This window comes from Anaerovibrio lipolyticus LB2005 (assembly GCF_000621545.1).
In the GTDB taxonomy this organism is placed as follows: Bacteria; Bacillota; Negativicutes; order Selenomonadales; family Selenomonadaceae; genus Anaerovibrio; species Anaerovibrio lipolyticus_A.
Map to the genome: position 1 here is coordinate 115343 of NZ_JHYA01000005.1, position 57671 is coordinate 173013.

The following is a 57671-nucleotide window of genomic DNA, read 5'->3' on the forward strand; positions in this document are numbered from 1 at the left end:
CATGCCTCTTTCCGTGGAGGAAATGGACGAAATATATGATTTGCCCTATGAGCGCAGATGGCACCCTATTTACGACAAGGACGGGGGGGTACCAGCCTATGCAGAGGTTAAATTCAGCATTACGGCCCATAGGGGATGCTTTGGTGGCTGCAATTTCTGTGCTATTATTTCCCATCAGGGCAGAATTATCCAGCGTCGCAGTGATGAATCCATTATTCGCGAGGCTAAAATACTTACAAAATTGCCGGATTTCAAGGGATATATCCACGATTTAGGTGGTCCTACCGCCAATTTTCATCGCACCTCCTGTGATATGCAGCTGGAGCGGGGAACCTGTCATGGAAAGCAGTGTCTGTCCCCTGATGTGTGCCATAACCTTATTGTGGATCACAGTGGATATATGGAGCTGCTTCGTAAAGTCAGGGCAATTCCGGGTATCAAGAAGGTCTTTATCCGCTCTGGGATACGCTTTGACTATTTGATGTTGGCCAAGGATGATTTTTTACAGGAGCTCTGCGAAAATCATATCAGTGGTCAGCTTAAGATTGCCCCTGAGCATATATCTGACAGGGTTACCCGTATTATGGGGAAATCCTCCCGCAATGTCTATGTGCGGTTTGTGGAGCGTTTCAATCGCATGAACAAAAAACTGGGTAAAAAACAGTTTTTGGTTCCCTATTTCATGTCCAGTCACCCTGGCTGTACACTGGAGGATGCCATTGAGCTGGCGGTGTTTATCAAGGAAATGGGATATCATCCGGAGCAGGTTCAGGACTTTATTCCAACTCCTGGCACCCTTTCCACCTGTATGTGGTACAGCGGCATAAATCCTATGACCGGAGAAAGGGTGTATAGTGCCAAAAAGCCTGAGGACAAGGCTATGCAGCGGGCATTGATGCAATACTGGCTTCCAAGAAATTATGACCTTGTCAAGAAGGCCTTGGAAAAGGCAAAGCGGTTTGACCTCATTGGCTATGGCCCGAATTGTCTTATTCGTCCTGAAAAGGGCGGTAAAGCTGTATCTCATAAGGATACAATCCATAAAGGCACATTTCATAAAGAGAACAGAAATAAGAACAGCAAAAAAGCAAGCAATAAAAATGGTAACACGCGTAAGGTTAGAAGGAAGGTGCAGTAATGCTTTGCCCATTTTGTAATAAAGAGGATAGCAGGGTGATAGATTCCAGAGCAGTGGATGATGGTCGTGCTATCAGAAGGCGCCGTGGCTGCCCTCATTGTGGCAAAAGATTTACTACCTTCGAGACAGTGGAGCAGCTGCCCCTGATGGTTGTAAAGCACGATGGCAGTCGTCAGGTCTTTGACCGCAACAAGCTGTTGAACGGTCTTATCCGTTCCTGTGATAAGCGGGATAAATCACTGGAAAGTGTGATGATTCTTGCTCATGATATTGAGCAGGACATACATCGGGAATTTGAGCAGGAGGTTCCATCCAAGGCTATTGGCGAAATGACGTTGAGGCATCTGAAAAATTTTGACCAGGTAGCATATATCAGATTCGCCTCCGTATATAGGAAATTCTCTGATATAAATAGCTTCCGCCATGAGTTGGATGTGCTTTTGGCAGACGATGATAAAAATGATTAAATGATTAAAATGGAGGAAAATACTTGTCCTGGAAATTGAAGGAACAGCTCAAAAATATGCTGGCAGAAGAATCTGGATACTACATTTATCACGCTGGTGGCAGAACCAGGGTGGCTTTGTTGTATCCAAATTCCTATTTTGTGGGTATGTCCAATCTGGGCCTTCATATCGTATACAGATTACTAAATCAGCGTGACGATACCGCCTGTGAGCGGGGGTTCCTGCCGGAAAAACGTCAGCAGGATGAGTATATAAAGCATAGGGTCCAGCTTATGACCATGGAAACCCAAAGTGCGATTTCCACCTTTGATATTGTGGCCTTTGTTATGTCCTTTGAAATGGATTATTTCAACATTTTAAGGATGCTGGAGCTGGGGAAGATAAAGCTGTTGGCCACAGAGCGTGGGGAAATGGATCCCTTGGTAATTGCTGGTGGTCCTTGTGCCACCTTTAATCCCGAGCCTATGAGTCCCTTTGTGGATGCCTTTATTATCGGTGAAGGAGAGGCTGTTATGCCCACCTTTATGGATACATATAACAGGGCAAGGGGTGAGGGGCGTTCCAAGGAAGAAATCCTTTCTATTTTGGCAAAAATACCAGGAGTGTATGTACCTTCACGCTATGAAGTCAGTTATGGACTGGATGGTTATGATACTCAGATAAAACCAGTAGGTGATGCCCCGGAGAGGATATGCCGTCAGTGGCAGGAAAATCTCGATGAATATCCCGGTGAGACGGCAATTTACACAGAAAATACGGAATTTAACCTTCATTTGGTGGAAATCGCCAGAGGCTGCGGCCGCCATTGCAGATTCTGTATGGCTGGCTATTGCTTTAGAAGACCCCGCAATCGCTCTTTGGAGGCCATTGAGAAAATGCTGGTGGCAGCCAAGGAAAAGGGGCGCCGTGTGGGGCTGATGGGAGCGGCAATTTCTGATTATCCAGAAATAGATCAGCTTTGTAGGGAAATCCTTGGGGATGGACTTAGCATGTCGGTGGCTTCATTTAGGGCAGATTCCGTTACCCAGGAGCTGGTGGACTCACTTGCCGCCAGTGGCTTGAAGACCTTGACTATGGCCCCGGAGGCCGGCAGTACCCGCATGAGGGCTGTTATAAATAAGGGCATTGAGGAGGAGCATCTCTTGAATGCCATGAGCATGGGAATCAAGGCTGGCATACGAAATTTTAGACTGTACATTATGATTGGCCTTCCAGGCGAAGAACCATCGGACATTCAGGGCATCATTGATATGGCCTTAAAGCTGAAGGATTTTATGGAAGAAAAGGGAGCCACAGGCCGTCTTACCCTAAGTATAAATCCATTTATTCCTAAGCCCTTTACTCCCTTTCAATGGTCTCCTATGGCACCAATAAAATATATTCAGGGTGCTCTAAAGGAAATCACTAATGCTTTGAGGAAGCGTCATAATATTGAGGTCATTGCTGAGTCCCCTCGGGATGCTTATGTTCAGGCCGTTTTGGCCAGGGGAAACAGAAAAACAGGCCAATATCTTTTGGAGGCCTACGAAAATGGTGGCAGCAAGGCCATGAAATCCGTACTGAAAAGCCACAAACTGTCTATGGAGGATTTGGTAAGTCATCCCGTGTCCTTTGACAATATCCTTCCATGGGATATACTTGATATGGGCTTTACCAAGGATTATCTTAAAAAAGAATTAATAGAGTCGCAGCAGGAAAAGCCAAAGCACACAATTCAGTGCTTTGATGGTTGTAAACGCTGTGGCGTCTGCAAATAGATTTACGGAAAAGCGGTGTGATATTATATGAGTTTTTCCCTTGTATCAGGCAAATTGAAGAATCTGTGGATAGGAAAGTTCTCCATTTTTCCGGAGGAGTTGTTTGTTCATGGTATTTCCACAAGACATGGAGGCGTCAGCAAAGGTGCCTTTGACAGCCTTAATCTCGGCCTTCATGTGGAGGATGAGCTTAACGATGTAAGACGAAATCGTGATATATTCTTTGAAGGACTGGAGCTTCCAAAGGGACAGGGTACCACCTGTCAGCAGGTTCATGGAAGTAAGGTGGTTAAAATTACCAAAGCCCAGGCGGGTAGCGGAATGTATAATTTTGAGGAATCCATAAAGGATGCGGATGGCCTAATTACTAATGAGCCGCGTATACCATTGATGCTTTTCTTCGCTGACTGTACACCTATTCTTATAGCAGATCCTGTTCAAAAGGCTATTGGCGTGGCTCATGGGGGCTGGCGAGGCACAGTGGCTTCCATAGCTGCCAGGACCGTAGAGCTGATGGTAAAGGAGTATGGTTCAAAGCCGGAGAATCTTCTGGCGGGTATTGGACCAGCCATCGGTCCTTGCTGTTATGAAGTGGGAGCGGAAGTTATAAAGCAATTTAGGGATGCTTTTCCTGATTTTTATGATAAAATAATCATTGATGAAAATGGTGGGCAGCATCTTAATTTATGGAAGGCCAACCAGCTTCAGCTAATAAAGGCTGGAATTAAGCCGGAAAATATTGATGTAGCCGGCGTGTGCACCGCCTGCAATCATCGTCAGTTTTTCTCCTATCGTGCTGACAATGGTAAAACGGGGAGAATAGCTGCTGTATTATCAATAAAGTAAGTTTTATTCCCAAAGGGGGATTTTTAGATGATACCGGAGAAGTTGAGAGAGGTTAAGGAGAATATTGAGGCAGCCAAGGCTAAGAGAAGCTTTGATAAGGATCAGGAGGTCCTTCTGATTGCCGTTACCAAAAATCATGATATTTATGCTATGCGTGAAGCCATAGATGCGGGGGTTACTGATATTGGAGAAAACCGTATCCAGGAGGCCAAGGAAAAGTTTGAAACTCTGGACAGAGACGTGACCTGGCATCTTATAGGTCATCTCCAGACTAACAAGGCCAAGCAGGCAGTTAAAATTTTTGATATAATTCATTCTGTAGACTCGTTGCATTTGGCAGAAGCCGTAAATAATGCTGCAGCCAATATTGGCAAAATTCAAAAGGTTTTGGTCCAGGTGAATCTTGCCAAGGAGGATTCCAAGTCGGGAATATATGCCGAGGATATGGAGGAGCTGCTTTACAAAGTGGATGAAATGCCGAACCTTCAGCTCATGGGACTGATGTGTATTGCTCCTAACTATGAGGATGTGGAGGATTGTCGTCCTTTATTTGCAAAAATGCACGAAATTTATAATCGCGTGAAGGAAATGGACTTCCAGACAGCGAATATAATATATTTGTCAATGGGTATGACTCATGATTATCAGATTGCCATTGAGGAGGGCTCAAATATGGTTCGGGTTGGAACCGGAATTTTTGGGCCAAGACAATACTGATGTGTAGCTTGACATTTAATTGAGGAGGAACATCCTGTGGGGAAGATAGATTCTTTTTTGGAAAAGATTGGCATTAAGGACACAGATGTGGACGAAGTGCTTTTGGATACTGTTGAGGAGGAAGAAGTGGACAGACCGGTGCCTCCAAGAGCCAAGCCTGCTGAACCTGTCAGCTTTGGTTCCCGCCGTAGTATGCATGATAGAAAGGTGATAAATATGGGGTCTGATTCTATATCCATCCGTGAAGGTGGTGCAGCTGCTTCCATGGCCAATGCCATGATGAAGGTAGTTGTTATTAATCCAAAGAATATTGATGATTGTCAGCAGATTGCCAACTGCCTCAAGGAAAAGCGGCCTGTTGTAATCAATTTGGAAAATGTTGAGGAGCCTACAGCTGTCCGCATTATTGACTTTATCAGCGGGACAATCTATGCCATTGATGGTGCTGTGAATAAAATCAGCCGTAATGTATGGCTCTTTGCGCCAAAGAATGTAAATATTGCTGTAAGTCAGCAGAATCATGGCCTGAATAATATGCCATGGGAACCAAATAACAATAATAAATGATGAACATTTAAATAAATTTCAATTAAGAAGGGCTGGTGTCTGACATGAAAATTGGATTTATTGGTGGTGGAGCAATGGGAGAGGCTCTCCTGTCCGGAGTATTGTCTAATGGTTCGGTGGCTCCAAAGGATGTATTTGTCTCAGAAATCAGGGAAGACAGATGTCAGGAGCTTAAGGATAAACATGGCGTCAATGCTGTCACTGACAACGATTTTGTCAAAACTGCAGGTCTTGACATATTGATTTTGGCAGTTAAGCCACAGGTGGCTGCTGATGTTATGTCATCTTTAAAGGGCAAGGTGCCAGATGATATTTTGGTGGGCTCTATTATAGCAGGTCTTCCTATTAAGACCCTGGAGAAGTATTTCCCATCTAATCCTATTGTCCGTATTATGCCTAATACACCATTGGCAGTAGGCGAAGGCATGTCAGCTTATGCCAGAAATGAGCATGCTCACGGCAAGGCAACAGTTAAGGCACTCAGAGATATTCTCTATGCATGTGGCCAGGCTGTTGAGGTTAAGGAAAGCATGATGGATGCGGTTACTGGCCTTTCCGGCAGTGGTCCTGCTTATGGCTTTCTTATGATCGATGCTTTGGCAGATGGTGGCGTGGCAGCAGGTCTTCCGCGTCAGACAGCTATTTTGTTGGCTGCTCAGACACTATTGGGTGCTGCAAAGATGGTGGTGGAAACCGGCAAGCATCCTGATGTGCTGCGTGACCAGGTTACCAGTCCGGCTGGTACTACTATTGCGGGCGTTCGAGTAATGGAACAGCAGGGGGTACGTGGTGCCCTTATTGATGCAGTGCTTGCTGCTACTGAGCGCTCAAAGGAATTGGGGAAATAATTTAAGGTATGGCAGGTTCTGAACAAAAAGAAAAGATTATTAGATATTATAAGGGAACTGAAGGTGCTGATACTGCTATCAAGCTGGTGGATATGGCCGAGCAGGTTATGCGTAGCCAGAAGTTCCGCATCAGTGGCTTTTTGGACCTTTATGGACAGGAGATCGCTGAGACTGTTGTGGCCAATTATCCTGGTATCAGACTGGAATTCAATGGCGGATATCAGGGAGCTGAGCGCCAGCGGGCCATGTTTATTGATGAAACCTTCGGTGGGAGTCCCGGATTTGATATTGTAGTTATTAAGGCCACCTGGAATGGTGAATATGAGCATATTGGCCACCGTGATGTTTTGGGCTCCATTATGGGGCAGGGTATTGAACGGGACCGTATTGGAGATATTCTCATGGGTGGTGCCACAGCCCGTATTTTGGCAGATAAAACCATGGGGGCTTATCTCATAGATAACCTCACTCAGATTGGTCGCACCGGAGTATCCTGTGTTGAAGATGATCTGGCCAATATTACACCAAAGGAAGAAAGCTGTAAGGAAATTCGTGCCACAGTTGCCTCCCTTAGAGTGGATTCCATTGCTGCCGCAGGCTATGGCTCATCCCGTAGTCGTGCCGCTTCTGATATTGCGGCAGATAAGCTGAAGCTTAATTGGCAACAGGTAAAGAATGCTTCCCAGTCTGTTAAGGAGGGAGATGTTCTCTCCATGCGTGGCCGTGGTCGCCTTGAGGTGGTTGAGGTTCGTGGAACCACTAAAAAAGGACGTATTGGCGTACTATTAAAACGATATATTTAATAATTTTTTAGCCACCTTAGGGTGGCTTTTACTTTATTTGGCAGGAATTTTGATTTTAAAGGGCGAATTTAATAACGGATATAAAGGTGATTTGCTATTGTTTTTAATATATGACTGGGGGTATATATGGAAAAACACTTTTCTATTCCTATTTCTAGGCGTAATTTTATGAAATTGGCCGGTGTGGCCATGGCTGGGGTTATGGTAGGGGGAGTCGATACACCAAAAGCCCAGGCGTTTAGTGGAAAGACAGCTATAGCAAATTTCAATGGTGCTGATTTACCAGTTCTTTACGATGTGGATGCTTGTGTCGTTGGTGGTGGTGCTGCCGGTACAGCTGCGGCTATCAATGCCGGGAAAAATGGGGCAAGCACCGTTCTGGTAGAGCAGGGAATTTCCTTAGGGGGCCTGGCTACCCAAGGCTTGGTTTATCCGTGTATGCGGACATTTGCTTATGATAGCGACACCCCATATATATTGGAGCTTAACAGGCGCATTGAGGAAAAACAGGGCGTTGAGCCATTGCGTGGTATGGAAGACGAGACAAGCTACGGTGGTGGACAGGGATTTTATGTGCCGGAATGTCTGACCTGGCTTTATGATGAGTGGTGCGAGGAAGCTGGGGTAGCAGTTCTTTATGGTACTACACTGGTGGGGGCAGTAGTAGAGAATGGAGCTATCACCGACTGTGTGGTACAGACAGTAGATGGCTTGGCTAAAATTCGGGCCAAGACCTTTATAGATGCTACGGGAGATGCCTTGTTGTCCCGTTTTGCAGGTGTTCCAACGGAAAAAGGGTCAGAAAGAACAGGACGTAATCAGCCTATGACCCTGCGATTTGAAATGAGCGGGATTGATGTGCCAAAGGTCTATCATTTTTTCCATGATAAGCTGAAGGATACCTGGATGGGAGAAAAAAGTGATCGAAGATTTGAAGAAGATGTAAAAAAAGGGCTTGTTCCGTTCATGGAATTTGCAAAATGGAAAAAGACGGAGAACTTCTTTAAAGAGGGCGTTCGCAGGGGTGAGGTTACTGAGGATGATATCCTGTATATCCAGGCCTTTGCCATCATTGGAAAGCCACATACCATGTCCATGAATTGTCCTGAAATTCCACCATTAGGCTTCTCATCTACTGATGCTATTTCCCGTAGTCAGGCAGTGACTTTTGGGCGTAAAATGACCCGTCGTCTGTCGGCTTTCTTCAAGAAGAATATTCCTGGCTTTGAAAATGCTTTTATCAGCAAGGAAGCCAGTATGGTAGGTGTTCGCGAGTCCTGGCGTATTCGGGGGAAATACTATCTTACAGAGGAAACGTATATGAAGCGGGAAAAATTTGTGGATGCTATATGTCGTACCGCTTATCCTATTGACATTCACGATGTGAAGCTGGATGTATTCGAAAAGCTAAAAAAAGGCGAGTATTACGAGATTCCGTTCAGGACATTGATTGCTGATAAGGTGAATAATTTGCTGACAGTTGGCCGCTGTGCCAGTGGCAGCTTCGTTGCCCAGGCCTCCTTCAGAATCCAGCCCACCTGCATGAGTATGGGAGAGGCAGCGGGGATTGCCACTGCATGGGCAGTAAAGCACAGTATGCCGGTGTCTGAGGTTAAATGGGAGGAAATTCCAGAAACTCAGCGAAGCTATATTAGTAAGGGATAATATAGGGGGATAGATTATGTTGGTAACCAAAGAAATTAAAGACCGCATTGCGTATATTACAATGAACAATGGGAAGCACTATAATTGCCTCAGTGAAGAAATGTGCATGGAATTAATTGAGGCCGTAAAAAATAGCTATGCCATGGAATGTGTTGGTATTGTCATTAAAGCAGAAGTGAATCGTAACGTGTGGAGTGCAGGCCATGATATTAAGGAGCTGCCTGTGGATGGCAGTGATCCCCTGGCTTTTAATGTGCCTATGGAGGAGCTTTTGAGAGTAGTGCAGGATGTGCCAATCCCTGTTATTGCCTGCGTAGATGGTACGGTGTGGGGAGGAGCCTGTGATTTGTGCCTTTCCTGCGATATGATTGTCAGCTCCAAGACTTCCACCTTTGCCATTACCCCGGCCAAGATTGGTATTCCATATAACGCCTCCGGCCTGATTCACTTTATTAATCAGCTGGGAATCAATAAGGCCCGTGAAATGTTCTTTCTGGGAACTCCAATAGAGGCAGAGGATGCCCTTAACGTAGGTCTTATAAATCATGTGGCAGAGGATAGCGAAGCTCTGGAAAAACTGTTGGAGGAGCATTTTTTGGCACCACTGAGACGCAACAGTATCCTTTCCGTCAGTGCCATTAAGCGTCAGTTCCGTATTTTATCCAGAGCTGCAACGGTAATTAGTGCAGAAAACTTTGAACGCATTAACTATTATCGTCAGAAGGTATATAGCGGTGATGACTACAAGGAGGGTATTAACTCCTTCCTGGAGAAACGGCCTCCGCATTATAAGGGAAAGGCTTCAGATTTGGATTGAGTAGTAAAAGTTAAATGTACGGGAGGATGCTAATATGCAAAAATTCTTCAAACTAACGAGTATGACCGTGATTGTGTTGGCAATGCTGCTACTGTCTGCTGGCTGTCTGGCTGAAAATGCCACATCTTCAAATCAGGGAGCTACCAAGCTGAATAAGTTTCCTGAATTTAAAACGGTTGATTTGGCAGGAAATGTTGTTACCCAGAACATCTTTAAGTCAAAAAAAGTAACTGTAGTCAATATTTGGGGAACCTTCTGTCCACCATGCATTGGCGAAATGCCGGAGCTGGGTAAGTGGGCTGGACAAATGCCGGCAGATGCTCAAATTATCGGTATTGTCTGCGATGCTAGAGACAAAAATGATAAAGAAACTATCGATGAGGCCAAAAAAATTACTGCCAATGCTAATGCCAAATTTGTGAATATTGTACCTGATGAGGGCATCATGAGTTATCTGGATGGTGTTGATGCGGTACCAACAACTATTTTTGTGGATTCTGATGGTAATATCATTGGCGAGACTGTGGTAGGGGCAGACGTGGCCAAATATAAGGAGCTTTTGAAGAGGTATCTGAAGTGATAACGGTGGGAAAAAAACGGCTGCTTCTTTTACTGGTAGCCGTTACCAGCATATTTTTCGGTGTGTGGCGAGGCGAAGTGTCCTTGATTTTTCAAAAGGCCATTCGCGTCTGCATGGAATGTATAGGATTGGGGTGAGGGTATGGACTTCACCTTTGGCTTGCGCCGCAGATTCGTGCAGATAATGACGACATGTCTTACCAACTGGGAGTTTACCAATCTTATTTCCGGAAAAATCTACAAGGGGCCTGGGAAAAATCTGTGTGCTCCTGGGTTGAATTGTTACTCATGTCCATCGGCAACACTTTCTTGTCCCATTGGTGCCTTGCAGACTGTGGGAGGAACCTCAGGCTTTGGCTTAAGCCTTTATGTCAGCGGTTTCCTTTTGTTGCTGGGAGTGGTGATGGGACGGTTGGTATGCGGTTTCCTTTGCCCATTTGGTTTTTTCCAGGAATTGCTGCACAAGCTTCCCGTGCCTAAAAAGAAATTATTTCCGCCACTGCGATATGTAAAGTATATTGTGTTGGTGATTTTTGTTTTACTGGTTCCCTTATGGGGCAGTATTTATGAAGACAAAGGGATACCAGCCTTTTGTCAATACATTTGCCCAGCGGGGACACTGGAAGGTGCTGTTCCGCTTTTGCTGACCCATCCGGAATTTCGTCAGGCAGCCGGAATGCTGTTTGCTTGGAAATTTCTGCTTTTAATTGGTGTGGCAATCGGCTGTATGATGATGTACCGCTTTTTTTGCAAGGTCCTTTGCCCATTGGGAGCTATTTATGGTTTATTGAATCCCATTAGCCTTTATCGGCTTCGTTTGGCAGAGCAACGTTGTACAGCATGTGGTATATGTAGTGGGAACTGTCCTATGGATATTAATCCCGCTCGCCAAACTTCTTCTGCTGAATGTATCATGTGCGGCAAATGTATAGAGGCCTGCCCTAATCATGCTTTGTATTTGGGCAGGGAAAACAAGGAGGGATGTTGTTGATGTTAAAGAAAATTTTATTGCTGTTGACAACCAGCTTGTTGCTGTTGACGATGCCAGTATTGGCAGCAGATGATGACCAATCAGGAAATGACAATTCCAATGCTGGGTATAGTCAAAGCGATGAATGTCAGGGCGGTGTTTGCACCTGGAAAAGATAATTTAGTAATGATGACTCAACCTGCAACTGAATAGCCTTATATCATGTCTATTTAACCGCCTACGGGCGGTTTTTTATTATGCCCAAAATATGTAAAAAAATTTTATTTTAGCAGGAAGTTTCCCCCCATCGTGGAAGCATATCCACACAAATAAAAGTTAGAATTGTTTTTAATTTTTGTAAGCAATATATCGTATAAACGTATATATAGTATAAGCATATAAAGTGTACCGTGTAAGCTGGGTCCTTTTCAATAACAGATTGTCAAGGAGGGATTATCATGTCGCAGACAGGGAGGTTTCGTAAAAAATTTAAAAGAAACGCTTTTGAACATGATTTAAAGCGGGAAAGATATGTATATAGGGTGTTGGCTGGTAAGGTGTTACTTGGCCTCACTTTGGGGTGCCTTGCTGTCTTGCCATCTGGTGTAGCCTATGCTGACGATCCAACAACCAATATAACTGTCAAAGGGGAAAGTGCGCCTGTTGCGACCAATAATAACGGTATATATGAGGTTTATGCCCAGTATGTTAGTGGAGACTTGGGGGTAAATCGTTTTGATAAATTTGTTCTCGCTAATGGTGATCGGGCAGATATGTTTTTTAACCAGCAGGGGCAGAACAACTATGCCAATACTCTGGTAAATATGGTTAATAGCCAGGTTAATATCAACGGTGTACTTAATGCAGTGCAAAATGGCCAAATTGGCGGTAATCTGTATTTTCTTAGCCCAGATGGCATAGTAGTGGGCTCCCAAGGTGTTATTAATGCTGGCAGCTTTACTGGTATGGTGGTGCAAAAGGATGCCTTTGCTGAATTCTTTGAGGGTGAGGAAAACAAGAAAAGAGGCAGTGGTGGCCAGTTTACTATAGACGATATTACAAAACTTCCTACCAGCGGTACCATCAATGTTTCTGGCCATATTAACACTCATAGTGGTATTGTACTGGGGGCTGGGGTAATCAATATTAAGGACGGGGCTCAGCTTTCCAGTGTAAGCAATATTCAGTTTGAGGACGTAGTTAATCATGCCCATGTTCCTAGTGGATTGTCTGCATCTACTGGCTCGGGTGGTGATATTGTATTAAATGCTGTCAGTGCCATTAGAGTGGATGATAGTACCCTACCGGAATTAAAGGCCAAAAAGAAAACTAATGAGCAGGGCCAGGAAACCAACGAATATGAACTGGAAAACTGGGATAAATGGGAAAAGGGCTGGCTAAATGAAATTTTTGCTGCCACCAACAAGGCACGCGTTGATAATAAGGGCAAGCTGGTGGCTGATGGTGCGGTAAAGGTTACTGCCAATGCAGATACCACCTACAAAGAGAGGGCCATCTTTAAATATCTTCAGGACCAACAGGTTAAGGATTTGGTACAGACGGAAATTCGCAAGTCAATTGCCAAGGATGCAGCCCTGCAAAACGGTTTGTATCTGTACTTAAAGGCCACTACTGGTGATGACGCGGCTGATTTGCTGAAACCAGACCAGTCCAAATGGACAAATTGGATTGACAAGTTCCTGTTGGGCATTATGGAAGGTACTGGTAATCGAACCAATATCGCCAGCATTTCTCTTGGTGGAACTATTGATGCCAATTCTTTGGCGGCCACCGCCACCGCCAATTTGACTATGGATGTGGATGCCAGCGTAATGGCTCGGGCTTATACCAATGTTACGGGAAAGAATACTTCTGACATTACCGTAAATGAGGGCCTGACTTTGCAGCATGGCAATAGCTCTATTGGGTCAGTTACTTTGGCGGCTGATGCCAATACGGATATTTCAGCGGCAGCCCGTGGGCTGAATGTTAAACGGGCTAATGGGGATACCACCACCCAGCTGCCGTCGGTTTATGGTGCTGTAACCATCGTTAATTCTGAAAGTGGTGCCAATGTCAAGGTAGACGAGGCTATTACTACCACTGGAGCCTTTAAGGCCACAGCCACAATGAATAACAGTATGGATGTAACGGCCACCTCTGCCATGAATGAGGAAACTGGCGTTGTGTCCTCTGGAGTAGCCTATGTAGATGATAAGACAAATGCCAATGTTACCCTTAATAAGGATGTAACGGCCAAGTCTATTGAGGCCAGTGCAGATAATCTTATAAAAAAGGATGTGCTGACAGTCAATAACACCTTGGGGGTAATGTCTGGCCAGATATTCAAGAATGATACCAAGCCAGTGGAATTGAAGTCTTTGAATGCCAACCAGAAGAACACTATTAACAAGTATTTGGACAAGCTGGTGGACTATGGTGACGGCCTGGTGGGCAAGCTGAAAAAATTCGGTGATGTCGGGGCCACAGTGGGCGTTTTCAATCAGGAAAACAAAAGCAATGTAGTGGTAAATTCTGCTCTGAGGGCCACTGGCGGTGATATTAAGCTGAATGCTGAAACCTCCATTGGAGATAAGGATAACAGCGGTAATCCAATCGGTGGCTTCCACATGAATGTGGTCAGCTCCATGACAAATGCAAAGAGCAGTAATGGCAGTGCGGCTACCAATGGTGGCTTGGTAAATGCTGCCCTATTGGTGGACAGCGTAAATAACAATGCCAATGTTAAGGTATCAGCTCCTAATAAGTCTCTGTCGGCCACTGGGGCTGTAAATATTAATGCCAAGGCCCACATGGATTATGCACCTGATGCCGAGGGCAAATATAATGTGAAGACAGCCTGGAACGAGGTCAAGGAATCCTTTGAGGCCATAAAGGACCTATGCTCCGAAGATATAAAAAATGCTTTTAATTCAGCATTTGAGAATTTGGATGATAATATTCAGGCAGTAGATTGGAGCAAGCCTACTGAAATTCCTTCAACCTTTGCTAATTGGGAAAATCTGCAAACAGCCATACAGAAAATAAAGGAGGATGGCCAGGTGGCGGCCAAGGTCAAGGAGCGCGTAGTAACCTTAGGGGAAAATGCCATTAACATGACCCATCCGTCCGCTTATACCCATTATCATGTACGTACTGAGTCCAAAAACCAGTCCACAGAGGGTTCAGGCAAATTCAGTGCCACAGGGTCTGTACAGGTTGATGAATTAAAGAATAATGCCACTGTATTAATTGGTGAAGGCACAACCATCCATGCAGATGGTGATACCAGCATCAAGGCCGACTCTGGCACTTATACTGTGTCCCTTACCGGCAAGGGGGGCGAATATGCTACCTTGGACCAGAATGGCAAGGTGGGTATTGGAGCCAGCGTGGCCTATCAGGATATAGGCGGCACCGGCTTAGTTATGGTGGGTAAAAATACCACTATTGAAGGCAATAAGGTGGATATAGCTGCTGACCAGACCATGAAGCAGGTGGATATTGTTTATTCCTCCGGCAAGGCAGATACCCTTAATATTGGCGGTATGGTAAATATCGTCGAGGGCACCGGCAACAGCATTGTTTCCATAGATGATGAGGCCACCATCAAGGCCACAGCGGCGGATGGTGCTATTGGTGTGCACGCGAATAATGATACCAATATAAACGCTATTACTGGCGGGTTAACCCTGGGTGGCAAGAGTGCAAATGGGGCAGTTGGCATTGGCGTAAATTTGGTAGATTACAATACCAACAATATTGTGCAGGTGGCAGATAATGGCGAGGGAGTTACCAAGGTCACGGATAAGGAAAAAGACAGTGATGAACAGAAGGCCGCTAACCACACCCAAAATCGCAGTGTATTGGCCAGGGATCTGGCCAAGGAAATAGGCTCCGTTAATGATGATTTCTTTGGTGCAGCTACTGCTGATAGGGTTGATATTAAGAAATGGCAGGCAAACAGCTTTGAGGCTGTTGCCACCACTAAGGGCACTATTAACAGTATTGGGGCGGAAATTGCCGGGACAACCAGCTCTGACAAGTCCCTCTTTGATAAGGGCAGTAATCTTATTCAGAATATCAGCAACAAGCGGGATAAATTTAATAACTGGCTTTCGGGCAATAAGCTTACTAATACAATTAAGGGCTCCAATGCCAGCAATACAGCCAGTGCCAATGTGGGTGGCACTGGTGGCTTTAAGCTGTCTGCGGCTGGAAGTGCCGCTATAAATAAGGGCACCAGCGATACCGCTGCCACAGTGGATGGTATTCAGTTGCAGAAAAATGATAACGCTGCTTTGAATAGTGTTAAGGTTCAGGCAAGTGACAGTACCTTCCTGGGTTCCTTTGCCGGAGGGGCAGCCTTTAATGCCATGAAACAGAATAACAGTCCGTCTGTTGCTGTTGGCGGTGCAGTGGCGGATACAGATGTCAGCCGTACTGTGGATTCCCTTATTATGAACAGCCAGCTGGAGGGTGCGGGCTCCATTACCAATTTGGCAGAAAAGAAAGGTACGGAAATCGCCTCCGGCCTGTCCTTGGCAGTAAATACCAGCGGTGGCACCAATCTTACTGCCAGCGGCTCCGTATCCTATAATAATGTACATAATGATGTACGTGCCATGATGATTGGTAACGGCGTGAACCAGGGCTATACTGGTGACAATAAAACTGATATTACCAATAAGACTATGGCCAGCGACTGGCAGATTTCTGGTGGTCTGGCGGCTAATTGGACGGGAAGTGATGGTACATCAGCCAACTTGGGCGGTTCTGTATCCATCAGTGATTTGTCCAATAATGTAATCAGCCTCATTAGCGGTGGCGGAAATCTGGAATATAAGAATATAAATAACCTTACCATGGAGGCTGCCAAGTCAATTAACCAGATCAATGTGGCAGTGGCTGGCAGTAAAAGTGGTGGCAAGAGTGCCATTGGTCTGGATGGGGCCGTGGCCTTCAATGATGTGAACAATAATGTTCAAACTACTATCCGCAACAGTGCCAATATTGATGCCAGCGGTGCAGTGACCTTGGCAGCCCATGATGTGGAGGGGGGCCAGTCCGTTACCAAGGAGGATTTGAAGGACAAGGGCATTGATGTTGACTATGTAACTGATAACTACATTTCTCAGGATGCCAGGAAGACTCTCAATAACCAAGATGTGGTTGATTATTCTAATGACAAGGAGATTAAGAATACTGCCAACAATAATATTTCCGTTCCAGGCAACAATCTGACCGTGAATGTGGCAGCCGGAATTAATATCAGTGGCAATGGGGCTGGTGTAGGTGTTGGGGTTGACGATATAAAGAACAATCTCTCGGTAGATGTTGTAGGTTCAACCTTAAAGGGCTCCGCTATTAATGCAGGGACTACCAATAAAGCCAAGATTGTGGGAGTAGCTGCGGGAGCCAGCATTGGTTCTGAATACTTTGGCGGTGTCGGAGGAATAAGCTGGCATAATGTTACCAATAACAACAAGGTAAACATTACTGACAGTAATTTAACTGCCAATACCATCAACGGCAAGTCTGATAATACCTCCAGTATTGTCACCGTGGCCGGGCAGTTTAACCAGTCCAATAATGTGGGCGTTGGCATGACCTTGGCTAACAATGATATGAATAATGCTACCGGTGTTTATGTACAGGGTGGCGAGTTTAAGGGCTTAACCGACAATAAGTTGGATAGCCTCGTTTTGGATGCCAACAATAATACCTATGTATTGGCAATAGGGGCTGGTGTAGGTGCCACAACCGGCAAGGCTAGCATTCTGTCGCTCAATGGTTCTGTGGCTATTAACGAAGGCACTAACAGCAGCGAAGCCATTATCAGCAAGGGGCAAAAGGGCACTGACATCGTTAATGTCAAGGATTTGGATGTAACAGCAGAAAACACCACCTCCAAGACTACCATCGCTGGAGGTATGGCCTATACCCAGGGGGGAGTAGCTGGTATTGGTGGTGGTGTGTCCTATGCCAATATTGGTAAAAAGGATAAGAAGGAAGCTACCAATGCACTTATTAAGGATGCCATCATCACAACTCAGGCGGATTCCACCATTGATGTAACAGCAACCGATACCTCCAAGGCCACCAGTGTTGGTGTAGGTGTGGGTATCGAGGGCAAAGTGAATCTGCAGGGTGGTGTGGCCCGTACCAATGTTTATAAGGATGTAATTGCTGGTATGGAGAACAGCTCAGTGGATGCGGACAAGGACGCTGGCCAGGCGGATGTAAAGATAGATGCAAAATCCACTATTAATAACAAGACTGCCGGTGCCGCCCTGTCTACTGCCTTTAGTGGTGTTATTGCAGGTGCTGTGGGCCTCTCCTTTAATGATGTGAATCAGAATACCAAGGCCTACTATAACTATTCTAATAGTCAGCCAGATACTGCCAGCCGAATGAAAAATCTCCTTATTAATTCCACTGCTGATACTAAGCTGTTGGGTATTGGTATCGGCTTGGACGGCTCTAAAACCTTCTCCATAGGTGGTTCCTACAGCTATAACTTTATTGGCAGCAATACCACGGCGGAAATGAATAAGGCCAATGTTATCAGCGATAACAACATTGGCGTTGTGGCCCAGAGTGACGATGCCATTTCTAACTATGCAGGTGTGCTGGCAGTTGGGATGCAGGGGGGAGCCGCTGGTGTTACTGTGGCTGATAACCAGATTACCGGTGATACTGTGTCCTCCGTTGATGGCAGTAAGGTTGTCACCAATGTGGCTGCTACTGCTGATGATAGCAAGAAGGTTTCCATCAATAGCGACATGAAGGACGCAGATAATGGCTCTGATGGCATTATCACTGGTATGGTAAGCAAATCAACCTTTGAACCATCTCATCTTAAAGCTGGCCGTACAAGTTCAAGCCTGACTGGCTTGGTTGTGGACAGCAGCTCCACCAATGCTATAGCTTCTGATGCCCTTACAGGGGCTGGTGGGGCTATTGGTGGTGTTTCCGGCACCTTCAATGAAGACTATATTAAGGGCAATACCAAGGCTGTTTTAAATAACTCCTCCGTAAATGAGGATACTTCTCAATACGGCGGGGCTGTTAAGGATGCCCAAAATGTTTCTGTAAAGGCGGCAGATTACACCAATATTGGTACCTTTGAGGTAGGGGTGTCTGGTGGCCAAAATCTGGCTGCAGCTGCGGCTCAAAATACCAACTATATTAATCGCAGTGTGCTGGCAGAAAGCAGCTATACCACGGCCAAGGCCCATGATTTTGACCTGTTGGCCCAGTCAAGGCAGGGTATTGCTAATTTGGCCATTGCCGGTGGCTTGGTTATTGAGGGTGTAGATGCCAATGCCAATGTAATCAATGATGATATTAACATGAAGGTGAGGACCAAGGTGGACCACCTTACCCTGGATTACACTAATAAGGCCAATTTGCTGGCTGATAATGAGAGTCGTGCCTATATGGGTACCTTTGATGTGTCCGGTGCCCTTACTGGTGCCGCTATTGGTCTTGGTATAAATCTTGTGGATCAGAAATCCACCGTTAGCACCACTGTGTCCGACAGTACCATAAAGGAAACAACTAAGACTGACTCTGAGGCCAATATCAAGGCCAAGAACAAGACTGTTCTGGATGCAGCTCTGGTATCCGGCGGAGTGGCTGGCCTTGGTGGCAGCTTGAGTGGTACTTTTAATTACAGTGATTTAACTTCTGATGTGGGGGTATCTATTGATAAATCTACCATTCAGGCAGGTAAAATCGATGTGAATTCCCATGATGTTATTTGGTCTACCCAGAATACTGGAACAGTCCAGGGCGGATTATTCGGTGGATTCGGTGTCAACAGCACAGTTAATACCATAGCGGATAAATCCCATGTTACCATCAGCAATAACAGCACCTTGAAATCCCAGGACAAGACTGATGTGAAGGCAGATATAGTTCGTGATCTTGATACCCTTATGCTGAATGTTTCCCTGGGTGGTGTGGCATCTGGTGTAAATCATATGGAAACCTCCATCAATGAGAGGATAAAGACTGATAAGGCCCTGCTGGATAAAATCAAGGCAGCCAATAATCAGGACAAGGATAATACCAAGGCCTTTGTAGGCATGACTACGGCTGAGCGTAAGCAGGTGCGGGAGCGCACGGCCTTTAATATCGATACTGCTGTAAGTGGTACGGATTTGGGCAGCAAGGTATCTGTCAATAGCGCCACCATCGATGCTACAGGAGTTCTGTCCCTTACTGCGGAGGAAAAAAATCGGGCTAATTTGCAGACCATCGGTGCCGATGTGGGTGGCCTTGACTTTGTGATTACCCAGGCAGATGCCAAGGTTAAAAATTCCACTGCCGTAAGTATGGATGGGGCAACCCTGTCTGGCAGCAAGGTAGATGTAGTGGCTAATACCGCGGACAATCCACGGGAAAATGAAGATGATAAGAACAGGGGAATATATACCCAGGGTGCTGTTGGCAATTTAGCTGCATTGGGTGTTACTGTTATTTCCAGCACAGCGGATATGAGTGGCAGCACAGGAGTCAATGTAAAGAATACTAACATTAACTCAGCTAATGATGTAAATATCAACGCCATAAATAATGTTACCGCCAATACCAATGTAGTCGGTGTATCCGCTGGTGTGGTGTCTGTTAATGTAATTGACGAGGGGATAAATAACACCAGTGCTTCGGCTGTTAATTTTGAGGCCAGCGGGTCTGCTCATACCATTAAGAGTACCAATGCCAATGGTAAAATAAATGTAAATAGCGTAAAGAATAGCAGCTTCACTGCCAACAGCACTGGTATATCAGCGGGGCTGGCAGCAGCTGGCTATAATGGTACTTATGCCAAGGACAATAGTACCTCTCAGATTAATATTAAGGGCGGTAATTACATCTTTAGTGCAGACGCTTTGTCCTTCCAGGCGGCCAATGCACCAAAGCTGAAGGTGGATATTGATAATGATGCCGTTGGAGTAGTAACGGGTATGGCTTCAAAGGCTACTGTGGAGGCTAATAGCGGTGCCACAATAAATGTGGCAGACAACAATGTCTTTAGTTCCGGTTCCGTATTCTTTGGAGCCCAGGTGGGCAGGAAGGATGAAACTACCGCCACCTCCCGTCTTCGCAGTGTGGCAGTAGCTGGTATGGCCATCCCAGGCTACAGCAGTGATGAGTCTAATATCACCACCAAAACCAATGTGGCGATAAATATTGGTAGTGAGGATTATTCCTACACTGTTACCGAAAAAGATGAAAATGGAGAAGATAAGGCAATTGAAAAAAATGGTTCCTTGACTATTTATGCCCACAATGAGGTAAGTCGTAAAAACGATATTAGCAATGTTACCGTCAGTGCATTGAAATTTGCTGCCGGGGCTATCGATGGCAATACCAGAGCTGAGGATATGGTTAGTGCCACTGCAGGCGGTGGCCAGGTGTATAAGCTCATGCTGGGAGCCACGGGCAATTCCTATACGGATTCCTATGTGCGGGCCTCTGGTGGTGGTATAGCAGATATTGGCAATACAGGCAAGGCCAATACATACTTTGATAATTCTGCCAATGCCAATATTTATGGCGTTTGGAATGCTACGGATGAGTTGCATGTCAATGCCAGTCAAAATGATGGCATGGATGTTCAGGCCTTCTCCGGTAGTGGCGCTTTACTGCAGGGCAGCGGAATTTACACTGATTTAAACGTTGGTCAGAAGGGACGAGTAACCTCTGCCAATGTGGCCAATAATTCGTTTATTTTGGCTGACAAGGTATTTGTAGGTGCTCACAATGAATTCAATAGCCGTCTGAAGAATACCTATGGCAGTCGACTGGATATGACAGCATACAATTTCTTTGGTATGTCGGAGCTGGAAAGCAAGGATGTTATAAAGAAGGGAACCCAGGTAAATATTGGAAACAACGCTCTCATAGTTACCACTGGTACCCAGACCTATGAGGCTGCAAATAAAGATGTATTGAACAACTACGCTACAGGGGAAAATGCCGGATTAGCGGAGTCTATTGTGGTGCGGGCAAAAACAGACTATACCTCCGCCAATAAGGTGACCTTGGGCAAGGGTGCTATTCTTAATAATATCGGTGGATATGATAAGGGCGGTATTACCCTGGCGGCCTTTGACAATATTGACAGCACTGTTCATGCCGAGGGCAAGGTAACCGGTGGTGCCGGTGCAGGGCCAAAGGCCAAGACTGAGCACAATATCAATCGCACCAATACGGTAGATATTTATGGTGGTATTAAGAGTGATAAGGATATAAATTTGTATGCAGGTGCCAATGGGATTGGGCAAAAATCCACGGTAAAGCAGCTTTCCATTGCGGATGCCCGCAATGATACAGTGATTCCTTTAGGCTGGCACCGGGATATTGATATTGAACATAAACGGAATAACACTGTACAGGTTCATGAAACCGCTACAGGAGAGTCCATGCGCAATATTAATATTAAGGCCACTAATGGTGAGGAAAAGATTTTAAAGAGAGCTATGTATCATACCTTCTATACTGGTGACGGCGGTGATGGGCAAAATGTCCCAGTGGTGGAAAGTGATAGCAGCGATGGCTCCAATGTGGATAAGATGGTAAGTGAAACTACCAACTACGCCCAGGTGGATGGTAAGCTGTTGGCCGGATTCCAGGATAAGGTTTATGTGACAATTTCCGGTCAGGTGGTGCCGGATAGCTATTTGGGTTATCACGAGGCAAAGGCAGCTAATGATAAGGATGTTATTGAAAAGCATAATGTTACGGCCACTGGCAATGATAAGGCCTTTTCCATCTCCATTGTGGATGATGAGGGTAAACACTATGTTGATTTAGAAAAAGAAACCATACAGAATGTCCAGAGCTATGCCAATATGATGACTAAGCGCTGGGTTGAGCTGAAAAAGCTGATATCACAATATAATGGTAAGGATACCAAGGGTGGCGATGGCAATACCCTCATTGCCTATGCGGGCTATATGCAGGAGCTGGAGCTTCTGGAGGCCAAAATGAAGAGCCTCGGTCTTATGGTGGAGGAAACAACTACTAATGGCAATAAAATTTGGATACCGATTACTACTGGCTACGATATTCCGGTGGTGACATTGCCAAAGCTGCTGGAGGCATGTGGTGGAACCATTAATGTGGACAGCAATAATTTCTACGGCAAGGGCTCCGTAGTGGCCAAGACCAATCCGGAAATCATTGTTAAGAATACCTCCAATGCTTATTTAGTGGTTAATGATGCGTTAATTCATGATAAGGGCGATGGGATAATCTTTAAGGATAATATTATTAATTCTGATGCTGCTGGCAAGGAGCAGATTAAAGATCTGAATTCTGACAAGAAATATAATGTGTCCTATAGCAAGCTAAAATCCATCTACGGTGATGATCCGATGCTGTCCATTACCTCGGACAATGCCTCTATCAGTGGCATACCTTTGACAGATAAGGTGACCTATATGAGCGATGGCCACACTGCGACTGTAAATAAGACCTTTGATGGTGTTGGTACCATTGAGATTGCCGGTCGTGTTGATGGTGGTATCGCTGATGTGGAGATTGTCAACAATAACAGCAGCGTTGGCGACATTATTATCGATGGTTTCGACGAGGATAACAAGGTAACAGGTGTGGATGGTCACTCCATAAGACTGACCTCCAAATCCGGCAGCATAACCCAAAGCTATACCCAGGGTGTCGTACATATTGGCTCTACCCCTGAAGATGTATATGAGAGTGTAAATCAGGCAACAATAGACGGGATTTCCAATGACTGGGGAGTGAAAGACCAAGACAAGCATGAAATTAGAACTGTTGATGGTACCGCACCAAAGTCGGAAAGTGAAGAGCTTGCCAAAAAGGCTGGTCGCATAGCGGGTAATACTATCTTTATTGCTGCAGATACTATAAATGTAAATGGTATTTTGCAAAGTGGTTATGGTAACTACAAGGCTGTTGTAACTAAGGAACAGGTAGAGGCTGCCAAGACAGCGGCCAATAATCAGGACTTTAGCAGCTCCAAGCTCTACGAAGGACGGCGTATCTATAAGGTTAATGAGGGAGGCTCCAACTGGGATGCTGAAAAGGCAGCCGATGGCTCCTTGGTTTATAATGTCCAGGTTTATTATGACCCGGATAATGATACCCTGTTGACAGAGAATATTGATGCTCAGGGTGGCAAGGTATATCTCACTGGCCGTATTATCAGCACCACCGGTGGCCAGATTTTCGCCGTAGATGGCGGTGCTGATATCAGCATTGACAATCAGAGCAATGTCAATATGCAGGTGGGCAAGATTCTCAATAACGATTTAGATGGTGAGGTGGTACTTACTACTTCTTCACTGAAGGATGGCAAGGAGTATCTGACCCGTAGCAGTTATACCACAGCGGGAGTTACCACCACTGAGGGCTATTTGAGCAATAATCCACAGATTACTACTGACAACTCCAATGCTGGGCGCAAATATACCTTTAATCCGTTGGCCAACAGCCGCTACAACTGGACCCGTGGTACAGATTCTACCTCCAATATACATTATTACTATCGTGATACTGCTATTTTGGATGTGGATGCATTTTCATTTGAGTCAGCCAGTGATAAAGCAGAGAAGACAGTGACTGAAAAACGTGATATTGATTTGCAAAAGGGCCGCTTCATCTCCACCGAAGCCGGTGATGATTACAGTATGGTGGCAGATAATGTAGTTCTTAGCCAGGAAAAGATGAATTACGAGGTAACCTCCAAGGATCATTTCCTTTGGAAGAACTATTATTATAACTGGGATGTCAAGACTGGCTCCAGCCAGACTTTCGTGTCCAGCATAAAGGCCGATAAGCCGATAGAAATTAAATTTATTGGCCAGGATGATGGCACTATTAATATCAAGGGCAATGGCGATATTTCCCTTGCGGGCAACATTAGCAACAATAATGCCCAAGGTACCATTAGCATTGATTCCGGCAGAGATATAATAGGCAATTCCAGTTCGTCTATTATTGGAAATAATATTTTACTAAAGGCCAAAGAGGATATTAACAATATCAATATTGATGCTCTGGACAGGGAAAAGGCAGTTAAACTGGGAGCCGAAACTGATAGAGGCAATATCAATGTTAATGTAAACGGCGATGCGGAAATATCTACCATAAAGGCACAAAATATTATTGCGTCCCTGGCCGGTGACAATAATATCACCCTCAATGTAAGTGGCAATATTACCCAGGGTAACGGTGACGGTATTAAGGGTCAGCGTATTGAACTTACCAGTAAAACCGGTGCCATTGGTACCAGCGAACAGGGATTGAAGGTGATGACAGGCCAGCAGGCGCTTAATGATAATTCGCGCAGTGCCAGCATTAGTGCTACAGCACAAAAGGATATTTTCCTGACAAATGGCGGTGGTGAAGGTACTGATATGCGTATTGGGGCTGTTCGCTCCATTACTGGTGATGTTACCCTTAAAAATGAGGGGGGCAGCTTTGTGGATGCTTTGCCATACACTGGAGACGAGTCCAGTGATGAAACTGCAGCCCGTATTCAGCGATGGATTGACTCTGGTCTTATTGCCGGACCGGACCGCAACAATGCCTACATCCGTAAGCTGGAAAGAAATGTTGCCGCTTATGAAGATAATGTCAAGGAAAGCTTTGCTGATTATTTGACAATGAAGAAAAAGGCTGATAGCGGTATAGAAATGTCTGACAAGGAACAGGCAGCCTATAATAATTTGAAGGCTGAGTTTGGGGCTTATGCTGATAGTGATGCTTATTTGACAGATTTGGCTTCAAAAGCTGAAAGTGATTATGCCAAACTGAAGAAAGAAGCAGCTAACCCAACCTATAAATGGACCCAGGAAGAGCTGCTCTATGCTCTGCGCTCCGAAATCCTTAATAAGGAAGTGGGCTCCACTGACAGCCGGGATAAGCTTGCCAATGTTTCTGGCAATAATATCACCTTAGTGGGTAAAAATGTAGGCAGTAATCTGGCTCCGCAGATTATAACCATTGACCAGCTTAGAAATGGCTACAGTGAGGGTGGCAAGACCAATGTGGATTACTTGAAGATTTTGGCCAATGCCGATTCCTCTGATGTAATTCGTCTGGAGGATGAAAATAAAAAAGTCAGCTTCCAAGTAACAGGTACGGCACCATTGGGGATCAATGCCACTGGTTTAGTCAAAGCGGGTGCAAGCAGTGAGAATATTTCTGTTTCAGCCCGTAAGGCTACAGACGACGGGGAGCTCCCTGTTCTGAACTTGGATACCCTCAAGGCTGATAATGGCTATGTGCGGATTTTGGGAAAGATTGGTCTTGTAAATGCTTTGGAAAATTCGACCAAGGCTAATGTTATTGCTGGTAAGGAAGTCCTTCTGGAGGGCGGCGAAGGCACTATCGGTACTGCTGATAAAGCCATTAATGTGCAGGCTGGCGGTGATTTGACGGCTCGGGCCAACGATAATATTTTCATTAAAAATGTGGGTGCAGGTTCTCTGTCCATCGGCAGTGTATACACCCCGGATACTGTAAAGCTGTTTGCCGGTAATGGCCTGGTGGGCAGCACGGTCAACGATGATGGAATGGTGCCATATATCAATGCCAAAAATTTGATTTTGGATGGTACAAATGATGGTTCTGGCAGTTATATGGGAATTGTCGCAAGACCTCTTAATGTTCTAAGTAATGGTGTCAATGTTGAAGCCAAGGGAGGTAGTGCCCATATTCAGGGAGTTCAGCATGATAAAAACAGAATAATCCTTAACAGTATCAATATGGATAATGATTTTGCTGTAAATACTCCTGGAACCATTATTATTGCAGATGTGGTTAAGGCCGGTGAAGATATAAAATTAACTGGTGATAAAGGCGTTAAGATGTCCAAAAAGGAAGCTGAGGATGAAGCTACTTCCTATATAATGGCTGGTTCTGCAATTTCCTTGAACGCCAAGGAAGGGGATTTGGGTTCTGAGGATAATGCCATTCGCTTGCTGGATACAGGTGCAGTGATACATGGTTCTGGTGTAAATGGCTACTTGGTTGGTCTGGAGCGTCCGGAGCTGGATACTGTTGGTGAAATGATTCTTGGTACTATCGGTAAGGATACTGAGCCGGGCTTTACAGGGGACTTGAAGGTTAAGACTCCAAGCGATTTAACCACCCAGGGTATCATTAATGTAAAGGGAACCTTGGAGCTTATGGCTGACAAGGGGAAAATTAATTCAGCCGGAGCTTGGCTTGCAGGGGATGATATTGCTGCTGTTGCAAAGGAAGATATTGTAATAAATGGCTTGACGAAGGCTGGCAAGGATGTAAATCTTATAGGCAAAAGCATTCGTATTGAAGGTGATGTGGATGCCGGTAAAGATGCCCTCCTGCGCTCCTATAATGGCGATGTACTTGTTGTGGGTAATGTTATAGCCGATGAGGATGTTCTCATTCCGGCCAAAAATGGCAAGGTAATAGTTGGCGGTGGAATTAAGGCTGTCAAGGGTGATGTATATTTGTCCGCTGATTATGATGATGTTAGTGATGACAAACGAGGAAGTATGCTTGTTACCGAAGGTATTTCTGCTGGCAAGGATATTAAGCTTGAATCCAGAAATTCAGATATTACAATTTTGGATTGGATACCACAGCATGTCCCTAGTGTTTATAATGATGTTATAACTGCCGGTGGCAACGTGTTCATTACGACCTTGGACAAGGGCAATATTAGTCTTATTGGTTCTGTAAAGGCGGATGGCAATGTTGAGGCCTTAGCTGCCGGCAGCGAAGGCAATATTGAAATTTATAATTCCATAAATGCAGATGGCAGTGTAGCCTTGCACGCTCTTTCTGATAGTGGTATGGTACATATTGGTTATGGCACATTAACACCTGTTCCTGACGGTCCAGAGTATGCTGCACCTGAGAATCAGCAGGTATATGCTGGCAATGATATAAACGTGAGCAGTAAAAATGGCGAAATAAAGATAGCCAAGACATTGAACTCAGATAAAGGTGACATAAATGTTACTTCAAAGGGAGCTGAAATTGATGTCATTGGTAAAGTAAACGCTTCCGAGGGAAGTATAGACTTTAATACTGGTGCTGGTAATATTTCAATAGGTAACACCTCGGATCACAACGAGGAATCTGTTTCAGCCAAGAAAGATATTACCTTGTCAACGGATGTGGGAACCATATATATTTATGGTAAGACCGTAACTGAAGATGGCGATATTAACCTTAAGGCCGGCAAGGATACCTATGTGCAAGGTGAAAGCAACTTCGTTATTGAGGATAACGGTGCAGTAGAGTCTGGAAGGGATATTTCCCTTACTGGCCGCAATGGTGATATTCTAATTGATGATTACCTCAAAGCCCAGGGAAGCCTGAAAGCAACTATAGAGGGACAAGGTAATCTTGGCTTTGCCAAAGATATTACCGTTAATGGAGATATCGATTTGTCCACAGAAAAAGGTGATGTACAAATCGGTCATTCTGTTAAATCAGAAGCTGGTAATGTCAGCATAGTTGTAGGCGAGGGCAATATTGATGTAGGTGATAATGAGGGTGATGTAGAGACTGTAACGGCTAATCAGAATGTAAATCTTGCTACTGGTCTTGGTACTATAACTGTTTATGGAAAGACCTCCACAGAAAATGGAGATATTTATTTGACAGCCGCTTCGGAGAACTATGATCCTAATTCACCGAATATTGTTGTTATTGAACATGTCGGCAAGGTTGATGCAGCCAGAAATGTAGTACTTAACGCCACCAATGGTGATCTTCACGTCACGGATGATATTATTTCCCAAAAGGATACACAAGCTAATGTAAACAAGCATGGCAGCGTTTATTTAGACAGGGATATGTCATCTGAAGGTGATTTGGAGGTTAAAGCAGATGATGGTGATGTAATAGTCAAAAATGGACACATGACTGCCAAGGGTGATATCCTCGTTTCTGTAAAGAAGGGTGATTTCGTACTAAATACCGCCACAGCAAATCATGTATCCATAATCCTGGGTGATAATACTGAGGCCTCCCATGTTAATGCTATTTATGCCAAAGCAAATGGTGATGGGCAGAAGGATATAACTCTTGCTGGTAAGTATGTCAGTGTAGGTACCATTGAAAATATTGGTGGAACCAACAATCCGTTGACCATGACTGTGGAAACTCCTGATGGTCAGGATTTCGTGGAAAGAGTAACTATTGATAAACTCATATCCAATACGGGCACCAAGGTTTCCAAGCTTTGGACCAATAATGGCTATGTGAATGTGGACAAGGGTGTAATTGATATTGATGATACTCTTGTGGGCAATAAGTTTAATCTTGCCAACAGGTCCATGGATTTGGCCATTTATGGACGGACTCCAACCCATGACGGTGAGGTACTGGTATACTGGAATAATGTAAATAACCTTTACCCTATGGGCAGACAGTTTAAATTGTTTGAAGATGGCGGAATCGCTACAAACAATGCTCATTTGGTGGAGTACCATGATTGGCGGTTGTTCCGCAGCAACAAGTATCCTGAACAGTACAGTGTGGTAGACATGATGAGGGATAACTTAATGCGTAAGTATCATTACTACAACTTTAAGACTCTTATACCTTACAATCCAAAAGTAGTTTATGGTCATGTGGAGACTGATGGTGAAATCGTTAATTTTATGGATACAAAAAATGCTTCTCAGCAGGAAATTGAAGTAGAGTAGCGAATTATCACCAGTAGAAATTGATGTTACAAACTACATAATGTGGGGAAGCTGAATGAACAAAAAATACTCTCCTTATGATGGCGGCTATGTTGTCTATCATAAGGGGAGTATATTGTGCTGTGATAGGGATATGGAGTATGTTGAGTTAAAGACCAATTCATTCCTGGAGAAACGGCCTCCGCATTAAACGGAAAAGCTTCAGATTTTGATTAACGGGAGATTTTTTTATGAGACTTAATTTAAAAATTATTATGCTGTTGGCACTAACGATGGTGCTGTCAGTGGTATCGGGCTTTACACCGACAGCAGCTGCTTCTGCTGTGGACAGTGGTAAAATTCTGTTTGTGCCTTTGGATAACCGTCCAATAACGGATAAGGAAACCCGTCAGGTGGCAGAAAAGCTGGGGTATGATGTGGTGGTTCCACCGGATACTTTATTGGGAACCAGAGAGCAGCCGGGCAACCCGGATGGCCTTTGGCAGTGGCTGAATAAAAATGCCCCTGGAGCAAGGGCTGTTGTGGTATCAACTGATGCCATGATTTATGGCAGTCTTGTGGCTTCCAGAAATCACGAATTAACTCAGGATACCATAAATGAACGGGTGGAGCGTTTCCGTTCTTTCCACGAAAAACATCCGGGCTTGCCAATATACGGATTTGGTACTATTTTGCGTACCCTGTTGTCTGCCACCCATTCCGGCAATGGAATGGAGCCGGCTATTTATCAGCAAAATGCTGTAATGCTTCGTGATTACAGCGCCCTTCGTGATAAGGTGGAAATGGGGCAGGCTACCAAAAAGGAAAAAAAGGAGCTGGAAAAGCTCACAAAGGATATTTTGCCTGCAGCCATGGAGGACTGGAACCATCGCCACGGACTAAATTACAATGCCAATAAGGCACTTATAGATTTGACTGGCCAAAATGTTTTCACTTTTCTGTTTTTAGGCGGTGATGATTCCGCTCTTTATTCCCAGACCCATTATGAAACCCGTCATTTACGGGAGCATGGAAAAAATATTGGCAAGACCAAGCTACAAATAACCTCAGGGTCAGACGAGCTGGGGATGGTTATGATGTGCCGTGCTATTTGTGATGATAAGAGGGATATTCCATTTATTTATACCACCTATAACATAGGTAAGGGCCGCAATACCATCCCTAAATATTGCAATGAAGAAATTGGAATTGATGTGGACAATACTATTGTGGCTGCCGGCGGTATGCAGGTGCCTTCCCCGGAGCGGGCTGAGCTGGTAATGGCCGTAAATACCAATCCTGATGGCAATACTCCAGATGCCAACGGCCCAGGCAATACTATTAAGCCACGGAAGGGGACCATGCACTTCGTTAATCTGGTAAAGGATATGGTAAATAAGGGGTATCCTGTGGCAGTGGCTGATATTGCTTATGGAAATGGTGCGGATAATGCATTAATGAACGCACTGCACAAGGAAGATTTACAGTTCAAGCTGCGGGCCTATGGCGGCTGGAATACGGCTACCAATACCACTGGATTCCTCATTGGTACAGGTCTTCTGACCAAATGGATGGATAAACAGGCACGGGATGAGCTGATGCTGACCCGCTATCTTGATGAGTGGTGCTATCAGGCCAACGTCCGCCAAAAGCTGGGGGCTGCTGTGTGGATACATCCAGGATACAGCCAGAGTACAGGTAATTTGGACGGCGCCCGTGATTTTGCTTCCCAGCAGGGAACTGAATGGATGAAGGAATTTGCTCAGCAAAATGTTAATTTGCCGGCAAATTTATCCCTCAAAAATCTGCGCATAACAAATCCATGGAACCGCTTGTTTGAGTGTGATATTGATTTTTAAAAGCTAAGATTAAATACGTTAAGGTTAATAATAATTTAGGGGCATTTTTCGACTAATGCCCCTATTTTAATGTCAAAAAATATGCTAAAATATACGGTGGTTTAATTATGAATTATTGTTTTTAGGGGGATAAAGATGCTTACACCAGTAGATATACATAATCAGGAATTTAAACGCAGCTTCCGTGGCTACGATATAGATGAAATTGATGATTTTCTCGATCAGGTAGTTAACGACTATGAGAAGCTGTTCCGTGAAAACAGCCAGCTGAAAAAGGAAATCGAGCTGAATGAAAAGGCTCTTACCCAGTATCATCAGCTGGAAAAGAACCTTCAGGATACTCTTTTGGTGGCTCAGCGCACTGCTGATGAGGTTACCAATACTGCCAATACCCGTTCCGAGGAAATCCGGGCAGCGGCAAAGCAGGCCAGTGATAACATTATTCGTGCTGCTGAAATTGAGGCGAAGCGTCGTCTGGAGGATGCAGCCCAGAAGGTGCGTGAGGCCGTTACAGAATACGAGCGTATCGTAAGCGAAAAGCGTCAGTTTATTGCAAAAATGCGCAATACCTTGAAGACCGAGCTGTCACTTCTCGAGGATGCGGAGCAGCAGTTCCCAGATAAGCAGGAGTCTGATGTATTGAAGGAAGTAAACATCGAGATTGGCACAAAGCCAGAGGATGTTCAGGAGTTGGAAGCAGCTGACGAGGTTGCTTCAGAGGAAAATGAGTAAGAAGTTTTTGGAGGCAAGGTTGGTACCTGTAGGACTAGGATTAATTGTTTTTATTATAGATCAGCTGGTTAAGAGCTACGTTACTGCTTACATGGAATTAGGACAGTCTATTCCGGTTATTAAGGACTATTTTTACATCACTTATGTCCTTAATCCGGGAGCAGCCTTTGGTATGTTTGCCAACCAGCGAATGATGTTTATTATAGTGGCAGTAGTTCTCTGTGCTGTGGTTTTCTATTTCCGCAAGCAGCTGGCCAGGGAATCCATGATGATGAAATATGGTGTCAGCCTGTTGGCAGGTGGCGCCGTGGGAAATCTTTATGACAGATTGCAAAGCGGCTTAGTGGTAGACTTTTTCGATTTTAGGGTGTGGCCTGTGTTCAACATAGCAGACATTGCAATATGTGTGGGGGCTGCCCTTATAGTTATGGATATTTTCTCCAGGAGGAACGAGAATGACACTGACCTTCAAGGCTGATACCGATAATGAACGCCTGGATGTGTTTCTCACCAAAATGCAGCCGAATTTTTCCCGTTCCCATATTCAGAAGCTGGCGGCAGATGGCTGTGCTGCTGTAAACGGCAAAGTCAGAAAGGGGAATTATCGCCTGCATTTGGATGATGAGGTGGAGCTGTCAGTTCCTGAGGCAGAAGCAGTTGAGATTCTGCCAGAGGATATCCCTTTGGATATTCTTTATGAGGATAATGATATTATTGTAATCAACAAGGCACGGGGCATGGTGGTTCATCCTGCTGCGGGGATAAATTCTGGGACCCTAGTAAATGCCCTTATGTATCATTGCAAGGATCTTTCGGGAATAAATGGGGAAATCCGTCCGGGGATTGTACATCGTCTGGATAAGGATACCTCTGGTGTTATGGTGGCTGCCAAAAATGATAAGGCCCATATAAGCCTGGCAGAGCAGATTCAGGAGAAGACTGCCCATCGTGTGTATAATGCCATTGTTTGGGGAAATATCAAGGAGGAAGCGGGGATTATCCGCGGAGATATTGGCCGTCATCCCACTGACCGCAAAAAGATGGCTATTGTACAGGAAAACGGCAAGCCTGCCACCACTCATTTTAAAGTGCTGGAGCGTTTTGGGGACTGTACCTTTATCGAATGTCGTCTGGAAACAGGGCGAACCCATCAGATAAGGGTTCACATGACTCATATTGGTCATCCTGTAGTGGGAGATCCTAAATATGGTGCCACCAGACATGGCAAGGTGAAAGGTAATTTTTCAATTCAGGGGCAGGCCCTTCATTCCATTAGCCTGGAGCTGACCCACCCTACCACTGGTGAACGTATGACCTTTACTTCCCCATTGCCTGAGGACATGGAGAAGATATTAAAAAAGTTGCGTAATCATTAAGATATTAAATAAATAATGAGGGGATGAATAGGATGACAACTTTTATTGATAAGACAGTTCTTCTGGATGAGCAGGCCATGCATCGTGCCTTAGTTCGCATAGCCCATGAAATTCTTGAAAAAAATAAGGGCGTAGATGATATTGTGTTGGTTGGTATTCGTTCCCGTGGTGTGCCCTTGGCTGAACGGGTAGCAGATGCCATTAAGAATATTGAGGGCAAGCGTCCGCCTGTAGGCGTATTGGATATTACCCTTTATCGGGATGATTTGTCTATTCTGTCCTATCAGCCTATTGTTAGGCCGACCACCATGCCGGTGGATATCGACAACAAAATTATTGTATTGGTGGATGATGTGTTGTACACTGGCCGCACCATTCGTTCTGCCCTGAATGCCATAATTGATATGGGGCGTCCAAAGTCAATTCAGCTGGCCGTTCTTATTGATCGTGGCCATCGTGAGCTGCCTATAAGAGCAGATTATGTAGGCAAAAATGTTCCAACATCTTCAAAGGAATCTGTGAACGTAAAGGTAGCGGAAATAGACGACACCGATCAGGTGGTACTCCGTCAGGAAAAGGAATAAAATAGTAGATTTAGCCGTCCGAATGGTATATGTGTTCAGAATTTTGGATACATATCCATGGACGGCTTTTTAATTGGATAAAATAAAGGATTTTTGATACCGGATGTAGAAAATCGATAAGTGGGATTTTCATGTTATTTTCATTTTGATTTGATTAGATAATTCAGAGTGTTTTACTCGGAATTGAAATGAATTCTTAAAAGGGATTCATATATGTAAATGGAGGAAAAAAGATGAAAGAAATTAATGAGCAGAGACTTACCGGTGAGAGAGCATTGTTCATGGGTAAGGATTTGGAGATAAAGAACTGTATTTTCGCTGATGGAGAGTCACCATTAAAGGAGAGCCGGAACATTCATATTGAAAAATCCAGCTTTCAATGGAAGTACCCTCTGTGGTATAGTAAGGACGTTACTGTAAAAAATAGTGCTGTATTTGAAATGGGCCGGGCCGGTATATGGTATACTGACAATGTTTCCTTTGAGGATGTGCTCTTTGAGGCTCCAAAGGGCTTTAGACGCTGTGATGGCATTAAGCTAAATCATGTGAATTTCTTAAATGCTGACGAAACCCTGTGGCATTGCAATAATATTGAAATGAATAATGTTTCTGCCAAGGGCAACTATTTTGCCATGGACAGCAAAAACATAAAGATTGATGGCTTTAATCTGGCGGGGAATTATTCCTTTGATGGCTGTGAAAATGTTGAGGTACACAATGCCAAGATGATTTCCAAGGATGCCTTTTGGAATTGCCGAAATGTAACCGTGTATGACAGTTATATTTGCGGTGAGTATATTGGCTGGAATTCTGAGAATGTAACCTTTGTTAATTGCACTATAGAAAGTAATCAGGGGTTATGCTATATGAAGAATGTTACCCTGAAAAATTGCCGGTTACTTAATACGGATTTGGCCTTTGAATACGTTTCTGATATTGATGCAGAGATTACCACCAAGGTGGTCAGCATCAAGAATCCAATTTCCGGTCGAATTAAGGCTGTAGGTGTGGAGGAGCTTATCTTTGATGATCCTGCCATTGACAAGAATGCCACTGAACTGGTTTTTACAGATAATAAATAATATACCAAGGAATGTTTGAATGAATATCATAAGTGTAATCCATAATGAAAAAGAACTGCATTGGCGGCAAATGCTAAAGTGCGTATGGAGCCTAAGTATTCCAGCAATGCTGGCTCAAACAACATATATTGTTATGGAATACATAGATGCTGCCATGGTGGGAAGTCTTGGGGCAGCAGCCTCTGCCTCCATAGGCTTGGTGGCACCTGTATTGTGGTTTTTATATGGTATAGGAATGGCAGCTGTTCAGGGCTTTTCCGTTCAGGTGGCCCAGTTTATTGGAGCCAAGAAGCTACTTTATTCCCGTGACACCTTTAGACAGGGGCTGATATGTGTCACGGCTTTTGCTGTGCTTATATCCGTAATAGGTGTATATATAAGTCCGTATCTGCCAGGATGGCTGGGTGCTACTCCTGAAATTTATGTGGGGGCATACGATTACTTTAAGGTGTATATGTTTGGTATGCCAATTGTAATGCTGCGTATTTTGTCTACTGCTATGCTGCAAAGCTCCGGAAGCATGAAATCAGCCAGCTTCTTTAACAGCATAATGTGTGTGCTGGACATAGGCTTTAATGCCCTGTTTATTTTTTCCTCCGGTTATGTTGCCATATTGGGGATAGATGTGTGGTGGCCCGGCTTTGGCCTTGGTGTTAAGGGGGCTGCTTTAGGTACAGTTACCGCTGAGGGAGTAACAGCTTGTATTTTGTTATATCTGGCAATGCTCAGGAGAAAATATACCCGTCAGAAGGATGGTATGAAATGGAAGCTTACCCGGGAGTGTTTGGGGGATGCTTTGAAAATTAGCTGTCCTATAGCTCTTGAACAGGGAGTCCTTACGGGAGCTATGATTGCCATGATGATTATTGTGGCTCCTTTGGGCACTGTGGCCATTGCTGCCAACTCCTTTGCCATAACGGCGGAGTCCTTTTGCTATATGCCTGGCTACGGTATAGCAATTGCAGCAACCACATTGGTGGGGCAAAGTATAGGTGCCCGAAAAAAGGATTTCGCAAAGGGCTTTGCCTGGTTTTCCTTGGGAACTGGCATGTTTACCATGGGGGCCTTGGCTGTTATTATGTACGTATTGGCTCCGGAGGTATTTGCTTTTTTGACACCTGTTAAAAATGTTCAGGACTTGGGGACTGAGGTATTGCGTATCCAGCTGTTGGCTGAGCCACTTTTTGCTGTATCTATAGTGGGAGCAGGTGCCTTGCGTGGAGTAAGGGATACCCTGTTTTCCAGTGTTATGAATCTGGTAAGCGTATGGGGTGTTCGCATCCCTATCGCATTATATTTGGTTGGTATTTACGGACTGCATGGCGCATGGACCGCTATGTGTCTTGAAATATGTTTTAGAGGGTTACTTTTCCTGGTTAGAATCTATAAACAAAAATGGGAAAATAGGGGGTCAATGGAGTGAAGTACGATTTTGACAAGGTAATTAATCGGCGTAACACTAATTCTCTAAAGTGGGATGTGGGGGAAAATGAGCTGCCAATGTGGGTGGCAGATATGGATTTTCCTGTGGCAGCTCCAATTATGGAGGCAATTCAGGAAAAGCTGCAGGTGGGTGCCTTGGGATATTCCATAATTCCAGAGGCTTGGAATGAGGCCTATATTACATGGTGGAGAGAGCGCCATAATTTCCGGATTCAATCAGAATGGCTGGTATTTACAACAGGGGTATTGCCTGCAATTTCGTCGGCGGTGAGAAAGCTCACCAGTCCAGCGGAAAAGGTGCTGATTCAGACACCTGTTTATAATAACTTCTTTAACTCTATTGTGAATAATGGGCGCTTTGTGGTAGAAAGTCCTCTTAAATACAACGGAAAAAACTATTCCATGGACTTTGAACGACTGGAGGAGGATTTATCTGATCCCCAGGTCAGCCTGATGATTCTTTGTAATCCTCAAAATCCTTCAGGCCATTTGTGGAGCAGCTATGAACTGTTTAAGGTAGGAGAGCTTTGTGCCAAATATAACGTCACAGTAATCGCAGACGAAATTCATTGTGATCTCACGGATCCGGGAAAGGAATACATACCATTCGCCTCCGTATCCGATACCTGTCGGGATATCAGTGTAACCTGCATGGCTCCAACCAAGACCTTTAATATTGCAGGTGTAAACTCAGCGGCGGTTATGGTACCAAATGATCACTTGCGTCATAAGATGTGGCGGCGCCTGAATACTGACGAGGTGGCTGAACCTAATATTATAGCCGTTGAGGCCACTATAGCTGCCTTTAATCATGGGGCGGAATGGCTTGATCAGCTTCGGGAATATATCTATGAAAACAAGAAGGTATGTCAGGAGTATATGGAGAAGAATATTCCTGATGTATATATGGTTCCTTCGGATGCTACTTACCTTTTATGGCTTGATTGCTCCAGTTTTTGTGAAGATTCTGTGGAGCTGATGGAGTTCATACGTAAGGAGAGCGGTTTGTATTTGTCCGAGGGGGCAGAATATGGTGCTGCGGGCAGACAATTTTTGCGGATGAATATTGCCTGTCCTAGGTCAGTATTGATGGATGGTTTGGAAAGACTGAAAAATAGCATAAAGTCATATATAAAATCCAAATTTGGTGAATAATTTATTGCGGAGGGGATTTTATGGACTCACAGGATAACAATAAACTTGTTATTGAGGCGACACTGGAAAATTTAAGTAAAGTTAATGATTTTGTGGAGGAATTTTTAAAGGAAAAGGAGTGCTCCCCTAAGGTCAGAATGCAGCTGGAGGTTGTGGTGGAGGAGATTTTCACCAATATAGCCAACTATGCCTATGGTGATGATGCTGGAAAGGTTACCATTGAGGGCTGTCTTGAAGACGATGCTGCTAAATTCAGATTGAGATTTATGGATCATGGAGTACCTTACAATCCGCTGAAGCAGCCGGATCCTGATATAACGGCAGGGGCTAACGAAAGACCCGTTGGCGGGTTGGGAATATTTTTGGTAAAAAATAATGTTGACGATATATCATATCAGCATGAGGATGGGCAAAATATTCTTACAATTGTTAAAGTAATTTAACAGTAGTACAACAATGTAGACAGGAATAGTGCTGGTATAGTCGAAAGGAGAAAATAGTTTTATGGAAATCAAAAAGGAATTAACTGGCAATAAATTAAAAATTTCACTGGAGGGCCGTCTGGATGCCGTGTCCGCTGGAGATTTGGACAAGGTTATTCAAAGCGATCTTAATGGTGTTGAGGAATTGATTTTTGATTTTGCCGATCTTGATTTTGTGGCATCAGCAGGCCTTCGTGTATTATTGGTGGCCCAGAAACGTATGAACAAGCAGGGTACCATGAAAATTTTCCATGTTAACGAAGATGTAATGGATGTTTTGGAGATGACAGGATTTTCAAATTTCCTGGATATTGTAGACTAACTTATCAAGTATATTATGTGTGTGTTTAAAGCTACCGTTTGAGATGCGGTGTTTTATGAAAAACACTAAAGGTGATTTTATATGAATGAGAAGATATACTCTTTATGGTTCTTAAAAAAGGGCAGTATACGAAATAGGGTATTTCGTCTTATACTTTTGGGCAGTATGACAATATTGGTGGTTATGGGGCTTTTGGTGGTTTATGGGCTCTATACCATGAACAGTGTTTTTATGACTCAAAGTGATCAGCTTAGTGGTACTTCCGCAGGCTATATAGAAGACGTAACCAGTCAGCAAATAACCGGGCGGCTCACGGATGTGGCCAAAACCCGCGCCCTTGCCATTGAAACAGAGATTTGGGGTATAACTAATGATACAGATTATTTGGCCTATGGCGTTGAAAATGTAATTAAACATCCTGAATATTATGCAAGACGCACCCTGCCTGATCCAAGATTTCAGAAGATAAGGCCAGGGGAGGTCTATATCCATCAAGGTGGCAGCTTGCAGGCCTCAGGTGTTTCTCCGTCATTACAGCAGGAAATAGGCATAATGTCCAATGTGGCTTCCTATATTGAGCCAATGGCCAGACAATATAATCAATTTGAGTCTTCCATATTTGTAGGCTCTAAAAACGGATATATCATTGCATCGGATAATGCACCGGGCAAGGAATATATCAATATGACGGAGGAATTTCTGAATACCTACGAGCCTACGGAACGTGGCTGGTATAAGAATACACAAGCACGTGGCTCCATAACTTTTAATGACATATATGTGGGGGCTGACGGCTATCCCAGCTTCACCTGCTCAGCACCCTACGAGGACAATGATGGCTTTGCAGGGGTAGTGGCCATTGCCTGCTCAGTAAAATCTATTTCTGATATTATTGATAGTTCCCTTATGGGTAAGTCTGGTATCAGCTTTGTGTTAAGTGACAAGGGAAAGATAATGCTTTCCACCAATCATGAGGGGCTCATGAATGATGTTGATGGCAAGGATTTGCGCAAGGACAGCAATGAGAGTCTGGCTGATGCGGTGGGAAAAATGATAGCCGGAGAAAGTGGCTGGCAGATTGTGGAGCTGGAGGGACAGGAATATTTTCTTGCCTATGCTCCTATGCAAAAGATAAAGTGGAGCTTTGGTACCATTATAGCCATAAACGAGGTTATGACCCCTGTGCAGACTGCCCGTCAGCATATTGTTGACCAGGTGGGTGGATTTAAGGATCTGATGACTGACCAGGTGGTGAAGTTTGTGCTGGTGGCTATAATCAGTATATGGTCTGCACTGGTGCTACTGTTTAATTTGACCTCTTGGCTCACTGACAAATTCGTTGCTCCAATTAAGGAGCTTACTGGTGGAGTAAGGGAAATTGCCTCTGGTAATCTGGAAAAGAAGATTTCCATACCTACCGGTGATGAGCTGGAAACCTTGGCAAATGCCTTCAATAACATGACAGATAAGCTGCAAAATTATATGTCACATCTTACCAAGGTTACCATGGAAAAGGAGCATATTGCCACTGAGCTGGCAGTAGCCACCAATATCCAGGAGAGCATGCTGCCCCATATATTCCCATTTGCACCTGAGCGTAAGGAATTTGATATTTATGCTACCATGCAGGCGGCCAAGGAGGTGGGGGGAGACTTCTACGATTTCTATCTGGTGGATGATGAGCATTTGCTGGTTACCATTGCAGATGTTTCCGGCAAGGGAGTTCCCGCAGCTTTGTTTATGGTTATTGCCAAGACAATGCTGAAAAACTCTGTTCTTTCCATGGACAGTGTAAAGAGCTTGGCTGATGTGATGGCCAGAACCAACGATCAGCTTTGCCAGAACAATGATGCCATGATGTTCGTAACTGCATTCATGGGCATATTGAACCTTACTACTGGACAGTTTAACTACATTAATGCTGGCCATAATCCACCGGCATTATATAAAGCTAGTGAAAAAAGATTTGATTACCTGCCTTTAGAGCGGAATTTCGTTATGGGTGGTATGGACCATATCAAGTATAAGGGACAGGAGCTGACTCTCCAGAAGGGAGACCGGCTGGTGCTGTATACTGATGGTGTTACGGAAGCCCTTAATGATTCCAAGGAGCTTTTCGGTGAAGAAAGATTACTGGATACGCTTAATAAAACAAAAGCAAGCGAAAATAGTGCCCAGAATCTACTTTTGGAATTGGAGCAGGTACTCAACGATTATGTTGGCGATGCGGAACAGTCTGATGATATTACTATGCTGGCTCTTGTCTATAACGGACCGGAAAAAGCATAAATTCATAGGGGGATGGGGCTATTATGGCAGAAAAAATGTTATTTCCTAGTCTACCCACGGAATACAAGACTTCTTTAGCTGAGTTGTACAATCAGCAGGAAAATGTTTTGGCGCACAATATTGAATATCTACGGGAGCTGTCGGCTGAGGAAAAGGGACTTTTCAGCACAAAAGGAGGGGCAGCTCCTATAGGCTCTGTACTGCAAATAATCTATAAAATTAGCGGTCAGCTGTTGCCTTTACATTTCAATGTGGCAGTGGATAGGGCTTTTGCACAGGAAGAAATATTGAGGACCAACTATGTCCTGGTTAATGGCATGATGATGGCGGTGGTCAAGAGAAAGCGTAATCCTCCTCTTGAAATCGTTTATCACAACCTGAAGAATTTGAGCGATGATGAGCTGGATGTGGAGCTGCAAAGACATATTGCGGCTGATAAACGTCTTGGCTTTGATCTGACCAATGGACAGCTGGTGCGCTTTTCCGTTTTTAACACAGGAGAAGATGAATATGCCGTAATCGTTACCACTGTGGAGGCAGTGGCCCTTAAGTTGGATTTTCACAGGATTTTTAGGGCAGCATTAAAGCTGCCTCAGCCAGAGGATATATCCAAAATTGTGGATGCCGTGGTGGGAGGCAATGGAGTAATGACTTCACCGGTAAAAAACTACTGGGAAAAGATGCTCAGTGATTTACCGCCCATGCCTAAAATTCCCCATTTGAATCCGCAGCCAGCAAAGGGGAAGTACAGTGAGGAAGCGTATTTGGTCTATGTTCCTCGTGATATATTGTCAGATTTGCGAAGTAAAGCAGAGTCAAATAAATTATTGTTGATGTCCATGCTGCAGACAGCCTGGGGCTTATTGCTGCAACAAAGCAATTCCGTCAACAATGTGAGCTATTGTCTTTTGGTGCCTCAAAAGAAGAAAAGCATTCCAGGGGCACAAAGTCTGGTACCCTTTTTGCTTAAAGCAGAGGATAATCCTACTGTAAAGACAATGGTAAATAATGCATTTAAGCAGTTTGTAGTTTCCCAGCCCTATGCTTCCTTGGGACGGGAGGATATTATTAATCTGCTGGGCAAGCATAGTGAGCCCTTTGATCATTTTCTGAATTTCTATGATTTTCTGGCGGAGCCTAAGCCATATTCCAAGGTGAAGGGAACCGGGGATGGTACCATTGTCAGCCAGAAGCACTGGGATGTGCGGGATGTTATTTTGGATGTTTCCTTCCGCAATGAAGGGAATCAGGTGATAATTTCCGTTGATTACAATGGAGAGGCTTATCTGCAAAATGATATCGCTATTTTGCTAAAGCACTATCTGCTGGTATTGCAGCAGATGCTGACGGATTGGAATGAGCCCGTTGAATACTTCATGGAACGGCTGAAGACGCGCTGGGAAGCTAAATTTCAGGAGCTGGATGAATCTCAGGAGGACTCCCGGTCCATTATACAGGATGCCCTGTCCAGAATTGCCCTATTCCAGGAATGCGAACAGGGAATTATTCAGCTGTTTATTCTTGGGGCAAAGCTATATACCAAATTTGAGGGGGACCGCATATCTGAGCATGAGGTTGAAAACCAGCTGGTATTTGTATTGTCAGGAAAAGTGGCCCGTAGTATAGAATGTGGTGATGGCTGGTATAATACTTTGGATATACTAAAGGAAAACAGCTGGATAAATGAAAACGTAATGCTGCCAAAGCATAAGGTGAAGATTTCAGCAGAGGTTATTACTGAGCAGGCTACAATTCTGGTTGTGCCTTTGGTGAATTTGATGTCTACCCTTAAGAAGTCCCCGCTTTTGGCCAAGAATATTATTTATCATGTTATGAGACAGCTGGAAAAGTATCAAAGATTGTGGATACAATCATAAATAATCATGTATAGGGAAAGCTGCCAATAACAGATATGGGATGAGTAATTACAAAAAAATAAAAGGCTGTGATAGTAAGATGAGTTAGTCATCTGGCTATCACAGCCTATTTTTTGCAATAAGATTAAGTATTGTTATTTTGTAAGGATGGTATACAGTACCAGCTGGAAGGCAGCCACGAATTTGGCCACGGCGGAAATGGTATTAATGAAATCCATATCCCTCTCGGTCATGCGCATGAATCTCTTTAAAACATCGTCTCTTATATTTGGTATTCTGAGTGCCGCTGCAATCTTCATGGTCTGTCTGAAGGATACAATCTGATCGATGAAGAAGACAAGCACAAAAGCCAAGAACAGAAGAATTCTGGTATAAAAGTTCTCCTCAATTGTATAGGCGTATGTATAAGTAAGATAAAAGCCGATGATATCCAATACCATAACTGCCAGAAAAAGAGCAACCATGGTCTTACCCACTGTGGAGGGCGTCATAGTACGGCACATATCTACCAGCTCATTGTGAATATCATCCCGTTCCTCATCACTGGAGCTTATAAGAACTTTATATAGTGTATACCCGTTGAACAAAATCCAAAATATTGCAAAAGCGTTTACAATTTCCATTGCACGACTCCTTTGAGTTATTCATTTAATTATTATATTATATCAAAAATTAATGAAATAATACAGCTATTAACAATTGTGGGCCGATAATGTTAAAATGCCTTGACTTTTTTATAGGGATAGAATATTATAGTCAAGTAAACTGAATATGAACTCATCAAGAGCAGTGGAGGGACTGGCCCTGTGAAGCTGCGGCAACCATTGATATGCTTGAATATCAAAACGGTGCTAATTCCTGGAGGCTGTTGGCCTTAAGATGAGAGATTTTATAAGCTCTCTCTTTGAAGAGGGTTTTTTTATTTTGTAATTTCTTTTGCACATACAATAAGGTGTTTTCATATTTCAGGAAATGAATTCTTTATTTTTAAGGAGGCGTTTAAATGGCTAAGCGTTTATTGTTTACTTCTGAGTCTGTTACTGAGGGCCATCCTGATAAAATTGCAGACCAGATTTCCGACAGCATTCTTGATGCTATTCTTGAGCAGGATCCAATGGGCCGTGTGGCCTGTGAGACCATGGTAACCACTGGTCAGGCTCATATTGCCGGTGAGATTTCCACCAGCTGCTATGTAGATATTTCCAAGATTGTTCGTGAGACTATCCGTAATATTGGCTATACCCGTGCAAAGTTTGGTTTTGATGCCGATACCTGTGGTATTCTCATTTCCCTTGATGAGCAGTCTCCTGATATTGCTCAGGGCGTAGACAAGGCTCTGGAGGCCCGTGAGGGAGATATGAGTGAGGAGGAAGCAACTGGTGCCGGCGATCAGGGTATGATGTTCGGCTATGCTTGCAATGAGACCCCTGAGTTTATGCCAACCCCTATTGCTTTGGCACATCGTCTGTCCCGTCGTTTGACTGAGGTTCGCAAGAACGGTACTCTGCCATATCTTCGTCCGGATGGCAAGACCCAGGTTACTGTTGCTTATGAGAATGGCAAGCCAGTTGCTATTGATACCATAGTTATTTCTACCCAGCATGATGAAAAGGTTAGTCTGGAGCAGATTCGCAAGGATCTTATTGAGCACGTTGTAAAGCCAGTTATTCCAGCTGAGCTTCTCAGCGACGATACCAAGTATTTCATTAACCCAACCGGCAAGTTCGTTATTGGCGGTCCTCAGGGGGACTGCGGTCTTACTGGCCGTAAGATTATCGTTGACACCTATGGCGGAATGGCCCGTCATGGCGGTGGCGCATTCTCTGGTAAGGATCCAACAAAGGTTGACCGTTCTGGTGCCTATGCAGCCCGCTATGTGGCAAAGAATATCGTTGCAGCTGGTCTGGCTGACAGAGCCGAGGTTCAGCTGGCTTATGCCATCGGCGTAGCCAAGCCTGTATCCATTATGGTTGACACCTTTGGCACTGGCAAAGTGGACGACCGTACTTTGGAGGAGCTGGTTCAGAAGAACTTCGATTTGCGTCCTGCTGGAATTATCAAGATGCTGGACCTCCGTCGTCCAATCTATGCCCAGACTGCAGCCTATGGTCACTTCGGCCGCACTGATGTGGATCTTCCTTGGGAGCACACCGACAAGGCTGATGCACTGAAGGCCCAGGCTGGTATCTGATATATTTAAATACTGATTAGCTAGTTAGGTGAGGCACAAGAAATTGTGCCTCATTTTTTTATCTGCAAATTAGCCAATTTCGTATAGCATATCGGGTGAAAGCAGTAAATAATAATCGAATTCTGTAAAAAATGAAGGAATTGTAGGTAGCTATGGAGAATAGGTAAAAATAAGTTTCTATATGGTTTTTTTACAATATGCAGGGGGGCAGTAAAATGCGTCATAAGCATAGAATGTATTTTAAGCATATTAATCTTAAAAATTTGTTTTGCCTTATTACCATATTGGCCTGTTTTATGGGGATGTTTAAATTTATGCCCCTTACAACAGTGGATGCCAATAATGAAAAGATAGTTCGTGTAGGGTATTATGAAAAACCGTCATTTCAAAGTGGGACATCAGATGACGTACCAAAGGGTGGGTATGCCTATGACTACCTGCAACGAATAAAGCTATATAATGATTGGCGCTATGAATATGTATATGATTCCTATGAAGCCTTGCGTGAAAGGCTTGAGAATGGAAGCATTGATTTATTGGCGGGGGTATCATATACTCCTGAGGAAGCGGCTAAGGTCAGATATCCAAAATCGCCAATGGGGTCAACGGAATACTATCTTTTTAAGCGGTCTACCAATTATGCGGTTAATGCTAATCCTGCAACAATCAATGGTACGCGTATTGGTGTAATTAAAGGAGCTCAGGTGGAAGTCATTGAACGATACCTGCAATCCAATAATATTGTTGCCCGACTGGTAGAATTTAATGATGTTGAGACTGCTGCTGCCGCTGTGCTGGCTGGTGAAATCGATATTATATCTATGGCCGCCGATACCGTTTTTTCTAGTAACGATTTAGAGGTATTTGCGGATATAGGAGCTAGTGATTATTATTTGGCGGTTAATAAGCAACGTTTGGACCTTTTGGATGATGTTAATAGTGCCCAGCAGCTTTTAAAGCAGGAAGACCCACATTTCCGTTATGACCTTACCCAGATATGGTCCAGGGATTTTGTGTTGAATAGTTCATTGCTACCCCATGAGCGAGGATGGCTGGCCAATCATGACACCTTTACCATTGGTTATTTGGATGATTGTCTGCCATACGGCGACCAGGATGAGGATGGTAATACCATTGGGCTGGTAACGGATATAGTACCTGAAATTTTTAAAGTATTGGGCTATAGCGATATTAAGCTGGAATACAAGGCCTACGCAAATTCTCAGGCTATGGTTGCGGGATTGCTAAACCATGAGGTGGATGTGGTATTCCCTGGAGTGTCAAACTCCTGGATTATGGAGCAATACAACCTAATACCAAGTGAATCAGTGGTAAAATCCAGCTTTTATATACTATATAATGGAGAATATCCGGATATGAGCCGTGCCAGAATTGCCGTTTCCCGGCACAATTCTATCATGGACCCGTTTAGACGGTTATTCTATCCAGATAATGAAGTAGTGTTCTGCGACGATATTGATGAATGTATAAGTGCTATTAGAATGGGTCATGCAGATGTGGTAATCGTCAGTGGCCTGCGAGCAGAATATCTGATGCGCAGCAAGGAGAGCTGTGAGGATTTAAATCTGGCTCAGTTGGCTGATGGTGTGGCCATTGGCTTTGCCGGACTTAATGAGAATGCAGATATTATCCGCATTATCAACCATGGCCTGAGCCTTATGGATAAGAATTTTTCCTTGAATCATGCTTATCACTATATGCCAAATCAGGAAGTTACAGCTTTGGGCTTCTTTAAAAAGAATATCTGGCTTCCTGTGGGAGGAATCATATTATTCTTTGTTATAATCGTGTATTTTATCGCCCGTGAGAATAAGAAAAATCGTGAACACCTGGATGAATCGGAAATGCATCGTCGGGAACTGTCAGATAAGGTGGAGGAGATTTCTCTGCTCAATACAGAGCTGCAGGAGCGACAGAATCGATTGGAGCAGTTTGCAGCTGATACAGAGACCCATCTCCTTGAGATGCAGGTGTTAAATGATTTACTTCAGGAGCAGCAGACAAAGCTGGAAGAAAGTGTGGAGGCAGCGGAAGCCGCCAATAATGCCAAATCCACCTTCCTGTTTAATATGAGTCACGATATCCGTACGCCTCTCAACGCCATTATCGGTTTTACAGAGTTGGCTGAACGGGATTCGGAAAATGTGGAAAAAAATAATGAATATCGGCAAAAGATTAAATCAGCCAGTCACCAGCTTCTGGATATCCTAAACAACGTATTGGAAATGGCCCGCATCGAAAACAAGGATATGCTTATCACTGAGGAAATGACGGATATAGTTGAATTGTTTAACTCCTGTCTCGCCATGTTTGAGGGGGAATTAGACGGGAAACATCTGCGTCTGGAAAGCTCCATTGATATAAAGCATCAATATTTGTATGTTGATAGCACCCACATGTCAGAGGTTGTTATTAACATTATCAGTAATGCGGTGAAATACACACCGGATGGTGGCAGTGTTTTTGTTGAGGTCAAGGAGCTGGCCGGCAATACAGAGGAAGAGTGTACTTTAAAGATTATCGTACGGGATACCGGCATTGGTATGTCCGAAAAGTTTATCCATGAAATCTTTGAGCAATTCTCCCGTGACCGTAACAGTACCCAAAGTGGTATTACTGGTACTGGCCTGGGTATGGCGATTGTTAAAACCCTGGTTGATAAGATGAAGGGAACAATTGACGTGCACAGTAAGCTAGGAGAGGGTACAGAAATCGTTATCTGTACATCACATAAAATTGGCGTTATGCCGTCCATTGATACGACTGATGCTGGTGAGAATGGCAGTGTTGATTTTACAGGCAAGCGTCTTCTCTTGGCTGAGGATAATGATCTTAATGCTGAAATTGCCATTTTTGTATTGGAGGATGCCGGCTTTGAGGTTGAACGGGCCGAGGATGGTGTAAAGTGTTTTGATATGATTGTAAAGCATGAGGCCGGGTATTATGATCTCATTCTGATGGATATACAGATGCCAAATCTTGATGGCTATGGTGCAACAGAGAAAATCCGACAGCTGGATGATGAGGCCAAGGCCAATATTCCGATAGTTGCCCTTACGGCCAATGCCTTTAAGGAAGATCAGGAAAAGGCCTTTTCGGTGGGCATGAATGCACATTTGGCAAAACCTATCGATGTGGAAAAAACCCTTTCTACTCTTTGTGACATACTTAAATAAAAAAGATGGGTCTTTTAGGAGTGTAAACTCCATGAAAGGCCCATTTTTTTATGAAGAATTTTATTTTACTGGTACATCAGTGCAGCTTCATCATAAACGTCTGTGACAGCAGATTGTTTAGCCAAATTAAGGGTGAATCGGATAGTTATATCCGTTCCCTTTTCTTGGTCTGATTCAATTTCAATGGTGCCGTTTATAAGCTGTACCAAGTGCTTTGTAATAGCAATGTTTTGTTCCGGCTTATCAATATTCATTAGCTCCAGCTTCCTATAGTTGGTATACGCATCATCTATAAATTCTTTCGTAATGGAAGCACCAGTATGCTGGATATGTAACTCATAATCAGCACATGCCATGGAATAGTTGCAGTCACCATTTTGTTCTGTTTTTCGGTAGGCAAGACCGCTTTGGGTGAGGCTTACCAGTATGTTACCGCCAGCTGGGGTGAAGTCATAGGCCAGGCTTATAAGGTTTAGAAGCATTCGCTGAAGCCGGTTATTATCACAGTACACATAATAGTTTTCCACCTGTGAGGTATATATCTGGAAATTTACTCCCTTATCTTCCATTTGAATGCTGAAAATATCCTTGATCTGCTGTAGCTTGAAACGCAAATCAATGGCCACAGGATTTATTGTGGGTGAATCGGTTTTTATTCGGTCAATCAGCTCCATTTCCCGTGTCAGGTGGATGAAATAATGGCTTACGGAATCAATGTGGCGTAATGCCTGCCAGAGACTGTTCAAGCTGTCCTCAGGACACTTGCCATGAATAGCTTTGTACTCCTGACCGACGTTTTTGCACATTTTTACATAGCTCATGATGGATTGTATCATAAGGCCAATATCGTGTGTTATGTTGGTTAGGAAGGCGTTACGGGCCAGACTGGTAACCTGCTCATCACGAACCTTCAAATTAAGTGCATATTCACGGCGATGCATGGTAGTAAATATATCAGCCATAAATATGAGAACCAGAATAATTAGGAAAATTTGAATAATGTTGCTGAGATTCCATGCTTCATGGAAGGCCGCATAGCCCTCCTGTTGAATCAAAGGAATATTGGTCACGATTACCTGACGTAGCCAAAGGCTCATGGTAAAGAAATTTAAAAAAAGCAAAACAGTACACATGGAGAAGGATTTACCAAAGCGTTCCTCCTTATCATATCGGAAAATATACCAATAGTAGATAAGCCCAACAACGCTCCATACAGACAGCAGCAGATATGATTCAGTGTTAAGGGAACTGCCCGGCATCAAGTCAGGGAGAACTGGGAAAAAGAAGAAGAAAATGGAAATGACAAAACCGAAAAATCCCATAATTATACCCATATCATCATGGTGCTCTTTTGCATCACGGTAACGGCATAGGGACATATATGCATAAGCAATAGCACCGCTTATAGTAATTGCATCCACTAACCACACTATGGCAGTACGACCTAACAAAGGAATAAATAATGATATGCCCATAATCATAAAAATAGCTTTTCGTGGTGTACCATCATCAGCGGATTCAGCTATGGCCTTCGGCAGGAGGTTATCCTGGGCCATGATTTGCAGAAGCGAGGAGGAACCACGATAAAGGCCGATAATACTGGTGGTAATGCCAGCCAAAATAGTCGCTCCCAATATAGCTGTTCCACTGCTGCCTAATAGGTGATTAACACTATAAAATGTTGGCAGGGCTTTTAGTCCGTCCAGTGAGCCAAGGGCGTTTATATAGTGATTCCATCCGGAGTATTCTGGTGGAATACCTACGACGGTGATTACTATTGGCATACAATAAGCCAGAATAGTGGTGAAAATTGACGCTATAAGTACAGGAAACCAATAACGCGGTGAGAAAGCCAGTACATCGTTGCCATGGGAAATAGATTCATAGCCAAAGAACATCCATGGGGTAACCATAAATATACTGATAATTTGCCAAAATGGGGTTACGCCAAAAACGGGAGCAAAGGCAGGAAGGAAGCTGCCAGACTGTTGATTCATGGACAAAACTCCACAAAACAGAACTGTCATGCCACCAATGAGCAGCAGAGCCATCAAAGTATTGGACAACCGTTTTACCTTTCCACCATAGGCGGAGAATAAACCGAAGATAATAATTATCGCCCATGTGGCAATTATTTCACCACAATATACTTCAAAGCCGGCTACCCGATAAAGATAGCCCCATTGCAGCACATCCCCCAGTACATAACGAATGAATAGGACAACGGCTGTGGAATTGGCCCATAGAATGGCCAGATAGGTGATTATAATTGCCCAAGCCACCAAAAAGGCGTGGTCATATCCCATTAGTCGCCTTGCATAGGCGAAAAAACCTCCATCATCCCCATAACGCCGTGCCAAGGCACAGAAATTTGCTGTGATAATAAGCATAGCCAGTCCCCCAAGGACAATGGCTACGATGCTGCCAACGGGGCCTGCATGTGGCAAAAACAGATTGCCTGGCATCATAAAGGCTCCCCAGCCTACGGCACAGCCGAAGGACAGTCCCCACATGTTCAGGGCTGCCAACAGGCTCACTTTATTGGTTTCCTTTGGCGTATTCATAAACATGTCTCCTTTTGAAAGATGCTAACAGGTGCTCTTTTGGGGTTGCCCCATAGCAATTACAAAATTTTCTTCAGTATCAATAGGAAGATTTAGCTTAATGATAATCTCTTTTCCCTTGTGTTCCGGTGTGGTAACAATATCAATGGAGCCCTGCATGAGACGAACGATACCCTGAACAATGTACAGTCCACCGGTATCTATTACATCAGCCCTGTATTCCTCAGTCAGACTTTGCTGTAAAACCGGCGGTATATGGCTATTGCTATCCTGAACATGGAATTCATAATTACCACAAAGCAACTCGTTATCACCAAATTGTACAGTGCTAGTGCCTGTTTCAAGTAGGGTAAGCACAACACCGCCACCAGGTTTTGTATATTCGTTTGCATTGTTGAGCAAATTTATCAACATACGTTCCAGTCGTTGTTCATCACTAAGAACGATAGGGTGGGTAATAGACATAGGGTAGGCATCAAAGAAGATTCCGCTATCCTGCATTTGCAGCGCAAACAGATCCTTGAGGTTGTTTAACAGACCCATAAGGTCCACTGTATTAAAGATAGGCTGGAATTTGTTCATTTCAATACCGCTAAAGCTTATATCAGGGCCAGTGACCCTTCTGTTGGTGGCATCGACAAAATTATTCTTATCTAGCATATTATCGATAAGTGAAAGAAGCCGTTGGCTGTGGTTATCAATTTTACTTAAACCATTCATCAACCTGTCAGGAATACGACGTGGACAATCATCTTCATTGCAGACACTGCAAATGGTGCAGGTTTCCAAGGCCAGATGTAATGAAGACTGGGCCGTTTCCATAGGTATGCGGATATCGTGGGACAGGTTGGAGATAAAGATATTTTTACTCTGATTGATATTATTTTGATTTTGACTGATTTTGTTAAGCTTCTGTTCACGGCGTTTAAGTGTTATGAAAATGTCAGCCATAAGCAGAAGTATCAGCATGATCATGGCCATCTGCACGAAGCATTCGTTTGCAAAATCCGAGTAGGAGAAGGCATTTGCATCCAGCCGCAATTCCTTAATCCGTTCCTCAACGCTTTGGCGTATCCATATACTTGAGGAGAAGAAATTAAGGAAAAGAAGGATAATACACATGGATGTGCTTTGACCAAAACGATGCTGCGTATCGTTCTTAAAAACGTACCAGAACATAATAAAGCCAAGGAGGCTCCAGCAGGACAGCATAAGATATGATTCTGTATCAAGGGAGCCGGCCAAAAGCATACCAGGTATTATCGGGAAGAAAAAGAATAATACAGAAATGATGACACCGATACCGCCAAGCCATTTACCGGATGTATCATGTTCCTTTTTTGCAACGATATAGGAACAAAGGGAGGCATAACCATACGCCAGTGAGCCAACTACTGTGATGACATCACAGAGCCAGACAACAGACACACGCCCAAGGAACGGAATTAGGAGTGATACCAGCATAACAAATATAATGGAGTTGCGTGGAGTACCATCCTCATTTGTCTGACTGAACCACTGGGGCAAAATCTGATATTGGCTCATGTATTGGAGAATCATTCCTGTAATACGGAACAACCCCAATAAACTTGTGGATATGGCAGATATAATTGAAAGAACAAGTATAATAAGTCCCTCCTGGCCAAAGGTGGAGTATACACTGTTAAAAACCGGCAGGGCCTTTATGCCTTCCAAGGTGTTCTTTTGAGCAATATATGTGGTCCAGTAGGAGAATTCCGGTGGAATGGCCATAACAGCCATGGCAGCCAATGCTACATATATAATTCCCCCCGCTAAGACTGCCGCTATCATGATGAACAGCAATTTTCTGTTAGAAAAGCCAGTATGCTCATCGGTATGGGTAATGGCCTCAAAGCCAAAAAACATCCAAGGGGCCAACATCATCATGCTAAATACCTGCATAAATGGTGAAGACTTAAATTGGAAGTGAGGGTAGAGTACCCCTGAAGGTGTGTTTGTGTATAGGGCGAAAAACAGCATGACAACGGTTCCAAAGAACAGTATGGCAAAAAAGGTGTTTAGGTGCTTGCGAAGCGGGCCACCATAGCATGAAAATGTACCATATATACAAAATATTCCCCATGTAAAAAGAATTTCACCAAGATTAATGTCAAATCCGGCTATGGTATACAAATAGCCCCAGGCCAATACATCACCAAAGAGAAAGCGAATCAAAAGGACAGACGCTGTAGCATTTGCCCACATGATAGATAAATAGGCGATAATCAAAATCCAAGCGGTTAAAAAAGCATGGTCATGGCCAAGAATATTTCTGGTATAAGCAATGATACCGCCGTTGTCCTTATACTTGTCAGCCAGGCGACAAATATTGGCGGCAATTATAAGCAACAATATTGTTGAGAATATCATAGATAGGACAGTGCCCAAAGGACCTGCCGTCGGAATAAACAGATTAGCCGGAACCATAAAAGCACCCCAGCCTACGGCACAGCCCAGAGAAAGCCCCCATATAGCCAAGGGGGACAGGCGTTTTTTGCCATGGCCACCAGGATTTTTATATGCAAGCATGTTATCCATAATAAGGCTCCTTTATTTGGCAATTTGTTGTATTGCATCCGCAATGCCGAGAAGTGGCAGCTGCTGTTGTACAGCACCAATATCGAAGGCTACCTTTGGCATGACGTACACTGATGATGTTGTAGCATCTTGACCAATGGTAGTAGCTCCGTTATTTCGCATCTTTAACAGACCCGCTGCACCATCCTTGCCAATTCCAGTTAAAATAACTCCCAGAGCATTTTTCCCCGCAGCATCAGCTACGCTGTCAAAAAGAATATCTATAGCAGGACACACAGTGTGCAGAGGAGGTCCAATCTTACATTGAATGATAAAGCTGCTTCCATGACGATGGACTGACATGTGCTTTCCGCCTGGTGCAATATAAACATGATCAGGCCGCACAACATCACCGTCGGCAGCTTCCTTTATAGTTAGTGCACAAGTGCTGTTAAGCCGTTCTGCGAATAGCCGAGAAAACATAGGCGGTATGTGTTGTACAATAACTATGCCAGGCAATGGCGGCTTTAAAGCCGGCAGAATGACTGAAAGTGCTTCGGTTCCTCCCGTTGATGCACCCATGGCAATAAGCTCAATGGTCCCCTTAGTGGCTGTGATGTCAGCAGCATGCCCGGTGGCGGGAATGGCAGGCTGTGGTGAAGTAGATACTTCAGATTGCTGTTTATCAGGACTTGATATCGAATCACCATTTTGCAGAGCGTTCACTATTCCCTCATAAAACGGCTGCATAAGCTCCCCGGCCAACGGCTTTTTGATGTATGCAGACGCACCTAAGTATTTTGCAGTGCTTGCCACGTTGTTTGATATGCCATACACAATAATTGGAACACCTGGATATTGCTTTACCAGCAAAGGAAGAAACTTTTCTTGATTTACCAGCATTGCCCCCAATGCCAGATTCATTACAATATCCGTCGGCTTAAATTCTGTCAGCTTTTTTTGCGCTTCCTCAGGATTGGCGGCATTATCGACCACACTGCCAGATGGCAGACGGTGATTCAGCTCCTGGACCAAGGCGTTCTGAAAGGTTATGGAATTGTCGATGACAAAAACTCGCAGATTGCCCATATTGTTCTCCTTAAACATAAATTGCTCTAAACAAATACTTCAATGTCAATGGCGAAAATCCTTTTTTTATTGGTACATTTTATGATTTCTTAACTTAGAACTTCCACGTGTTGTCAATAGGTTTCTATATAAAAAGTAATTGACAATGGAAAGCGTCTATAATAATATTAGTATGCTGAAATTTAAGATGAAGTTATTGTGAGGGGAGCGTTGGACTCCTTTTTCTATGTATGGGAGGAATTTTAATACTATGAGTAAGAATGAAAATTTGAGAAATATCGCGATTATTGCTCACGTTGACCATGGTAAGACTACATTGGTAGATGCAATGCTGCAGCAGAGCCATATTTTCCGTGAAAATGAGCAGGTTGCAGAGCGCGTAATGGACTCCGGCGATCTGGAGCGCGAGCGTGGTATTACTATTCTTTCCAAGAATACAGCAGTTATGTATGAGGGTACCAAGATTAATATCGTCGATACCCCGGGCCATGCTGACTTTGGCGGTGAGGTACAGCGCGTACTGAACATGGTTGATGGTGTAGTTCTTCTGGTAGATGCCTTTGAGGGCCCAATGCCACAGACTAAGTACGTTCTTCGCAAGGCTTTGGAGCAGGGTCTTAAGCCTATCGTTGTTATCAACAAGATTGACCGTCCGGACCAGCGCGTGGATGAGGTTTATGATGAGGTTCTGGAGCTGTTCATGGAGCTGGATGCTGATGATGATCAGCTGGATTTCCCTTGCATTTATGCCACTGCCCGTGATGGTATTGCCAAGTACAGCATGGAGGATGACAACGACAATCTGACTCCTCTCATGGAGACCATTGTTAAGGAAATTCCTTGCCCACAGGGGGATGCAGATGGTCCTCTCCAGATGATGGTTACTACTCTGGAGTCTGATGAATATGTTGGTAAGCTGGCTGTAGGCCGTATTATTCGCGGCAGCGTAAAGCCAAACCAGTCTGTAGTTTTGCTTAATGGTGATTCCCAGACCAAAGCTAAGATTGGTAAGGTGTATACATATCAGGGCCTGAACCGTGTAGAGGTTGAAGAGGCTAAAATGGGTGAAATCGTTTGCCTCACCGGCCTTGGCAATGTAAGCATTGGATATACAGTAGCAGATGCCGAAAATCCTGAGGCATTGCCTACTATTAATATTGACGAGCCAACCCTGTCCATGACCTTTGGTGTAAATACCAGCCCATTTGCAGGCCGTGAGGGTCAGTTCGTTACTTCCCGTCATCTCCGTGACCGTCTTTACAAGGAAGTGGAGACCAATGTTTCCCTTCGCGTTGAGGAAACTGATTCCGCTGATGTATTTAAGGTTAGTGGTCGTGGTGAGCTCCATCTTTCCATTCTCATTGAAACCATGCGCCGCGAGGGCTATGAGCTTCAGGTTGGTAAGCCAGAGGTAGTATATAAGGAAATTAATGGCCAGAAGTGTGAGCCAATGGAGAATCTCACCGTTGAGGTTCCTCAGGAGTATATGGGTACTGTTATGGAGTCCCTTGGAACCCGCAAGGCAGAGCTGGCTAACATGACTGAGGTTTCCGGCTATATGCGTATGGAGTTCCTTATTCCTGCCCGTGGTCTTATCGGCTTCCGCAGTGAGCTTCTGACCAACACCAAGGGTAATGGCATCATGAACCATGTATTCTCCGGATATGTACCATATAAGGGGGATATTCCAGGCCGCACCCGTGGCTCCTTGGTAGCCTTTGAGCAGGGCGAGACCACCGGCTATGGTATCTTTAACCTTCAGGATCGTGGTACCATGTTCATTTCCCCTGGCCAGGCGGTATATGAGGGCATGATCGTTGGTGAGAACTCCCGTGATATCGATATGGATATTAATCCATGTAAGGCAAAGCATGTTTCCAACATGCGTACTTCTGCATCTGATGAAGCTATCAGACTGACTCCACCTCGTATTTTGAGCTTGGAGCAGGCTCTTGAGTACATTAACGATGACGAGCTGGTGGAGGTAACTCCTGACAGTATCCGTCTTCGCAAGACCATTCTTGACAAGGTTGTTCGTGGTAGAGCAAGCAAGAACGCTCGTAAAGAAAGCTAATAATAGCTTTTGCAGGAACCTTCGTCATAGGTCTAAAGACTCATTTTTGGAAAAAATAAAAAAATTCGCAAAAACAGCAGGACAAAACCTGCTGTTAGCGAATATAATAGAAAGTAACCCAACTTGGGTTTATGATTAAGAACTTATTTTTTAAATTTATTCCATTCTTTTTATTTTAATGATTCTGGACTTATATTAATGGAGGGCGGACGTTGTGAGTATTCTAAAAAAACTGGAAGACTTCTTCGCACCGGTTGAGGTTGAAGATGAACTGTTTGTTGATGAGGAAGAGGTAGTTGAGGAACAGGTTGAGCGTAAGGTTGTAGGGGGTAGCACTGCTGCAAGTGCTGTTAAGCCAGCTCCAGCACCTGTAAAGAGACCTAATCTTACCTTACACACCAATAACAGCCATCGTGCTGCTGAAATGAAGATTAAGATTTTCATGCCACAGCGCTTTGATGATGTTCGTGAGGTTGCTGATGCTTTGAAGGCTAAGAATTCAGCTATCGTTAATTACGAGCGTGTGGAGCTTCCAGAGCAGCAGCGTATTTGTGATTTCCTGAATGGTGTTTGCTATGTTCAGGATGGTTTCGTTCATCGTATTTCCAATACCATGGTTCTTTATGCACCAAATGGTGTTGAAATTAACGAGATGAAGTCTGTAGCTGCTACATTGTAATATTTGGTATTTTTTGAGGCTGTTGCGCTAGTAACAGTCTCTTTTAGCTTGCTGCTGTGATTGACAAAGAGCAGGTTTTTACTTATAATATTCTAGTAAATTTTGTATTTTATGTGAGTGCCCCATGCGGCACTCATTATTTATTGAGTAAAGGAGTTTTTAGTAATGGCAGACAAGAGCGTACTTCTTACCGCAGACGGTTTGAAAAAACTACAGGAGAAACTTGATCATTTAAAAAGTGTAAAACGACTTGAGGTAGCTGATCGTCTGAAAGCTGCTATTGCTCTGGGTGACCTTTCCGAGAACTCCGAGTATGATGATGCCAAGAATGAGCAGGCTTTCCTGGAAGGTGAAATCGCTGAGCTGGAGGAAAAAATCCGCCATGCCAAAATCATCGAGAATAGTGTTGACAGCAATGTAGTTTCCATGGGTTCCAAAATCGTATTGAAGGATTTGGAGTTTAATGAAACTGATGAGTATCAGCTGGTAGGCTCCACCGAGGCAGACCCTGATGAGGGCAAGATTTCCAATGAGTCCCCAGTGGGTGCGGCTATTATTGGCAAGTCCGTAGGTGAGGTCGTAGAGGTTCATGTTGGTGAGAACATCATCAATTATGAAATCATGGAAATTAAGCACTAATAAATAGGAGAATGTAAAGTGGCAGAAAATAAGGAAAATGCTCCTGTTCAGCAGGATATGAATGCATTGTTGAAGGTACGCCGTGATAAGCTGGCAGCCTTCAGAGAAATGGGTGTAGCTCCTTTCGGCCATCGTTTTGAGGTTTCTCATCATAATGCTGCAATTTTGGAGCAGTATGCAAATCTTGAAGGCGAGGATGAAAGCGCAGAGGAAGTGACTATTGCCGGCCGTCTTATGGCTATCCGTGGTCATGGCAAGGCTAGCTTCTCTGTTATTATGGACCGCACCGGCCGTATTCAGATTTACTTTAAGCTGGATGTACTGGGTGAGGAGAAGTACAAGCAGTTCAAGCTCCTGGATATCGGTGATATCATTGGCGTAAAGGGTCATGTATTCCGTACCCGTCGCGGTGAGCTTACTGTTCGTGTAGATGACTTTGACCTCCTTTCCAAGTCTCTCCGTCCGCTTCCTGAGAAGTTCCATGGCCTCACTGATACCGAAATTCGCTATCGTCAGCGCTATGTGGATCTTATTATGAACCCTGAGGTTATGAATACCTTTGTGGCTCGTACCAATATTATTAAATCTATCCGTAATTATCTGGATTCCCGTGACTTCCTTGAGGTTGAGACTCCAGTATT

Annotated in this window: 37 protein-coding genes and 1 riboswitch (2 of these 38 running past the window's edge); of the genes, 33 read left to right on the forward strand and 4 right to left on the reverse strand. The window is 44.1% G+C overall.

What is annotated here, in order from left to right; all coding sequences use genetic code 11:
• The 27 genes from T355_RS0106125 to T355_RS0106260 form a co-directional block, all read left to right on the forward strand.
• Window positions 1-1138, forward strand: the 3' portion of a protein-coding gene (locus T355_RS0106125) for a YgiQ family radical SAM protein (RefSeq protein ID WP_027396991.1). The gene continues 782 nt to the left of window position 1, outside the view; the window shows 1138 of its 1920 coding nt (coding positions 783-1920); its start codon lies beyond the left edge, outside the window; it ends in the stop codon at window positions 1136-1138.
• Window positions 1138-1605: a transcriptional regulator NrdR gene (gene nrdR / locus T355_RS0106130; protein ID WP_027396992.1), complete on the forward strand. Its 468-nt coding sequence runs from the start codon at window positions 1138-1140 to the stop codon at window positions 1603-1605. Before T355_RS0106125 ends, nrdR begins: the two co-directional genes overlap by 1 nt.
• Window positions 1606-1628: 23 nt before the next feature.
• On the forward strand, window positions 1629-3362 hold the full coding sequence (locus T355_RS0106135; RefSeq protein ID WP_027396993.1) for a radical SAM protein: 1734 nt from the start codon (window positions 1629-1631) through the stop codon (window positions 3360-3362).
• 27 nt (window positions 3363-3389) lie between these two features.
• Window positions 3390-4208 (forward strand): peptidoglycan editing factor PgeF, encoded by an 819-nt coding sequence (gene pgeF, locus T355_RS0106140; protein WP_027396994.1) that lies wholly within the window; start codon window positions 3390-3392, stop codon window positions 4206-4208.
• Window positions 4209-4235: 27 nt separating this feature from the next.
• The gene (locus tag T355_RS0106145) at window positions 4236-4925 is read left to right on the forward strand and encodes a YggS family pyridoxal phosphate-dependent enzyme (protein WP_027396995.1); all 690 of its coding nucleotides are present in this window, start codon (window positions 4236-4238) and stop codon (window positions 4923-4925) included.
• A gap of 36 nt (window positions 4926-4961) precedes the next feature.
• Window positions 4962-5492 (forward strand): cell division protein SepF, encoded by a 531-nt coding sequence (locus T355_RS0106150; RefSeq protein ID WP_027396996.1) that lies wholly within the window; start codon window positions 4962-4964, stop codon window positions 5490-5492.
• A 44-nt stretch (window positions 5493-5536) separates the two neighbouring features.
• Window positions 5537-6340, forward strand: a complete 804-nt coding sequence (gene proC / locus T355_RS0106155; protein ID WP_027396997.1) for a pyrroline-5-carboxylate reductase — start codon at window positions 5537-5539, stop codon at window positions 6338-6340.
• Between the two features lie 8 nt (window positions 6341-6348).
• A complete protein-coding gene (locus T355_RS0106160; RefSeq protein WP_027396998.1) occupies window positions 6349-7143 on the forward strand; it encodes an RNA-binding protein in 795 nt (264 codons plus the stop codon).
• A gap of 126 nt (window positions 7144-7269) precedes the next feature.
• Window positions 7270-8808 carry an FAD-dependent oxidoreductase gene (locus tag T355_RS0106165; protein ID WP_051555417.1) on the forward strand — a complete coding sequence of 513 codons (1539 nt, stop codon included), beginning with the start codon at window positions 7270-7272 and terminating at the stop codon, window positions 8806-8808.
• A gap of 16 nt (window positions 8809-8824) precedes the next feature.
• On the forward strand, window positions 8825-9625 hold the full coding sequence (gene scpB, locus T355_RS0106170; RefSeq protein WP_051555418.1) for a methylmalonyl-CoA decarboxylase: 801 nt from the start codon (window positions 8825-8827) through the stop codon (window positions 9623-9625).
• Between the two features lie 34 nt (window positions 9626-9659).
• The gene (locus T355_RS13760) at window positions 9660-10205 is read left to right on the forward strand and encodes a TlpA family protein disulfide reductase (RefSeq protein ID WP_051555419.1); all 546 of its coding nucleotides are present in this window, start codon (window positions 9660-9662) and stop codon (window positions 10203-10205) included.
• A gap of 5 nt (window positions 10206-10210) precedes the next feature.
• Entirely contained in the window at window positions 10211-10342 is a 132-nt protein-coding gene (locus tag T355_RS15535) for a CD1871A family CXXC motif-containing protein (protein WP_269318785.1), read from the forward strand.
• 4 nt (window positions 10343-10346) lie between these two features.
• The gene (locus tag T355_RS0106185) at window positions 10347-11195 is read left to right on the forward strand and encodes a 4Fe-4S binding protein (RefSeq protein ID WP_027397001.1); all 849 of its coding nucleotides are present in this window, start codon (window positions 10347-10349) and stop codon (window positions 11193-11195) included.
• Window positions 11195-11353, forward strand: coding sequence for a hypothetical protein (locus T355_RS15255; protein WP_155851681.1), 159 nt, complete (start codon window positions 11195-11197; stop codon window positions 11351-11353). Before T355_RS0106185 ends, T355_RS15255 begins: the two co-directional genes overlap by 1 nt.
• A gap of 279 nt (window positions 11354-11632) precedes the next feature.
• Complete coding sequence (locus tag T355_RS0106195; RefSeq protein WP_027397002.1) at window positions 11633-28879, forward strand: leukotoxin LktA family filamentous adhesin; 17247 nt, start codon at window positions 11633-11635, stop codon at window positions 28877-28879.
• Window positions 28880-29109: 230 nt separating this feature from the next.
• Complete coding sequence (locus T355_RS0106205; RefSeq protein WP_051555421.1) at window positions 29110-30717, forward strand: DUF4127 family protein; 1608 nt, start codon at window positions 29110-29112, stop codon at window positions 30715-30717.
• A gap of 135 nt (window positions 30718-30852) precedes the next feature.
• The gene (locus T355_RS13770) at window positions 30853-31449 is read left to right on the forward strand and encodes a DivIVA domain-containing protein (RefSeq protein ID WP_037329927.1); all 597 of its coding nucleotides are present in this window, start codon (window positions 30853-30855) and stop codon (window positions 31447-31449) included.
• Complete coding sequence (gene lspA, locus T355_RS0106215) at window positions 31442-31927, forward strand: signal peptidase II (protein WP_037329928.1); 486 nt, start codon at window positions 31442-31444, stop codon at window positions 31925-31927. The genes T355_RS13770 and lspA overlap by 8 nt, the downstream gene beginning before the upstream one ends.
• Window positions 31905-32825: an RluA family pseudouridine synthase gene (locus T355_RS0106220; protein WP_027397005.1), complete on the forward strand. Its 921-nt coding sequence runs from the start codon at window positions 31905-31907 to the stop codon at window positions 32823-32825. The genes lspA and T355_RS0106220 overlap by 23 nt, the downstream gene beginning before the upstream one ends.
• A gap of 32 nt (window positions 32826-32857) precedes the next feature.
• A complete protein-coding gene (gene pyrR / locus T355_RS0106225) occupies window positions 32858-33409 on the forward strand; it encodes a bifunctional pyr operon transcriptional regulator/uracil phosphoribosyltransferase PyrR (protein ID WP_027397006.1) in 552 nt (183 codons plus the stop codon).
• Window positions 33410-33642: 233 nt separating this feature from the next.
• The gene (locus T355_RS0106230) at window positions 33643-34491 is read left to right on the forward strand and encodes a DUF3737 family protein (RefSeq protein ID WP_027397007.1); all 849 of its coding nucleotides are present in this window, start codon (window positions 33643-33645) and stop codon (window positions 34489-34491) included.
• A 19-nt stretch (window positions 34492-34510) separates the two neighbouring features.
• Window positions 34511-35914 carry an MATE family efflux transporter gene (locus T355_RS0106235; protein WP_051555422.1) on the forward strand — a complete coding sequence of 468 codons (1404 nt, stop codon included), beginning with the start codon at window positions 34511-34513 and terminating at the stop codon, window positions 35912-35914.
• On the forward strand, window positions 35911-37089 hold the full coding sequence (locus tag T355_RS0106240) for a MalY/PatB family protein (protein ID WP_027397009.1): 1179 nt from the start codon (window positions 35911-35913) through the stop codon (window positions 37087-37089). Before T355_RS0106235 ends, T355_RS0106240 begins: the two co-directional genes overlap by 4 nt.
• A 20-nt stretch (window positions 37090-37109) precedes the next feature.
• Complete coding sequence (locus T355_RS0106245; protein WP_027397010.1) at window positions 37110-37532, forward strand: ATP-binding protein; 423 nt, start codon at window positions 37110-37112, stop codon at window positions 37530-37532.
• A 61-nt stretch (window positions 37533-37593) separates the two neighbouring features.
• On the forward strand, window positions 37594-37893 hold the full coding sequence (locus T355_RS0106250) for an STAS domain-containing protein (RefSeq protein ID WP_027397011.1): 300 nt from the start codon (window positions 37594-37596) through the stop codon (window positions 37891-37893).
• Window positions 37894-37974: 81 nt separating this feature from the next.
• Window positions 37975-40182 carry a SpoIIE family protein phosphatase gene (locus T355_RS14705; RefSeq protein WP_051555423.1) on the forward strand — a complete coding sequence of 736 codons (2208 nt, stop codon included), beginning with the start codon at window positions 37975-37977 and terminating at the stop codon, window positions 40180-40182.
• Between the two features lie 23 nt (window positions 40183-40205).
• Window positions 40206-42059, forward strand: a complete 1854-nt coding sequence (locus T355_RS0106260) for a condensation domain-containing protein (protein ID WP_027397012.1) — start codon at window positions 40206-40208, stop codon at window positions 42057-42059.
• Between the two features lie 134 nt (window positions 42060-42193).
• Here T355_RS0106260 and T355_RS0106265 read toward each other — a convergent pair whose 3' ends face one another.
• Window positions 42194-42682, reverse strand: coding sequence for a hypothetical protein (locus tag T355_RS0106265; protein ID WP_027397013.1), 489 nt, complete (start codon window positions 42680-42682; stop codon window positions 42194-42196).
• Window positions 42683-42833: 151 nt separating this feature from the next.
• Window positions 42834-42945, forward strand: a riboswitch (SAM riboswitch).
• Window positions 42946-43062: 117 nt separating this feature from the next.
• On the opposite strand from T355_RS0106265, the gene metK reads away from it, so the two are divergent.
• Both metK and T355_RS0106275 read left to right on the forward strand, forming a co-directional pair.
• Window positions 43063-44250: a methionine adenosyltransferase gene (gene metK, locus T355_RS0106270; RefSeq protein ID WP_027397014.1), complete on the forward strand. Its 1188-nt coding sequence runs from the start codon at window positions 43063-43065 to the stop codon at window positions 44248-44250.
• A 215-nt stretch (window positions 44251-44465) separates the two neighbouring features.
• Window positions 44466-47447, forward strand: a complete 2982-nt coding sequence (locus tag T355_RS0106275) for an ATP-binding protein (RefSeq protein ID WP_027397015.1) — start codon at window positions 44466-44468, stop codon at window positions 47445-47447.
• 65 nt (window positions 47448-47512) lie between these two features.
• On the opposite strand, the gene T355_RS0106280 is transcribed toward T355_RS0106275, so the two are convergent.
• The 3 genes from T355_RS0106280 to T355_RS0106290 are packed head-to-tail and all read right to left on the reverse strand — an operon-like array spanning window position 47513 to window position 53638.
• A complete protein-coding gene (locus T355_RS0106280; protein WP_027397016.1) occupies window positions 47513-50011 on the reverse strand; it encodes an ATP-binding protein in 2499 nt (832 codons plus the stop codon).
• Between the two features lie 24 nt (window positions 50012-50035).
• Complete coding sequence (locus tag T355_RS0106285) at window positions 50036-52570, reverse strand: amino acid permease (RefSeq protein WP_027397017.1); 2535 nt, start codon at window positions 52568-52570, stop codon at window positions 50036-50038.
• Window positions 52571-52582: 12 nt separating this feature from the next.
• Complete coding sequence (locus T355_RS0106290; RefSeq protein WP_051555424.1) at window positions 52583-53638, reverse strand: chemotaxis protein CheB; 1056 nt, start codon at window positions 53636-53638, stop codon at window positions 52583-52585.
• A 250-nt stretch (window positions 53639-53888) separates the two neighbouring features.
• Here T355_RS0106290 and typA point away from each other — a divergent pair, with 250 nt between their 5' ends.
• The 4 genes from typA to lysS all read left to right on the forward strand — a co-directional run.
• Window positions 53889-55712, forward strand: coding sequence for a translational GTPase TypA (gene typA, locus T355_RS0106295; protein ID WP_027397019.1), 1824 nt, complete (start codon window positions 53889-53891; stop codon window positions 55710-55712).
• 214 nt (window positions 55713-55926) lie between these two features.
• A complete protein-coding gene (locus tag T355_RS0106300) occupies window positions 55927-56391 on the forward strand; it encodes a cell division protein SepF (RefSeq protein WP_027397020.1) in 465 nt (154 codons plus the stop codon).
• Between the two features lie 165 nt (window positions 56392-56556).
• A complete protein-coding gene (greA, locus tag T355_RS0106305) occupies window positions 56557-57030 on the forward strand; it encodes a transcription elongation factor GreA (RefSeq protein ID WP_027397021.1) in 474 nt (157 codons plus the stop codon).
• Between the two features lie 57 nt (window positions 57031-57087).
• Window positions 57088-57671 carry the start of a lysine--tRNA ligase gene (gene lysS / locus T355_RS0106310; RefSeq protein WP_155851684.1) on the forward strand. The gene runs 883 nt beyond the window's last position, so 584 of the gene's 1467 nt are visible here — the first part of the coding sequence; its start codon is at window positions 57088-57090; its stop codon lies off the right edge, out of view.

Bases quoted from the DNA above. Each gene is read 5' to 3' on its own strand.
- nrdR (WP_027396992.1), top strand. From the start codon at position 1,138: ATGCTTTGCCCATTTTGTAATAAAGAGGATAGCAGGGTGATAGATTCC.
- pgeF (WP_027396994.1), top strand. From the start codon at position 3,390: ATGAGTTTTTCCCTTGTATCAGGCAAATTGAAGAATCTGTGGATAGGA.
- T355_RS0106145 (WP_027396995.1), top strand. From the start codon at position 4,236: ATGATACCGGAGAAGTTGAGAGAGGTTAAGGAGAATATTGAGGCAGCC.
- proC (WP_027396997.1), top strand. From the start codon at position 5,537: ATGAAAATTGGATTTATTGGTGGTGGAGCAATGGGAGAGGCTCTCCTG.
- T355_RS0106160 (WP_027396998.1), top strand. From the start codon at position 6,349: ATGGCAGGTTCTGAACAAAAAGAAAAGATTATTAGATATTATAAGGGA.
- T355_RS0106165 (WP_051555417.1), top strand. From the start codon at position 7,270: ATGGAAAAACACTTTTCTATTCCTATTTCTAGGCGTAATTTTATGAAA.
- scpB (WP_051555418.1), top strand. From the start codon at position 8,825: ATGTTGGTAACCAAAGAAATTAAAGACCGCATTGCGTATATTACAATG.
- T355_RS13760 (WP_051555419.1), top strand. From the start codon at position 9,660: ATGCAAAAATTCTTCAAACTAACGAGTATGACCGTGATTGTGTTGGCA.
- T355_RS0106185 (WP_027397001.1), top strand. From the start codon at position 10,347: ATGGACTTCACCTTTGGCTTGCGCCGCAGATTCGTGCAGATAATGACG.
- T355_RS15255 (WP_155851681.1), top strand. From the start codon at position 11,195: ATGTTAAAGAAAATTTTATTGCTGTTGACAACCAGCTTGTTGCTGTTG.
- T355_RS0106195 (WP_027397002.1), top strand. From the start codon at position 11,633: ATGTCGCAGACAGGGAGGTTTCGTAAAAAATTTAAAAGAAACGCTTTT.
- T355_RS0106205 (WP_051555421.1), top strand. From the start codon at position 29,110: ATGAGACTTAATTTAAAAATTATTATGCTGTTGGCACTAACGATGGTG.
- T355_RS13770 (WP_037329927.1), top strand. From the start codon at position 30,853: ATGCTTACACCAGTAGATATACATAATCAGGAATTTAAACGCAGCTTC.
- lspA (WP_037329928.1), top strand. From the start codon at position 31,442: ATGAGTAAGAAGTTTTTGGAGGCAAGGTTGGTACCTGTAGGACTAGGA.
- T355_RS0106220 (WP_027397005.1), top strand. From the start codon at position 31,905: ATGACACTGACCTTCAAGGCTGATACCGATAATGAACGCCTGGATGTG.
- pyrR (WP_027397006.1), top strand. From the start codon at position 32,858: ATGACAACTTTTATTGATAAGACAGTTCTTCTGGATGAGCAGGCCATG.
- T355_RS0106230 (WP_027397007.1), top strand. From the start codon at position 33,643: ATGAAAGAAATTAATGAGCAGAGACTTACCGGTGAGAGAGCATTGTTC.
- T355_RS0106235 (WP_051555422.1), top strand. From the start codon at position 34,511: ATGAATATCATAAGTGTAATCCATAATGAAAAAGAACTGCATTGGCGG.
- T355_RS0106245 (WP_027397010.1), top strand. From the start codon at position 37,110: ATGGACTCACAGGATAACAATAAACTTGTTATTGAGGCGACACTGGAA.
- T355_RS0106250 (WP_027397011.1), top strand. From the start codon at position 37,594: ATGGAAATCAAAAAGGAATTAACTGGCAATAAATTAAAAATTTCACTG.
- T355_RS14705 (WP_051555423.1), top strand. From the start codon at position 37,975: ATGAATGAGAAGATATACTCTTTATGGTTCTTAAAAAAGGGCAGTATA.
- T355_RS0106260 (WP_027397012.1), top strand. From the start codon at position 40,206: ATGGCAGAAAAAATGTTATTTCCTAGTCTACCCACGGAATACAAGACT.
- T355_RS0106265 (WP_027397013.1), bottom strand. From the start codon at position 42,682: ATGGAAATTGTAAACGCTTTTGCAATATTTTGGATTTTGTTCAACGGG.
- metK (WP_027397014.1), top strand. From the start codon at position 43,063: ATGGCTAAGCGTTTATTGTTTACTTCTGAGTCTGTTACTGAGGGCCAT.
- T355_RS0106275 (WP_027397015.1), top strand. From the start codon at position 44,466: ATGCGTCATAAGCATAGAATGTATTTTAAGCATATTAATCTTAAAAAT.
- T355_RS0106280 (WP_027397016.1), bottom strand. From the start codon at position 50,011: ATGAATACGCCAAAGGAAACCAATAAAGTGAGCCTGTTGGCAGCCCTG.
- T355_RS0106285 (WP_027397017.1), bottom strand. From the start codon at position 52,570: ATGGATAACATGCTTGCATATAAAAATCCTGGTGGCCATGGCAAAAAA.
- T355_RS0106290 (WP_051555424.1), bottom strand. From the start codon at position 53,638: ATGGGCAATCTGCGAGTTTTTGTCATCGACAATTCCATAACCTTTCAG.
- typA (WP_027397019.1), top strand. From the start codon at position 53,889: ATGAGTAAGAATGAAAATTTGAGAAATATCGCGATTATTGCTCACGTT.
- greA (WP_027397021.1), top strand. From the start codon at position 56,557: ATGGCAGACAAGAGCGTACTTCTTACCGCAGACGGTTTGAAAAAACTA.